The following is a 43,461-nucleotide window of genomic DNA, read 5'->3' on the forward strand; positions in this document are numbered from 1 at the left end:
ACAACTGGCGTTGAGAGCCTTCTTTCCCTTCCCACGCCTTAATCACACGCTCACGCAAATCCTTTGAGTAAGATACTGGCATTTATTCATACAATGTTATCTCTTCATTCTAACTTAGTTTGTGGTTCAATTACCTGAAAATTGCTGTAATTGCCTTACTTGGTCAAGAAACCAAGCATGGAGTAGAGGGAAGTGGAAGTGGTTGGCTCAAGATCAAATACTAATCCCACCAGTTCAGTGTCATCTGCCCATGTGGGAAGTAATATCATGTCCGCTTGATTACTTATTAAACCCGAAGAACCCCACCCCGCCAAAGCTATGCTTTGTCTCCCCTCCCCGCAAGCTCTTAGGGGTTGGGGGTGGGGTGTAATGACTGTGGTTAGCATAACTAATTATGCGGACATGATATAAGGGGGGAAATTCTGGCTGTGGTTCCGTTTTGCGCCTAGTGGTTGTAGCTGCTTTTGGTATCGCTAATTGCTATAACAACGTCAAATATTGTAATCATTTTCCATCCCCTTTAGGGGAAGAATATTGTCTCTTTTTGTCCTCTTCCGAGGATTAGTTAAGCAGTCACCAGATTATTTAGCTGCAATTCACACTGTTGAAATACGTAATTGACAGCAGAAAATAATTTATCTAGCTCTTGAATAGAGTAAAATGTGATATTTCTAGTAAATATTTCATCCTTTAGCTTGCCAAATTGCCAGCGATCGCCATTAGAAACAATACCAAAGATCGTGATTCTCAATTCATCATTTAATCTCTGTGCAGCAATCATTTCTGCCAGACATTGTGCCCAACCAGCTTCAAAATTATCTTGCTTTGCTTCTACTAAAATGAAGTATGGCTTGTCAAATACAACTTTGCCTAAAGGAGAGCGTTTAGCTAAAATATATTCAGGAAATCCTGATAATTTTTCGTCATAATTTAATGACTGATGACTCCATAAAGTAAACTTGCTACTGTATTTCTTCCAAATTTCCTTCAAAACTGGGTAAATCAAGTTTTCGCAAATGGCAAACTCTGAGTTATCCACTACTCCTTCCCGCATTACCGTTTCTAAGTCTTCTCGGAAGTAATCAGGAATATTGAACTCAGCTTCACCGATGAAATTTGATTCAGTATAAGTAGTTTGAAATGCTTTGAGAACTTCACCGATAGTTTTGTAACTACTGAAAGCCATATTGCCATCCTGAAGAAAATTTATACAGTTGCTCAATTTCCAGTTTAGCGATATTTAAACTGTGCGATCGATCGCCTGTTGAACAACCTGTAATGCAACCTCTTGAGAACTTGTCACCATAAAAGCTTTCGGTTATGTAAACTGCAAACTATATAAAACCTGAAGCCAGAAGTAATTTGCGTAATATCCCTAAATAAAATTAACCCATGAGTAGCATAAAATGCAATTAATTTATTTTCGTCATCAATTTTGCCACCTAAATCAATCATATTCAGAGGCAAACACGCATTTTTAAGTTGTATTGCTTTTTGTTGAACAAACTCTAAAGTAAATTTAGTTTTAACACTTCCACCAACGCCTTTAATCATACAGATGATTGGAAAGGGGATCTTGCAAGCTGTACAGTGTCTTTAATTATGAATTATAAATTAGTAATTATTCAATCAGCATCCTCACAATCCATCTGCACCACACAATTTCTTCCTTGTGCTTTTGCCTGGTAGAGTCCCTGGTCAGCAGCAGCAATTAAGGTTGCAGGAGATAATTGGCTATGAGGTGTGATAGTTGCCACACCAAGACTTAGGGTGATAAATTCACTGACATCAGAATGGGGATGAGGCAGATGTAATGCACTAACATTGGTCTGAATATCTCTTGCAATTGCAATAGCTCTTTTGATATCAGTATTCGGCAAAATGACTGCAAACTCTTCTCCACCATAACGAGCAACTAAATCTGCGGGGTGTTTCACTGTCTGAGATATTGCCTTGGCAACCTGTCTAAGTGCATCATCTCCTGCCAGATGTCCATGCGTATCGTTGTAGAGCTTAAAGTAATCGACATCACACAAAATCAAAGATAGGGAGCCTTGCTCTCGTGCCAATCGTTGCCACTGTGTCTTTAACGTGTCATCAAAGCAACGTCGATTTCCTACTTGGGTTAGACCATCCGAACAGGCAAGGCGCTGTAATTCTTGGTTTGCTTGTTGTAATTGATGGTAAAGTTCTGATTGCTGAATAGCGATCGCAGCTTGACCTGCTAACTGGTTAAATAAGTTAATCTCCGATTGCTGCCATTGTCTGCTACTACGGCATTGATGAGCGATCAATAGTCCCCACAAACGCTCTTGCTGCAAAATGGGTACGACAAGATTTGCCCGGATTTGCAGACTCTGGAGGAGGTCAATATGACACGGCGATAATCCCGCAATTTCAATATCTTCGATCGCTCTGGTGTTACCTTGTTGATAGTAAGCTGCACGGCTAGATTGAAAGCACGTGTCCATAACGTGAAAACCAAGAATGGACATGCACCCTTCTGCTAAGGATTCTACAGCAACTAACCCACTCCAGTCTGGCTCAAACTGGTAAATCAGCACTCGGTCTACTTCAAACAGTTGTCGCACTTCGGCTGCTGTGGTTTGTAAAATCTCCTCTAACTCCAACGATTGTCGAATGCGCTGTGTTACCGCCGCGACAATTCGCTCAGGTTCGCTTCGGTTTTGAACCTGCTCAACTACCTGAGAATTTGTCGATGCTACAGTTAATGCGATCGGATCAAAGTGAGGGGTTGTAGTCATAGGCACTGCACTGGGTTTACCAATCAAATAGCCTTGAGCAAGATTTGCACCTCGTTCTCGCAGCCAGTTCAGTTCCTCAATGCACTCAATTCCTTCAGCAACGGTCTGGATGTTTAGCTTTTGAGTAATCTCTAGAAGCTTCTCGGTAATCGAAGCTTTGTAAAGGTCTTGATGCACATCTCGAATTAACTCCATATCCAGCTTGATAAAGTCTGGACGTAACTGATGCAGCAAGTTTAGGCTGGAATAGCCAGAACCAAGGTCATCAAGAGCGACTAAAAACCCACCATCCCGGTAGTATTGCAGCACTGTCTTGAGGTGGGCTAAATCTTGAGGATTGTCTGACTCCACAACTTCAAAAACAACGCGATCGTGGGAAATGCCGGCAGTATCAATTGCCTCTACCGTACTACGTAGGCAAAAAACTGGGTCATAAAGTGACGTTGGTGCAAAATTGATGAAGATATGCCCACTCACTTGATGGCGGCTGAATTGAGTGATTGTGCTGAGGCGAGCAACTTGGTCGAGTTCTGGTAGAAGTCCGGCTTCGGTTGCTAACTCCAGAATTGCTGTCGGTAGTAGTAAATTGCCTTCTTCGTCCAGTCCCCGTAAGAGCGATTCATATCCAAAAATCTGCGATGTATCGTTGATTGAGACAATTGGTTGGAAGTAACTGGTGAATCGTTCCGTTGCTAGCATTTCAACCAGCCAGTCGGATTGGTTGAATTTAATGAAGCGTTGTAATGAGGCTATATCACTAAAATCATGGAGTTGAGGTTGGATATTGCCCCGAATAAAAAGGACTTGGGTCTCTTTTAATTCTCTTGGTGCAAGTAGTTTCGCCAAGTTACGGGCAATTTCTAGAGACTCTCCAGGTTTACAGTTCAAACTTAAACCTGGTCGCTCGTGCATCAGTTCATACTCAAGGGTAAACTGCTGTAGGTAAGAGGTGACTTTTTTCAGGGTATGGGGAACGGGGAACCAGAGAAAGAGCCTGCCTGCCTCCTTAGTCCGGCAACGTGCAATATTGCGACAAGCACAGGTTTTGGAGATAGGACATATTTGGCTCATATAGCTAACTAATTTGCTGAATACAATTTACTTTATTATTCCCACTATTGTTACTGTAAAAGATAAACTACACTTCAAATACATGAAGATTTGATGAGTTAACTAAACTGAGTAATTTAGTTGAGTCGGTGGCTCACCAACACATACTAAAATTTATACTAAAGACTCAAGTAATTGCCGATATGTTTTATGCGGTCAAGCAAAATAATGAAGAGTTATATCAACAATTTAAGTTACAAAATAAAGATAGGACTTAGGCAAAAGTACATATTGTAGAGGCAATTCATGAATGATCAATTTATCATAAATTAAAGGGTTTAATATCTCTAAATCTATAGCAATCCTAAATCGTTCGTGAAATATTAGATCCCCGACTTCTCGAAGAAGTCGGGGATCTGGACATCGCGCATTTTCACAACTCATTTAGGATTGCTATAGGAATCATATTTGATTTCTGAAAATATCTCAGTATATGTAGGGTGTGTTAGCGTTTCGCGTAACGCACCATTCTTAAGGATTTGGTGCGTTACGCTATCGCTAACGCACCCTACATATTTTTTCAAAAATCAAATACTAGTCCTATATATAGGTCAATACACAGCAGCCGAACACTCAGCCATTCCCACTTCTGCCAATTATAGTTGCAATTGCCTTGACTAACTCCTCTGGTTCGACGGGTTTTGATAGGTGCTTTTGAAACCCTGATTCGAGTGCTTGTTGCTGGTTGATTTCTCCTGCATAAGCAGTTAAAGCGATCGCGGGAATCTGTTTGACTTGCTTTGCCTGCAATGCTTTAACTTGGCGCATCAGCATATAGCCATCTATCTCTGGCATCCCAATATCACTGAGCAGCATATCTGGTTCTGACTCTATTAATACTTGCAGTGCTTCTTTTGCTGATGCTACAGCAATTACCCTTGCTCCCGCCTGTTCTAGCACAAATGTGTGGAATTCACGGGTATCATCGTCGTCATCCACAACTAAAATTTGGATACCTGCAAGAATTTCAGTCGCAGAAGAAGGATTTAATGCAGCAATATTTATATCTTGTTTTCGGGTTAAATCTTTTTTAATTAACGGTAGCCTGACTCTGAAAATGGCTCCTTGTCCTTCACCTAAACTTTCTGCCGAAATTGTGCCGCCATGTAATTCGAGCAAATGACGGACAATTGCTAACCCTAACCCCAAACCACCAAATTTTCGGGTTGTCGTGCCGTCAGCCTGACGAAAATATTCAAATACATAAGGGAGAAAGTCAGGGCTGATCCCTTTACCTGTATCGCTGACGGTAATTTGAGCTTGAGTGTCAACGCGCTCTAGTTGAATATCAATTTTTCCGCCTTCAGGAGTGAATTTAACGGCATTCGATAAGAGATTCCAGAAGACTTGTTGTAAACGACCGGAATCACCCAAAACTTGCCCGAAAGAAGCATCTAGCATTGTCTGAATTTGAATATTTTTAGCTTCTGCTGCCAAACGTACTGTTTCCAATCCCCCCTCAATTACAAATACTAGGTTGACAGGAAACATCTTTAGGTTGAGCTTGCCTTGTAAGATTCGAGAAACATCAAGCAAATCTTCAATTAGTTGGGCTTGTAATTTAGCATTCCGTTCGATGGTTGCGATCGCCTTCTTCAGGGCTGCTGCATCAAACTCACGAGTCTGCAAAAGTCTCGCCCAACCCAGAATGGGATTGAGAGGCGATCGCAATTCATGGGAAAGCACCGCCAAAAATTCGTCTTTAATCCGGTTAGCTCTTTCGGCTTCAGTTCTGGCAGCTTGCTCAAGTTCCAGGAGGCGATGGCGTTCGGCTTCTGCAACTTTGCGTTCTGTAATGTCAATCACTGAGCCAATGTAACCTTTAAACTGACCGTCTACCCCAAACCAGGGATTAGCCGCATCGAGGCAAAAGCGATATTCGCCATCTTTGCGCTGCAAGCGGTACTCCAAACGGAAAGCCGAGTAGCTCTTGGTAGCTTCCAGAAAAACATTCCTAACGTCATTCCTGTCCTCTGGATGCACGGTATTTAACCAGCCAAATCCCAAACCCGTTTCCTCGCTCTGACCCGTAAAGTTGTACCAGCTTTGACTGAGGTAGGTGCAGTAGCTATCAGCATTAGTAACCCAAACCATGAAGGGGGCATTGTCAGCCATGTTGCGGAACTTTTCTTCGCTTTCACGAAGTGCTTTCTCCGCCTGTTTGCGATCGCTAATCTCTGTAGTAAAAATGCTTACTCCTTCTGCAAAGGGGTAGACGCGATTCTCAAACCAGCGCTGCCAAGTAGGATAAAAGTATTCAAACTGAACAACAGTTTGTTGGGCGTTCGCTCGATGAATCTGAGTATAAAACTCGCTATTGACCACATCTGGAAACACTTCCCAAATGATCCTACCTAGCAAATCTTCCTTTTGGATACCAACAACTGCTGCTACCTGTTGATTGACAAAGGTATAACGCCACTCTCGATCCAACACATAAAACTGGTCTTGAATGCCAGCTAATACAGTCTCTAGGTGTGCTTTGGCGATCTCAGCTTCAATTCGCAACTCCTGCTCGCGTTCCATTGCCTCCTGGCGAAGACGAGCCATTTTTAGGGCTGCTTCTACCCGTGCCAACAATTCACGGGCAGAGAATGGTTTAATCAGATAATCATCGGCTCCCGCTTCTAACCCTTCCACCCGTGCCTCTTCCCCCGCCCGCGCCGACAACAGGATGATTGGAACTTTTTGCGTCTGCGGATCAGCTCGTAATGCTTGCAGCAATCCAAAGCCATCTAATCCAGGCATCATCACATCTGTCAGTATCAAGTCTGGGACACGCCCACGAGCCGAATCCAAAGCAGCTAAACCATCGGCTACTGATTCCACCTCATACTGCTGATTTAATAACCGCCTGACGTAATCGCGCATATCTGCGTTGTCGTCAGCCAGGAGAATTCGGGCAGAGGGAGTAGGGAGTAGGGAGTAGGGAGTAGGGGATGAAGATGCCATTTCCCTATTCCCCACTTCCCATTCCCCACTCCCCTCTGATGGTAGCCAACGCACAGCTTCTTCTAAATAGGGTGTTGCCCCTAATGCGGTTGAAGCTAAAGTTCTAGCGGCACTAATCCGGTCTGGAGGCAAATGAGCATATCCTGTTGGAATTGACACAGTAAAGCAACTACCTGCTCCTAAAACACTGGTGACATCCACTGTTCCACCATGCATTTGTACTAATTCTTGCACCAGTGACAATCCAATTCCTGACCCTTCAAAAGTTCGTCCTTGCGCCCCTTTGATCCGATGGAATCGTTCAAAAAGGCGGGGGATTTCTTCGGCTGGAATACCAATTCCTGTGTCTTTGACTGTGAATTCAATATGGTCGTTTGAAGACTGCAAACTGACTGTAATTTCTCCAGCGATCGTAAACTTGAAGGCATTGGAGAGCAAGTTAAGAACAATCTTTTCCCACATCTCCCGATCTACATATACTGGTGCTGGAAGGGAAGGACAATTAACTGATAACTGCATCCCTGCCCGTTCTATCGCCGAACGAAATACACTAGCTAGTTCTGCGGTGAAGGTAGCCAGATTGGTGGGTTCATAAGAAGCTTGAACCCGTCCGGCTTCAATGCGTGAGAAGTCTAGGAGACTGTTCACTAGTTTCAGCAGCCGCAGTCCGTTGCGTTGCACCATTTCTAACTGCTCTCGTTCCTTGACTGGAAGCAGAGTTGCACAATTGATTAAGGTTTCCTCTAATGGCCCCAACATCAGGGTAAGCGGGGTACGGAACTCGTGGCTAACGTTGCTGAAGAAGACCGTTTTCGCGCGGTCGATTTCTGCCAAGGCTTCAGCGCGTTTGCGTTCTTCCTCGTAAGCTTGGGCGTTGGCAATACTGGCTGCAATTTGAGCCGCAACTAAATCGATGAATCCTTTATAGTTATCATCGAATAGCCTAAAGGGGTTCAAACCCGCAATTAATATACCAGCTTTTCCCGTTTGACCTGATGGAGCAATGGGTACTGCGATCGCTTGATGAGGCGATCGCTGCCAAGCACCACAAGGTAAACTATTAAAATACACTTCCAAATTAGAAATCAGTTTTGGCTGATGGGTTCTGATCACTTCCGCAAAAGGCCAAACGCAATCAGAATCGAGAGCCACGATTTCAGGAACTGCTACATGATTTTGCCCGATGCGGCACGTTCCAGCCAAAAAAACTTCCTGCTTATCTTGATCAACCAGATAAATCATTGCAAAAGGTAGATCGTAAGGGTTGCTTTCCAGACAACTCGCACTTAGCGTACAGGCTTGATCGAATGTCCGCGCGTCTGCCGTCCTCGCCGCTAGTTCGCGCAACAGTGTCAACTGACGCTCACCGATGATCCTCTGGGTGTCTTCTGTGTTGGCGCAGATGATCCCACCTGTGTCTCCCTGATCATTAGGAACCGGACTATATGAAAAAGTATAATAGGTTTCCTCGGGGTAGCCGTTGCGCTCCATAATCAGCAGCAACGCTTCATCGTAAGTCCCCTCGTTATTCAGCATTACTAATTCGGCTCTAGGCCCAACCTGATCCCATATTTCCCGCCACACATAAGAAGCTGGCTGCCCAAGTGCTTCTGGATGTTTACCGCCAATAATAGCCTTGTAAGCATCATTGTAAAGGTTAATCAGTTCCTCGCCCCACCAAACAAACATGGCTTGACGAGAAGTTAGCATAATCCGTACAGCAGTCTTCAAACTCTGTGGCCAGTGCTGGGTCGAACCAAGGGACGTTTTTGACCAGTCCTGTTCTCGCATCCTAGCACCCATTTCACCCCCGCCAAGAAGGAAATTTACGTCGGCGTTGCTTGCTGACGTTGACTCGTTCTTCATTAATTCCTTTCGATTGGTCATGTGTCGGTTATAGGCTACATCTGGGGTCGTTTTCAAGCCCTCGGCTTTAGCAGTGGGGTTTCTGACAAAGCTTACTGATACTTTTAACCGAGACATTCTCTTACCGCAGGGCACGAACTAGTTTGTCAATATTAGGTTGCTTTGCCGCAAGTGAGCTTCCACTCTGAAGCATATAGTTCAAAGCTGATAAAGCACTATATATTATTATCAATTTTTACGACAGAGTATTCTTTTGCGTCTATTAATCCTGAGATAGAGATTGTGATCTCAAGTCAGACCATGACAACTTTTTTCACCTGCATCATCAATTCAATTTATCGTTTTAAGAAATAAGAATATTTGATTTTATTCCACAAGTTGCTTTATCCTGAAATCAGTAGAGATTTTAACTTTGAACAAATACAAACTTGGTTTGCGATTAATACAGCAAAAGGCTATAGCTAAATGATAGAGCAGCAGATTGATTGCCCCAGCAGACCCAAGACAAGTGCAATGATCATGAAACTTTTCCAAATCAGTCTAGTGGTCTTAGTACTTTTGATCAACTTAGCAGTTGCTTTCCCCTCTTGGGCAGAAAGTACACCTTCTTTAACCAGCAATCCTAATTACTTTGAAATTGGGCAAAAAGTCATTTGGCTTTACAAGCCTCGTGCGGATTCTAGCGATGTCCAAAGAATTCCCGCCGAAGTAGTCAAATTAAGTTCCAAGCAAGTGCAAATCAAGGTCTACAAACATAACAAGGAATTTGTCAATCGTTGGGTGAATCCAAACAAGCTTGAGAATTCGCAAAAAGTTAAAGAGTCTGTACTCTAAAATTTCGCCAGATATAATTAGATATAGTCTTAGAGGTTCTTTGAAACTAGGCTAAAATAGTGCATTAGACGTAGGTTGGGTGGAGCGGAGCGCAACCCAACTGATTATCAGGATGTTGGCTTTGGCAAAGCCTCCACCCAACCTACAATTTTTTTGCAACTTACGCTGTATTCATTTTGAATTTTGAATTTTGAATTTTGAATTCGGAGCAAAGCGACGTAACTCCTGGTTTATTTTTTGTAAATCAAAAAAACTGAACCAATCGGTCCAAGGTTCTCTACATAAGTTTTCTGGTTGTAATACAATCCTGGAGACATCCCTCCATCAAATAAAATCCCTTGTTGAATCTTACCTAAACAGTTATTACTAGCAATGCCTTCTAGGACATTATCAAACATATCTGGTAGTAACTCTTGATTAAGTTGAGATAAGTCTATATCGGAATTAGCTTTCAAGTCATTAACTAATAAAATTACATAGCCTTGATTAGTGATAGCTGCCAGAGAGCGATTTTTAGCATTTTTACAAGCAAATTCTCCCAAATCTTGACAAATATTTTTAAACTTACCCTGACGATAGAATCTGCCATTACCGCCCACTAAATTGTAATTGAGAATATCGCTTTTTCTTCTGCCAGTTTGGATAGTAGCCTGTCGCTGGTTGGGTGTACCTCCTGATATCCCAAAGGAAGAACGCTTATTTTTAAATGCTCCTGAATACTCTACACCACGAGAAACATTTAAGCCTTGTGGTTTATCATCAGTACCTATATAATCGGCATTAATTGCGGCAATGGGTAGCCGTCCGTTTAATTTGGCATTCTCATTACCGATGAGTTCATGAAACTGCTTTGCTACATATTCTCTACGCAGTTTCCCCGTAGCATCTTTGGCATAGAGTTTATGAGATAGACCAACATTAACTTTGAAATCTAATTCTGCTGATTTGGGATTAAAAATTATTACATTGTTAATACCTCTTTGATTTTTTTGACCTTGATTATTGGTTTTAAAAAAATCAATACTGAAATTAGCATCTTTGCCAGGGCAAGTTTTAGATGCTTTTGAGACTGAATTTGCTTCAATCTTTTGACAACCTGATAAAAAGCTTGCGCCAATTATCCAGATAAATAACAAAAATAATTTTTTTGTATGCATATAAATAAGGGGACGTAAATAATTAAAGGTTTGTAGTATAGCGGTTCTCGTTCACGTGAGGTACATCCGTAGGGGCAATTCATGAATTGCCCCTACGGGTGTACCTTACTAGCTTGGGAAATGCTATAGTAATCCGGTTTGATTTCTGAAAAAAATTAAGTATTTGTCGGGTGCGTTCTGACTTTAGTCTAACGCACTAAACCCTTGAAAATGGTGCCGTACTCTCGGCGATAACACACCCTACGTGTTGTTCAAAAATCAAATAGTAATCCTATAGTTTGATTTATTCTTACCTATTGAACTTAATGCAAAAAAACCGCTACAGAATTACTATAGCGGGGAATAATTTAAAATTTCAGTTTGGAGCTAACCTCAAAGCTAAAGCTTAAGGGAACCATTCTAAAACAGCTTCTTCTTTGGTGTTAGTATTCCGAGATGGTGTCTCACGATTAAATTTCATTTGAATTGACCGAGTTTGTTCACCATCAGCAGCTACAGCCAAAATCGGATAGTCAATTAAACCATCCTGGAAGGACATCTGGAAGCGGAATGTCCCATCTGGATTTAGCTGAATTGGACGGCCACCAATGGTTACGGTAGCATCGGGTTCGGTTGCACCGTAAACGATCAACTCAGCATCAGCAATTAACCAGAACTGGCGCGGACGCATTGGTATGGCGGAAGCCGAGAAGCCAACACCTGACATTCCGACACCGGAAGCAGTTAAGCCAGACACGTTGGGAGCTGCCCACAGACCCACACCAGATGGGAAAATATAGGAGCTGAGAGTTTGTTCGGGACGCGCTGCACCTTGTTGGGAGCCGAAGATAGAACCAGCAACCCTTAGCGATTCGGCAGATTCTGCTAAACCAAATATTTCATCATAGATGGGGTTGCTGTTGCCGTTGCTGTTACCATTCACTACAGCATTACCATTGGCGGTAACTGCAATTTTCTTGGCAGGGGGAACTAGTTCGTACTGAGTCTTACCACGCAAATCTTCTTCAAAGTTGACGGTGATGAAGACATCCTCTATCCAGTCAGAAGGATAGACGGGAGGAATGTGTACTCTCGTAGAACGAGCGAGTACCAACCAGCGACCATCAGCAGCACGATAGCCAATATCGATCACATAATCGCGATCGCTAACTGGAACTGGTATATACCATTCTCTTGCTAGTTCGTCAGCAGGATATTCTTGAATGCTGTGGGGGCTTTGGTATTCTATATTGATGTCGGTGACATCATAAATCCTTAGTGCGAGTTGTTGTCCCCCTTGGCGCCGCAGTTCTTCTTTGTGTTCATTGGGAATATCCCAGTAAGTGTAAGCCCACTGAGGATCGCGCGGTAAGAGTACAATTCGGCTGTCACCATAGCCAGAGGGCAAATCTGCCAGTCCTTCATCAACATCAGCTAAAGATCCACCAGTCCGATCTTCCTGACCTAATTCAAACTTTGCAGCTTCCACGGTTTCTTGTGCCTCCAATGAACGAGATGGACTGAGTAAAGTTTTACTGCGCTGGACTTCTTGAATTGATGCCAGTAATTGTGATTTACGCATTCGGCTATAGCGAGAGATGCTATATTCACTAGCAACTTTGCGTAGTTGGCGTAAGGTCATCTCTTCTAGTGGTGGGCGTTCTTTTGCCATTAATTTGGCCTCCAGTAGTTTAAGCGGTAAATGATTTCCCCTGGTTAAAGAATGCTATATAAAATCTCATCCACTCCAGATGAATTTATTATCCTGACTCCTGGTTTTGCCCAGTTTTTAAGTTTTTAATCTGTTTTTAAATTGAGGTAACATCCTTTCAATTCCTGGTTATGCCAAAATTAGCATTTCTTTGGGATCGAAGGATTCCTGTTTGTTAAGTCAATATTAACCACTAAGCATATCTAGGGATCAAGGGGTAAAAGTAGGTTTTTTACCTGTTTCACGGATTTATCAGCCCTTCCGGGATCGTAATGTCATGTTTTCATAACATTAGTCGCTAAGTTGATGTTGCGATCGCGCCCCAATATCAGGCTTCCATGACATGAGGTTGTGGGTTAGCCAAAAACTGTAATCTACTCAATGCCCAATACTTCTCTTCTTAGGCTGCGCCAACGACAACTCTTGGAGACGCTACGCGTAGCAAGATCCCCGGAGGGGTACGCTCAGTACAAGTGCCCAATCCCCAATCCCTAATGACTAATCAACTCCACTGCATCTCGTCCATCGGAATTTTGTAAGTAAACTTTGACAATTTCTTCTTTAGCTGTAGGCAACTTCTTGCCAATAAAATCTGGGTGGATTGGTAATTCTCGATGACCCCTATCTACTAATACAGCTAAACGAATCACCTCTGGTCTACCGTAATCGTTGACTGCGTTCAAAGCAGCGCGAATTGTCCGTCCTTTGAAAATCACATCATCCACTAGTACAACGGTTTTCCCTGTCAGGTCAAAAGGAATTTCGCTTTTGGTTGGAGTCCGCAAGCCAATTTTGTCAAGGTCATCTCGATAAAATGTAATATCCAAAGCGCCGACTGACACAGCTACACCTTCCAGCATCTCAATCTGACGCGCCAACAATTCGGCTAACAACACACCCCTGGTATAAATACCAATAAGTACCAGTTGAGACAAATCACGCGTCCTTTCCACAATTTGAGACGCAAGGCGAGTCAAGGTACGACGGATTTCTTCGGATGAGAGAATTTCAACGACTTTGGCAGACATAGTTATAGACTGATATCCCTGAGTGATGAATCATATTAGAAATTGGGGAGTGGGGAGTGGGGAGTGGGGAGTGGGGAGTGGGGAGTGGGGAGTGGGAAATATGAGAATTCTAATCACCTATTCCCTATTCCGTACTCCCTACTCCCTGTTTGAAAGTATTAAGAATATAGCGATCGCTATTCCTAACCATAGCAAAAAACAATATCGAGTCAGCTGTAAAGCATTCTGAATAGAACTTGCAGTAATGGGATAGATAGCATCTCCCAGCAGTGGTTTGTACTTTGCTACCCCACGATACCAATTTGTACCCCCCAGCTGCACACCCAAAAAAGCAGCATAGGCGCACTCACTCCACCCAGAATTGGGACTAGGATCGTTAATTGCATCCCGACGACAAATTTGCCAAAGGTGCATCGGTTTACCCGATAACAGCGCCAGAGTCACAACTGTTAACCGACAAGGTAGCCAAGTCAAACAATCTTCTAACCGCGCACAGAACCATCCCAAATAAGTATAGGGTGCTTCTCGGTAGCCCACCATTGAATCAAGGGTACTGCTAGCTTTGTATGCTAAAGCCAAGGGAGTTGCCCCGACAACTGGGATAAAGACACCAACAATTGCATAAAAAAGCGGAGCCATTACCCCATCGGTGGCATTTTCTGCAACTGTTTCTAAAACGGCTCGTGATATTTCTGCTTGTGAGAGGTTTTGTGTATCTCTACCAACATAATTACTTAAAATCTTCCGAGCCTCCCCCAAATCTCCTGCTCTTAAAGGTTGTAAAACAGCCTCTGCTGCTGCTCGCAAACTTCTACCAGCAAAACAACTAGCCAAAAGAATGCTATCTATTGCAATTCCCAACAGTGGATGAACCAATCTGGCAATTTTAATCATCAAAAAGCCAACAAGGCCGCTACCAATTATTAAGATAATCCCTAGCACAATTCCAGCTAGGCGTTGTGTTAGAGAATTTTGACACAATTGGAGAAAAAATTTGGTTAGGCGAGAAATTACCCAGCCCATCACTTGCACTGGATGAGGCCAATCCCAAGGATCGCCAATTAAATAATCTAAAAATGCCGCAATTATTAAGATATAGATATTATTAGTCATAACTCACGAGTCAAGGGTTAAAAATCAAGGGTCAACATTTAGACTATTGACTCTTGACTAAACCACAAAACTAGCCTCTTCTCCAAGGGAAGCTTGCCAGCTACGAGCATCGTAATAAAGGTCTGCCAAAGTAATGCTGTATAAAGCTTCTTTGAGCTTTTGGTTGAGTCTCTGCCAGAGGCTAAATGTTACCCAATCTTCAGCTTGTGCGGGTGCTGGGGTGTGATGGGGTAAATGGCTAGTCTCGCCAACTGCTTCTAAAATTTGTCCTATAGATATTTGTGCTGGCTCTCTTGCCAATTGGTATCCGCCGATGCTACCACGAATTGATTTGACTAAAGATGCCCGACGCATTTCTATTAGTAGTTTTTCGAGGTAAGGAGCTGGGATATCTTGGCGTTTGGCGATCGCTCTCACAGATGCAGGGCCATATCTTGGCTGTAAACTTAAATCTAGCAACGCCTTCACGCTATAGTGTCCTCTGGTAGTCAGTTTCATTTTGGTAAGCTTTGTTGTTTAGTCAATAGTCAATTTTCCAGAGTCCAAATATTGACCCTTGAACATCAGTTGCTCTACTTGGGGAGAACCTAGCGCCAAGGGAGAAGACCACATTGCCTTCTCTTGACTTTTGACTAAGGATCAGTTTTGCTTATCATTCTATGACTCAATTATCATCTTCAGTAACTAGACAACCTTTTGAGCGTTAGTTTAGAAAACTTAAAACTTATATAGTTTAGCAGTAATTCACAAACTATATATAGTTATCAGCATTGCCAGGATTTTCTAAAATAGATTGTCTTGACAATATTGGTAATGACATAACAATTGTGCATCTGAGTGTAATATACTTGGCTAGGTTGAGATCAAAACTAAAGGATTATGTTCCTATTAGCTCAACCTCAGCTAAAATAAAATCGATTCCAACACTTCAAACATTCATTTTCGACCTAAGTTGATGCCTAAACTGAAAAAAATTGAACCCCTACTGGGTGAAGAACTGCTCAAAAAAGTCAAAGAGCTAGAGAGCGAGAGCAAAGAAGACAAAGCCAAGAAGTGCGGCTACTACACCATTACCAAAAACGGTATAGAGCGCGTCAATATGATGAAGTTCTTGAATGCCCTAATTGATGCAGAAGGCATTCAGTTGGACAGTACACCCAGTGCTAATGGGCGTGGTGGACGTAGTGCTAGCTATAGAATTAGTGTGCAATCAAATGGGAACTTACTTATAGGTTCAGCTTATACAAAGCAGATGAATCTTCAACCAGGAGATGAGTTTCTGATCACTTTAGGCAAAAAACACATTCGTCTGAGACAGGTAGATCCAGAAGATCGGGAAGGCGATGAAGCCATAGACGCTACAGCTTAATAAATGGTCATTAGTCAATTGTCATTTGTCCTTTGTGAAAACCAATGACCAATGACCAATAACCAATACTTCTCTACGAGAGGCTGCGCCAACGACTACGCTCAGTACAAGTGACTAATGACTAATGACTATATCTGTGGTGGGTAAGACTGGTAAATAATGGCGAAGTGCTTTGCGCGTAACTGCTAAATTACACGTTAATGCAATTTGCTCTTTTTCTAGTAAACCCAAAATGCGATCGGGTTTATCTCGTGCTACCACTGGTAATTGATGCAAACCTCGAAGACTCATGCGGTCTAAAGCTTCAGATAATAGTTCATCTTGCCATGCATAGAGGATTTCAGTAGTGCAAATATCTATAAGGGTTTGACTGGATAAATTATCTGGAATTTCAGTTAAGGAATTTGGGTAAGTTTGCCAAAGAGCAAGGGCACGGTTGATATCTTCCAGAGAAAGTATACCAACTAATTGCTCTGCTTCATCAATTACTAAAGCACTGCGGACGCGATCGCGGGTCATTTCTACAGCTGCATCTAACACCCCAAGGCTTGCAAGTAGCTTTTTTGGACAGGGGTACATAGCATCTTCTACCAAAATTTGCTGCACGATTTCCGCTTGTTCATCTTTCAATTCTGAAAGACCAATTTGTTGTAGATTAGAGTTAGAGTTAAAAGTTGGTTTAATCCTTTCTACTAGCCAAACACTCAAACCTACTGCTGCCATCAATGGTAAAACAATGCGATAGTCGCGGGTTAATTCAAACAGCATTAAAATAGCCGTTAATGGCGCTCTGACACTAGCAGCCAGTACAGCTGCCATTCCTACCATTGCGTAAGCTGGGGGAGCCGCCATTTGATCGCAAATAGCCGGGAATGCCACAGCCAAAATTTTGGCGTAAGCTAAACCAAAAGAAGCACCTAAAAACATTGCTGGTGCAAACAAACCGCCGACGAAACCACTACCTGCACTAATTGCAGTCATCAGTAGTTTCACCACCAACAGCACAACTAACAGGTAGAGTGGAAATTCCACATCCTGAAGCATTGCTTCTACAGTTTCATAACCAACGCCCAGAATTTGCGGGAAGTGTAAAGCAACTGCGCCAATAATCACACCGCCAATAATTGGATGAATCGGTTCAGGAATTCGCCCCAAAAAGGCAAAACCTGGAACCTTCCCAGCAAAGCAGGCTTTGGCTAAACGAATTGCTTCTGTATAAGCCAGAGAAACTAGACTAGCCCCTAAACCTAAGCCCAGATAAAGGGGTAATTCCAAAGGACTGCGGACTTGGTAAACAGGTAAATCAAAAGCAGGTTGTGTCCCCAAACCAATTTGGGCAATTAGTGCTGCTACCACCGACGCTAACAGCACCACACTCACAGCAGAAGTGGCGAAAGATGTAGCTCCCATCACCACCTCTAGGGCAAAAAATACTCCAGCGATGGGAGCATTAAATCCAGCCGCAAGTCCAGCCGCCGCGCCAGCACCTAAGAGCAAACGTTGTCGTTCTTGAGATACATTGAGGATCACAGAGAACAACATCCCAAAATTGGCACCAATTTCTACACTTGGCCCCTCTGGTCCCAAAGAAGCACCACTCCCTAAAGAAACAGATGCGGCTAGCATTTTTGTCACCGGTCGTAGTGGTTGCTTAATTTCTGTTCCTTGAGAGGCGGCGATGAGAGATGAAAGTCCCGGGCCAAAGTCTTGAGTGCGCCAGCGCATCAAGCCGACGATTAATCCGCCAAGGGTGGGAACGCAGGCTAAAGTCCAAGCACCCCAAACACCGATTTGGCCCATTAAATTTTCCAGCATCAACTGGTGAATCAGCTGGATTAAATAGTGAAAGGTGACTACACCCATACCAGCGCCACCCCCAATAAGTATGGCTAAAAATAGCACAACCGTTTCTGGAGATGGTTGAAAACGATTAATTAAGTGAGCTAAACGAGCGGAAGGTGTAGGAAAGGCAGGTTGTGACCTTACCTTCCTCAGTTGAGTGGGAGGCAAGAGAGTCATTGAGAGGCGGGGTAAATGTAAGAAAAAATTTAAATTTTTATCTGTTATTTATCATTGTGAGCCATTATTTAGCAACCAGACAAGTAGACTTTATTTGCTTGATTTACAAAGCTTTAGTAAAAAATGTCATTGTGCAAAATTTTTGTGGGCAGAATGGTTAAATAGGAGACAATTATTAATTAAGGGTCAGCGATGCCGACGCTAGTGAGGTGCGAGTGATTTTTAGAGACAACAGAGTTTTTGTGGGCTGGGTGGATGCACCTGCAAACATTAACTAGGAGTCATCCTTGCCTAAATCTAGCTATACTCGTGATGCGACCATACATTGATCCGAATTCAATATAGCTATTGTTATAGAGCGAGTAAATGGACTAGGCGGACGAGGTAAATGAATATACACACCTTTGATAATCATTATGTTACTTGCCCAATTTGCCAAAGGAATGGTAGACCCAAACCAATTAAAACGCGCATGGGCTTGTTTTGCTGTCCCTATTGCCAGGAACGGCTAGTAGTTTGCCAAAGCGGTCATTATGTCCGCGATCCGTTTACTTGGAGACAATTGATGATGTCTTCGGCGCTACGTCGGCAAAGCCGACCTTTAGCGAGGATGATCAGAGATTTTGTCTTACTCAAGCGTCCTATGGTAGCCTTGGCTGTAGGTAGTGCCATTTTCTTTAGTGCGATCGCCTTAACCCAACAAAGGACTAACTGCGATCGCCAAATTTTTCCCACAACAGAGACAGTTAATGAACCAGGAAACAAATCTCAGTAAATGGATTACTTGGACATAAATCAAATTTTACTTTGATTTTTTGTAATATTATAACTAAATACTCCGGTGAAACTGTGTCTTATTTACCCAAATAGGCCACAGTTTTACATTGTGTCCGCTAGACTGATCGCTGATTAGTTCAATCCCTTCTCTCTTCCCATAAGTAGGTAAATCAAATTAAATTGGCTCGTAGTGAACGGTGAACGGCTCAATACAAACCTTTTATTATTCACTTAGAATTTTCGCCAATTTCATCCGCACTTTCATTATTTTTCACCAAAATAATTAAACAGACACAACTAGCAGCTAGCTTGATTAAGTTTAAAGCTTCGCTTTTTAATACAATATAAGCGCCTAATCCTATCAGAACAAAAGGCACAAGATTATTAACGTAGCGAGTTAATACATCAGCTATAACTCTGTTCTTAGTTAATTTGTATGCAGCGTAGCACCAAACTCCTAACAATAAAAAAAATAATCCGATAATTACCACAAAACTCTCTAAATTGCTGCTAGCAAATAAAGGCACGTAGACACTAATATTATCGCTACCATTGGCAATGGTAACGGCTGCCACACTATAAGCTTGGGGAGAAAAAAAATTAGTAATTGTTGATGCTTCAGCTTCTTCTGTTGTAGCTACAACTTCTTTTGACGAATCTTCTTCCCGATTCACTAAACTACTGATACCTATGGATACTGGGAGTAAACCAAGTAATCCCATCCAGCTTTTTGATAAAACTAACCCACCAAATAAACCAGGAAGACTAAGAATTAACAAAACCGTAAAACCGGAAAACTGACCAGCAACTATATGCCGTGGGTGAAATTTAGCATTTATTTGAGAAAAAAACAACAATAAAATGACAATATCATCAATGTTAGTGGCAATGAACGCGATCGCCCCTGTAGTAATTGCAGTAAGTAACTCGTTCATATTTGTAATTGATAGTTATGTTAGCGACTGTGGGTATAGCGTTTCTCGACCTAGTTAGGTACACTCCTTTAGGGCACGGCACTGCCGTGCCCCTACACCTAGCGATATAATGTTGTACCGCATCTGAATGGGAACCGCTATAGCGTCATTACGAATTACGAATTGGTTAATTTGGTATGGTGGTAAATCGTAGGTTCTAAAAATCCAGCATGAGTAAGTTAGGGACAACCTTCAGTGAAGCGATCGTTGCCTTCATAGCCACTAACATAGATGACATGATTATCTTGTTAATATTTTTTTCACAGGTAAATGTTAATTTTCGCCCCCGGCATATCTTACTCGGTCAATATCTGGGTTTTGCAGCCATTATCATCGCCAGCTTACCAGGATTTTTTGGTGGTTTGGTTGTACAGCGAGAATGGATAGGATTGCTAGGATTGCTACCAATAGTAATTGGTATTCAGCAATTACTATCTAGAAAAGAAGAAACTACAACAGTTCAGACAGTCAGCAGTGATTTTAGTCAGTCCACACCTACTAACCCAGTATTGGCCTTTGTTTTGAGTGTTTTGCATCCCCAAACCTATAAAGTGGCAGCAGTAACGATCGCTAATGGTGGTGACAATATTAGTATATATATTCCCTTATTCGCTGGTCACGATCTTGCCAGCTTGGGAGTAATTCTAGGTATATTTTTTATCATGGTAGGGATTTGGTGTGCGATCGCTTATTTTTTAAGCCGTCAACCTACCATTGGCAATATTTTAAGTCGCTACGGTGAAGCTATCGTACCTTTTGTGTTAATTGGCTTGGGTCTGTTCATTATGTATGAGCGAGGTACATTCACTCTACTACCTTCCATTTTGAATGGTAGATTTGGGAGCTAAAATCTCAATTTGGTTACACCTGATGAACTAATTTCCAACTCACCATCATCAAAATGGCGTAAATAATAAACCGTAACGGGCGCTGGGGAGCTATTTGGCAGACTTTAGCACCTAGTAACACCCCTGGAACAGAACCTATCCATATAGGTAGTACCAGATTCCAATCAACTGTTCCCAGGCTGAGATGACCGAGGGCTGTAAACAGTAGTAAAATTGCTGCGTGTGAAATATCTGTACCCACTAACTTCCGGGCATCAAGGCGGAAAAACCCAATCAGCACTAGGGCAAACATTGAACCTGATGAGACGCTAGTTAGACCAACCAAACAGCCTAAAATTGCTCCCAAAGTAATTGTTAAGAAGCGACCAAAGTTAGTTTCTAAGTCTAACTTTGGCAGTTCGGGTAAATTAAATTTGGGGAAAAAAGTCAATAACAGCAATTGCACTAGTGCTAACACTGTGACTAGCAAAATCATCCCGCCAAGTAAACGCAGCAAGATGTTATCCAGGTTATACTCACCTGTACTTTTAATGAAGTGCAAAATTCCCACGCCCAACAGTGAGCCGGGAACACTGCCGAATGCCAGCCATTTAACAACTTCTGTGTCAAGGGTTTTCTGTTCCCAATGCTTGACGCTGCCAACAATCTTCATCAATGTGGCAGCCACAACATCAGAACTCACAGCGACCGAAGGCGGAACCTGAAAGACAAAAATCAACATTGGGGTGATGAGAGAAGCTCCGCCAATTCCCGTCAAACCAACGATAATGCCAACAAAAAAGCTTAAGAGCGGTAGTAATAAATAGTGCATACTCTTTGGGGGTTTTAAGTACGATCAGTTCAACGAAGAGGCAAGGAGCAGGGGAAAGGCTTGAGATAGAAAAGCCCGTAAGACGATGCACTTACCGTATTTTACTCGTAAACATGATTAAACGTCCAGCGTATTTGCTTTGTATATCGCTCGATTATCTGGATAATCCTCCGTAGGACTGGAGATTTATGGGAAATGGTTGCTAAAAAAAATACCTAAATGAGTACGAGATTTACTCATACGGTTCGGTTAAGGCAAGAGACGTGATAAATCGCCGTCAAGACAAAAGACTGATTATTGTAAAGACGGCGATTTATCGCGTCTTTGCGATTAGCGGCGTGTCATCAAAAAACCTTATCCGATTTGCAAAAGTCCCCTAACACCCCACCCCCCTAAGAGCAAGCGGGGAGGGGAGACTTTGACGTAAGTTAAAGGCGGGGTGGGGTTCTTTTTTTGATTTATGCAAGAAGTCTCGGATTGCGAGATTTACCCATACTTGCGATCGCTCTTGAGGAAAACTTGGCAATTTACTGAAATTGGTAAGCCGTTCCATATCTAGTGACTAACAAGCTTAGGTGAGGAAATACCAAAACTAATTAGAATAATCAAGGTCAAATCCGATTCTCTTCTCTATTCACTCATGAAAAATTTTGTTTTTTACAACCCAGTCAAAATCCTGTTTGGCAAAGGTCAAATCGCCAATATTGCTGCTGAAATTCCTGCTGATGCCAAAATTCTTATTACTTACGGTGGGGGTAGCATCAAAACTAACGGGGTGTATGAACAGGTGAAGTCTGCATTGGCTGGACGGAATGTAGTGGAATTTGGTGGAATCGAACCCAATCCTCATCTAGAAACCCTATTAAAAGCGGTTGAATTAGTGCGGAATGAGGGCATAGACTTTCTACTTGCGGTAGGTGGCGGTTCAGTTCTTGATGGCACTAAGTTTATTGCTGTTGCGGCTCCCTTTATTGGTGATCCTTGGGACATCCTCGCCAAGAATGCACCTGTAAACGCTGCTTTGCCCTTTGGTACAGTTTTGACTTTACCAGCAACCGGCTCAGAAATGAATACGAACTCGGTTGTCACTAAATGGGAAACCCAAGAAAAACTACCTTTCAGCAGTCCTTTGGTGTTTCCGCGTTTTTCTGTTCTCGACCCGGAAACAACTTTTTCCCTACCTGTGCGGCAAATTAGCAATGGAATTGTCGATGCTTATACCCATGTGATGGAACAGTATTTGACTTATCCAGTCAATGCGCCACTACAAGACCGGATGGCTGAATCAATTTTGAAAACGCTGATTGAGGAGGGGCCAAAAACCCTGGCGAATCCCGAAGATTACGATGCACGGGCGAATGTGATGTGGTCTGCGACGTTAGCACTTAATGGGTTAATTGGTGCAGGAGTACCCCAGGATTGGGCAACTCACATGATTGGGCATGAATTGACAGCACTGCATGGTTTGGATCATGCTCAAACTTTGGCGATTGTGCTACCTAACACCCTAACAATTAGGCGCGATCGCAAATGGCAAAAACTCTTACAGTATGGCGAGAGAGTTTGGGGGATTGTCGATGGTAGTGAAGAAGCACGGGTTACTGAAGCGATCGCTAAAACTCGTAATTTCTTCGAGTCTGTTGGTGTACCCACACACTTGTCTGATTACGGCGTTGGACTTGATACCATTCCTGTAATTATTGAGCGTTTTGAAAATCGCGGTACTGTAGCTTTGGGCGAATATAAAGATGTTAATTCTCAGATAATCGAGCAGATTTTAACTCTCTCGGCGTAAGAAGTGGGAAGTAGATGGTGAGACAATACAGTTCAGAATGAGCAACAAAACACTTGTAGAGACGGCGATTTATCGCGTCTCGAAAACCAAAAATTGTTGCCAGTAGCCCTTAACCCAAGCGTATTGGGTGGTAGGAAGAGTTTAGTTTAATAGGACTGACGCAAAAGTAAACGCTGTAGGGGCAATTCATGAATTGCCCCTACATGAAAATAAGGGTTTCGGCTATTGTTTGCGTAAGTCCTGTTTAATATAACCTGACAAAGAATTTTTTCACCTGGGAACTGGTACTTGATTAATTACCGACGCAATTACTGCATCCATTTGTAAACCATCCAGCATGGCTTCTGGTTTCAAAATCAGGCGATGACGTAGCAACGGTGATGCAACTGCTTTCACATCATCTGGCGTGACAAAATCCCTTCCAGCTAACCACGCTAGGGCTTGAGATGTCTGCAACCAAGCACCGGCGGCGCGAGGCGATGCGCCCAAAGTTAAATCAGGATATTGACGCGATGTTCTCACCAACGCCAACAAATAATCAACGATCGCTTCTGATACTTTAACTTCTTTGGCTGCTTGTCGTGCTTGCAAAATATCGTCTACTGTGGCGATTGGTTTCAAACGGCTAATATCCAAACGCCGTGCTGCAAAACCCGCCTGACGATTGAGTAACATTTGCTTTTCGGCAGCTTGATCGGGGTAATCTACCACCAGCTTAAATAAAAATCTGTCCAACTGCGCCTCTGGTAAGGGATAAGTACCCTCAAATTCCAGAGGATTTTGGGTTGCAATCACCCAAAATAAATCGGGTAAGGGTAAACTTTCACCATCCAGCGTTACCTGCATCTCTTCCATCGCTTCCAGTAGCGCCGCTTGTGTCTTGGGAGGAGTCCGATTGATTTCGTCTGCTAGCAGCACTTCGGTAAATATTGGCCCTTTTTTCAAAGTGAAGTTGCGGCTATTCAAGTCAAAAATATTTGTACCAGTAATATCTGAAGGTAAAACATCTGGTGTTAATTGAATCCGCCGAAACTCCCCTTGAATTAACTGCGCCAACACTTTTACGAGGAGGGTTTTACCAGTTCCCGGTACTCCTTCCAAAATTACGTGTCCACCCGCTAGCAGTGCTACTAAGAGTTGCTGTATTAGGCTAGATTGTCCGACAATTACTTGATTAAGACTTTGACCAAGACGAATTAAGATAGGATGGGTTTCGCTCATATTTTTTATTGATAAATAACTAACGCAGAAATACTATACATAATTCCAAAAAATTAATAGGACTTACACAAGAATTACGGAATAACGAACCACAGAGGCGCAGAGAAGCCAGCGCGTTGCGGGGGTTCCCACGGCAGTCACTCATGGGGGAAACCCCCAAGACCGCGCTGCCTCCCCGTTGTAGCGACTGGCGCGACACGGAGAAATAAGAGTTTGAGAGATATTTTGCGTAAGTCCTAATTAATTACGAATTACGAATTAGTCTAATGGTTCGCCATTTCCCCAACCAGCTTAACAGGTCTCGTTCACTGATAGGTTGTTTGCGAGATTGTAGCTTTAAAACTGCATCTAGTTCTGCTGCACTTGCACCTGTTTTTTCTATCCAAAAATTTATTAAGGCTTGACGTTCTAAAAGTACTTGCCCTAATCCCAGGGCTTTTTGGAGTTGTAGTTGTTCTTGTTTACCCACCATCTCTACAACAAAGTCGGTGGTATCAGCTTTCTGCAACACTCCCGCTAAAGCTTGGATATATGCCTCACTATTATCTACAACTGGTATATCTAAAGCCACTGGCTTACCAAAGCGGCGATTCTGCGCCCAAGTTAGCACTAATAGCAGGATAGCTACCTGGATTAATATTGGAAATAAAGGAGTTTTCGCAAAAAAGCTAAATAAATTTCCTTCGCTTTCTTTCTTTCTGACATCAGCATCTTTATAGCCGTGGATGTATTCATCGACAAATACTGTGTGATTTTTTTCGGTTACTAAACTGGCTAGATACTTGAAATTACTTAAATAATCTTGGTAGGCATTGGCGGCTAAATAAGGAGTGGTAGAAAAAATTACCTTTCCTTGTTTGTAATTTTCTTCCCAGACAATAGCACCAAAGCGATCGCCTAAATTAACTTGCTTGGTGTTAGCTTTTTTATATCGTCTACGTGTATCAATTTTGATATCACCTTGGGGAGATTTTTGCATAGTGCTAAACTTCGCTTCTGTAACTCGCGCCCCCGTACCCAAAATTACCAAAGTATTCCCTTTTTCTACCCATTCACGCTCTTGACTATCCAGGCTCGTTTCCCTTGGATAGCCGCCTACCTGTAGGAAGGTAACTGGGCTATTCTCTGGCTGAATATCACTAAAAGGCTTTTGCCAGCGCTTGATCGAAATTCCCTGCTGTTGCATAAAAGCATACCAAGCACCATAGCCATCAGGAGCGCGGTTATAAGTAGAGCCAATGTTAAGTTTAGTATTATTGGGAGCCGCGAACAAACTAAGTAAAACCATCGCAACGAGTGCGATCGCTCCCATCCAGGCAAGGCGATTTGAACGTTTCATTTTCGACTTTTATTGCCTTTGAGTATCACTATAGCGGTTCTCAGTTGAGTGCAATACAGACCTAACCCCCAGCCCCAACCCTTGTAGCGTTGGGGAGTAATATTCAAAGCCTCTCTCCTTTTAGGAGAGAGGTCAAACTGTATTGCATCCAAGCGAGAACCGCTATAGTGTTAATACTTACTTATTTTTCAGGTAAAGTCAAAAATATAATTAACTTTCTGAAACCCTGGATTAAAACACCTGTGGTAACAAACCGTACAAGTTATTTCAATGAATCCTAACGATTGCTTCACGTGTTAACGTTCAGCCTTACATAGTCTTGGCGGTATTTAAGAAGAATGGTTTCATTCTAGTATCTACAATCACGATATAATCCAAACTGACTTGATAAATTGCTAATTACACGAACAAAATAAGGCATAGCAAATTTATACAAGCAGGTAGACTATCTGATGACTATTCCAGAGTCAATTAAACAATTTATCATATCGATACAAGGTTTTGACAATCATATTTTACAAAATGAAGATGATGATTTTAATCTAGTTAAAAAAAACAATAACAATACTAGAAGTATTTCAATATCAACTAAATACAACTTAATAGAAAATTTTATCAGACGCTATCCATATTTAGAAGATTTTTTAGATAAATGTGATTTTCAACCTTCCACTACGCGAGAAGGCTACCGCTTAGTTGTTGTGAAACCAAAAGTAGCGATCGCCTGTAATTTACCCAAAGCTTTTGGAGAAGGTAATTGTCAAATAGAATTCAGCAGCATTCTTTTTAGAGGTCTAAAAATTAATTTAAATCATCAAGATATTTTAGGTCAATTAATGATCGGATTGCACACCGAGGCAGATTGGGGATGTCGTCGGTTTTTGAAACAGTCAGATAGAAACACTTTTACAGTCAATTTAGGTCAAACAACAGTTATTTTATCGAAATTAGAAGTAACAGACTTGTGTTTGTGTGTTGATGAAGTTTTTCAAGAATATCAAAACTTAATAATTGAATTTGAGAATGTTCTAGAAACATGGGATTTTGAATTCGTAAAACTTTCACCGATTCGCGGTTTTATCCTTTTTTCTGTAAAACAAGAATTATGGAACTTAATGCAACAATTTGCTAATGAATTTGATTATACTAAAGGTAAATCACAATGGCATATATTCCATAGAGAAGATATATCAATTCGAGTTAGTCGAGGAATTCACGATCATACATTTATCTTTCCCCAATTCGATAGTGACTTATCTTTATTCCCTAATAATCAAATTAAGATAATCTATGAGATAAATAATGTTAATTTTCAATCTTTTGATCCAGATAAATTAACCTTCTGGCAGCAAAAGATTGGGGAACGGGGAACCTGGACAGCTAGATATACCAAGCACTGGCTATTAGAAAAATATATTCCCCAAGTTATTAGTTATTACTCAAAAAAGTCTCAACTATCTGAAGCTGAACTACTAGCGAAAATAACAAATCACAAAAGTTACCGTGTGCTAATTAAAGAAATTGATCATCTCCGATATTTAGCACCTTATCTTCACGACATCCAATCTTGGCTACATATATATGTGGAAAACATTGCTGCTTCGCTATTGCAACCATATTACCAAGCTTATACAAATTTAGTGCGTAATACAGATTCTTCCATAACAGGTATAGACTATATTATCGGAAATTTGCGTAAGGTTGAATGGACAAATACGCAAGAAGAAAATTATAGCAACTCCACAGACTGGAAAAACTTGACTTTTAAATATGCAATGGATTGCTTAGATGAACAAGTCGTAAGAATAAATAATTGTGAATCCGAGAAGAGTTTAAATGCAGATTTAATAACTCGGATATTTATTTGGATTATAGAAAATGGGAAAATCTCTTTCTCGCAAGCTCAATTAAATGCTGCTAAACAGGCTTTGCTACCACTTTGGGAACAGAGTCGCTTTGAAATGCGCTATGTGTATCCTAATCGATAAAGCTACATAATCTGCTGTAAATCCAACACAAATCCAGGTAGTACATTTTCTCCTGATAACGTAGCAGGGTTGTCTAATATCTCTACATCTTTACCTGGATGATAAATTTCCACGCGCTTGTTTTTTCGGTCAATTAACCAGCCTAATTGAGCGCCATTTTCGATATACTCTTGCATTTTCTCTTGCAATTCTTTCAAAGAATCAGGACAAATGGGGGCAAATTTTTCTTGTTGTTCTGGGGTTAAAGCATTCCATCGCTCAATTTTCACCCAAGAAGCATCAGGAGAACGTTCTGCACCATTAGGTAGAGTGAAACCGGTTGAAGAGTCAAAACCTTTGCCTAATTTAGTCTGTTTATTCCAGATTCCTAATTCAACAACCATATCAAAGTTATGGTTGCCAGTATCACTACCTGTAGGTGGCATAATTAATAATTCCCCTGATGCTGTACGCTCAAATCGATAATCGCGGTTTTTCTGACACATCTGGAAAAATTGCTCATCAGTCAAGTCAATTTTCAATTTGAGTGTAGAAGGTAAAGTGTTTGTAGTGGCGTTCATAGGCTATTTTGAGCATCTTACTTTCTAGTTTAGTAGTGTGCTGAATTTTATTTCGTTCTAAGTGCTTCTTAATCAAGAAAGCTACATAATCTGCTGTAAATTTAATACAAATCCAGGTAAGACATTTTCCCCTGATAAACTAGTAGGATTGTTTAATATTTCTACATCTTCGCCTGGACGATAAATTTCTACTCGCTTGTTTTTGCGGTCGATTAACCAGCCTAATTGAGCGCCATTTTCAATATACTCTTGCATTTTCTCTTGCAATTCTTTTAGAGAATCACTAGGAGAACGTAACTCTACTACAAAATCAGGACAAATCGGAGCAAATTTTTCTTGTTGTTCTGGGGTTAAAGCATTCCAACGCTCAATTTTCACCCAAGAAGCATCAGGAGAACGTTCTGCACCATTGGGTAGGGTGAAACCGGTTGAAGAGTCAAAAACTTCGCCTAAATTCCTCTCAGAGTTCCAAATATCCAATTGAGTGGTAATTTTAACATTACGTCTGCCAGTATCACTACCTGTCGGTGGCATAATTAATATTTCCCCTGATGCTGTGCGCTCAAATCTATAATTACTATTTTTCTGACACATCTGGAAAAATTGCTCATCAGTCAAGTCAATTTTCAATTTGAGTGTACAAGGGAAAGTGGTTGTCGTGGCGTTCATAGGATATTTTGACCATCTTACTTTCTATTTTAGATGATGCAGATCGCACCGTTAAGTTGATCAACTCCCATTTATCGAGGATAGCGTTTGTTATGAAAGTAAATGTAATCTAATATGTACCTAATCCCTCTGTCGATCAGCAAAGCACCCGAATTATCAGGATGTTCGTGGCAATGCTTATTCACTACTTAGGCAGATCAAAAAGTTCTTTCACTTTCCAATCCTCAGAATCTTTTTCTTATGCTGCAAAGACTATATATACATAACTTCAGATGCCTAGAAAACTTTGAACTGCCCATAAAAGGGATATCATCTGCTCTCTTGATTGGAAAAAACGGTGTAGGTAAATCAACTATTGCTTCTGCATTAGAGGTACTTCAGTCCATTGGCAGAGGCATTAATAGAATGCGCGAACTTGAACACCTTAAACTTATTAGCCCGAAAGATTTTGCTCGTGGAAGGTCTGATGTTCCGATCCGCGTTGAAATAGAAGTATTACTTGACGATAAATTATACAAATATGTCCTGGCCTTGGAGTTGCCAGAAAAATTTAAAGAACTTCGAGTTTCTGAAGAGCAACTGCTAGTTTCAGGAGATCCAATCTATTCTCGAAAAGAAGCTAAAGTTACTCTTCACAACAGTTCACAAAATCGTGAAGCTCAGTTTTTAGTTGATTGGCATCTTGTCGCCCTTCCAGTAATTCAGGAGCAATCAGAGACTGATCCACTTCGCATTTTCAAGACTTGGCTTGCTCACATGATTATTTTAGCCCCGATCCCAAGCTTGATGACAGGAGACTCCAACGGCGACACTTTGGAGCCAAAACGGGATGGTTCAAACTTCGGGGAGTGGTTTTCTGGGTTACTCAGTCGCTATCCTGCTGCTTACACAGGGGTTGTCCAATATCTCCGTGAAGTTATGCCTGATATTAAGGATTTTCTGAATGAACTAATCGGCAAAGACTCCAAAAGTATGATTGTTCGGTTTCAAGAAAAGAATGCGAATCTGAGTGTTGACTTTGAAGCCTTATCTGACGGCGAAAAATGCTTTTTTCTTTGCTCTGTTGTCTTAGCTGCTAACGAATCATACGGCCCTCTTTTTTGCTTCTGGGATGAGCCTGACAACTATCTCGCCATATCAGAGGTTGGACATTTTCTAACATCACTGCGACGCTCATTTAGGAATGTTGGCCAAATTTTGGTCACATCTCATAATCCTGAAGCAATCCGAAAGTTTTCAAATGAAAATACCTTTGTACTTGATCGAAAAAGCCACTTGGAGCCAACTTTGATCAGATTGCTCAGTGAGATGTCTGTTCAAGGTGATCTTGCAGATGCCTTGATTCGTGGCGATATCGAACTATGAGCATAAATAAGCATAAACCGCATATTATTGTGTTGCCTGAAGACGATGCTAATCGTCAGATTGCAAACGGATTTATTCTTGATCTAAATCTCAATAGCCGGGCTATTCAAGTCCTACCAGAGGCTCGTGGTTGGCAAAATGTTGTGGAGACATTCACGAATGATTATGCTTCTACAATGCGACAATATCCACACAGAATGATTGCTTTACTGATTGATTTTGATGAGGATAAAGATAGATTAATTTATGTAAAGCATCAGATTCCAGATAATTTAAAAAATAGAGTATTTGTTCTTGGAGTTTTATCTGAACCAGAGAGTTTAAGGAGAGATATTAACAAGAAATTTGAGGAAATCGGAGAAGCTCTTGCAAAAGATTGCTCTGATAATACGAATGAATTGTGGGGGCACGCTCTTCTCAAACACAATAAAACTGAATTAGATCGGATGATTTCATCTGTAAAACCATTTCTGTTTAATTTCAAGTAGATATCTTAAATATTTACAAGACACAAGGCAAAAACAGGGTTTTTAACAAGAGCGATCGCCATGAATCCAAAATATCATCTGTGCGATCGCTATTCTCCCGCCAACAATAAGACTTCTGCATACAATTGTTCACGAATCCAGAAGCCGTTAGCAATCAAATCATCTAATATCTGCTGCACCTGCGGCACAAACCCTTGTTGTTTAGCTGCTATAGCGGTTTCCATTCAGATGCGGTACAACATTACACCACAAGGTGTAGGGGCACGGCAGTGCCGTGCCCCTACGCGTGTACTTCACGTAAACGAGAACCGCTATAGCAAAATGCCCAGTAGTCCAGTGATTCGCAAACCAGCTTGAATTGCCTCATTTCTGCCTCTTCGTTCATCGATAATCAGTCGATCAGCATTTAACTCGACAGCAAGGGCGATCGCTTCAGCTTCACCCGGATCTAAGTTAATTTGTAAAGTCTGAAGTAGAACAAGATTTGTAACTGGTATAGTTTGAATCCAATTTAGATTTTTAATTGCCAGTGTACCTGGATCTGTTGCACCAGAGTCAAGAATTTCCTGATAAACTGCCGATGGAATAATCACCTTACCATAGAGTTGCTGCAACAGAGCTAACTGTCCAATAGCAGCTAGGTTGCTGATAGGTGATGTATTGCTGACAACAATCATCGCCAATCGTTAGCTGACAAACTTTTTACATCCTCCCTCAGTTCAGCTATATCGTAGTGCAAAGGAATTTTGCGACTAGCGAGTAACCTCTGAAACTCAAGTTGATTCATCAGAGCAAAATTACTCGCCTGTCCCAGTGTAAAACGCTCTTGTTCAAAGAGCATAATTGCGATTTCCTGAAGTAATTCTGTGTCAGACATCTGAATTGTCTGTAAGACTTTATCTGAGATGACAATACTCATAGTCTTATTAGCTGATTAACGCCTCTAAATTTAGGATAAGCTAAACCGAAGCTTTCAACAGAATATTATTCAACTGCGATCGCCAAAGAAGCCGTTATCAGTTTCTTTTGCTTAAGCGTGGCAAGATGCCTCACTCATCCACGCTTAAGCAGTTTTCATGTATTTGAACCACAGATGTCGTAGGGGCACAGCATGCTGTGCCCCTACAGCGTGGTCTATTTACCTGAAAATAGCTATAAGCACCAACTAATCTAGCCCTCTATTTACGTACTAAGTTGAGCAGTTCTTTCGGAGAAGCCAGCAAGTCAATCGCTACAAAGAAGATTTTGCCTTGGGGATCTAGCAAAAACCGCCATGCAATATTCATCCCCACACTGGCACCGAACCAAGGGCTTTGAACTTTACCTGTGACTTTAACTTGGGTATAGCCATCTTCCACTGGCTCAGATATACCGCGCTCTGGGATCATCTTCAATCCCTGGCATTCTTCACGCATATAAGCGCGGATTGCTTCTTGACCAATAATCGGTCTTTCAAAGGGAGGCTGCAAAGCACCTTCGGAGGTAAACAGAGTAACCGCAGCATCAAAGTCATTGGCATTCATGTTGTTGATATAACCCAGCACCGTAGGATTGTTGATGCCCTCGATGGTGACTTTAGTCCGAAATGCTAGTGCAGTGGGAGGAGCCACAGGTTGTAAGACCTTTTTGTAACTACCGGGAGCATTGGGGTCAAATCCCATGCTAATTACGGTATTGCGTAGGATTGTGATTTGTTGACCGGAATCAGCATTGCGGATGGCTTGTAACACTTCGGCAGCTTTAGGAGAAAGTTTGTAACCTTCGGGGATAGGAGCAACGATTCCCTGGGCCATCCATTCTCCTAACTGATACCAAAAGCCCAACTTGATGTTCACGGTGAAGGATGCATAGGAACGGCAGAGGGGAGTGTCAGCACGGTTAGCCAAATCGTACATGACTTGTGTTTGAGCCTCAAAAGGCATTTGCTTAATTTGTTCGAGTAAGCCTTGTGCGAGGATCATGTTAGCTGCCCCAGGAGCAGCAACGGTAATACTTCTACCCATCTCGGTATAGGCAAACCAGAGTAATGCTAGTTGATCTTCAGCATTGAGTTGAGAGAATGATTCGACAATGGTTGGAACAACGTCAGCAACTAGGGTGCCGGGAAAAATACCTTGAGCGGACTGGATGGTAAAAGACATAGCAGAAATTCCCCAAAGAAAATTACAGTTCTATCGAATGTCAAAAATCAAATGTGCGAAGACGGAAGAAAAGCGTTTAGCTGTTAAGAAAGGCACTCAGCAGTATTTGCGTAGGGGTAGCCCCTTGTATAAATCGCTTTACCAAAGGCATAGCGATTTTATTGCCGTTGAGTTTGAATACTCGGCAACGCACATTGCAGGCTCAACTGCATAGTTATTTAGAAAGCCTTGTTCAACAGTGGTTTAACGTATTGACATTGCTTCTGTATCCATACGTAAAGAAACATAACAATTCCGTTACAAATAAGCAATACTTTCTCAGTTATAGATTAATAATTTTTATTTATGCAAATGATAAGTTTTACTGAAGTTAGATAAATGCAATTGGTGCTTTTGTGTGCATTCACTTCCAAGAGAGTAGGTGTAGCTCGTTGTAAACATCAGACCTCTTGCATAAATCAAAGAACCCCACCCCGCCAAAGCTACGCTTTGTCTCCCCTCCCGAAGAGCGGGGAGGGGGTGGGGTTTACGGACTTTTTTTTGCAAGAGGTCTATCGCACGTCTCTACATATATCAAATTTCTATCAACAATCCTTAGCTGAACCTATTTCGTCATCAAAGAGTCGGTTGTAGACATCACCTACTTCTCGCATCCGAAATACCCCACTTGCTTAGTACGGGTTCCACTACTTTTTTGTTGTGTCAAGCAGTTGCAAAAAATATTTACAATAGGTAATATTAATTTACAGATGAGATCGCCTGAGATCGCCGGACACGGTTTGATTAGATGGCTAACCAGCCTTTAGGAATTTTCTTCACTTGACAAATAAAATAATTTAGAGGCAAACTTATGAGAACCGATTTTGATTATCCAAAAAAAGATTTAATTGGATCTGTTGTTTTTAGACCTGATTTCAACAACTTTGAGACTATCAATGCAAATCAAGCTTGGTCATTGTTTTTCACTGCTGGCCAAGATGACAAGTTACTGGGACAAGAAATTGAATTCGGCAGATTTTTCACTAACCTTTTAATTGCCATTGGAGTAACTGGAACTATTTGGGCGATTTACTTCAGCCAATTGGGATAAGTAAGTTTGTTCATATCTAGTGTGTGGTAAATTTAACGGAGGTCTTGGATTTTGATACCAGGACTTCTTTTCATTTTTCAATAGATATAAAAAACTCTGTTTAGCTTTGGAAAAAATTCGATGTTAATTGGATTTATAAAACTTCCCAATTTATCACGATACTGTGGATATGTGGGCTTAGAAGTTGCACAAATTGTTTCCAAATATCTTGCAGTTCAAAGCAAAATCTATGTAATTCAAAATAGAAAGATATTGGTATCTCAACTTTTAAAGTCTGGTCTGGATTCTCATACAGCAAATCGAACTGTTACTGTACTTATATCAAGCCCGGTTTTACAATTAAGCAACAAAAACCAGTGTGCAATTAATTATATGCGAGAGTAATGATACAGGTGGGAAAAGGGATGAGGCAATACGGTTCGGTTAAGGCAAGAGACGCGATAAGAAGGGCGTGTCATCAAAAAACCTTATCCCAACCCTATTACCCCGACTTCTTAAAGAAGTCGGGGTTCTGCTTGTGGCAATTCTTACAAATCGAATTAGCTTAGTATGAATGTACTAATCACCAATCTCCAGTTCAACGCAAACAACGAATCGCCTCTAATAGACCTCTAGCTTTATTCAGCGTCTCTTCGTATTCTTTCTCTGGCTCAGAATCAGCCACCAAACCTGCACCGGCTTGTACGCTAACTGTATGATCGCGTACTACCATTGTGCGAATTGCGATCGCAGTATTTAATTGTCCTTCAAAATCGTAATATCCATACACACCGGAATAAACGCCCCGGCGACTAGACTCTAACTCGTGAATAATTTCCATCGCCCTAATTTTGGGTGCGCCGCTTACGGTACCTGCTGGGAAGGAAGCTTTCAGTAAATCCCATGCTGTTTTACCAACTGCTAATTTACCCACAACATTGCTCACAATGTGCATCACATGGGAGTAGCGCTCAACCACCATTAATTCATCAACTTTGACGCTACCATTTTGACAAACACGCCCTAAATCATTCCGCCCCAAATCCACAAGCATGACGTGTTCGGCAACTTCCTTGGGATCTTCGAGTAAATCCTTAGCGAAGGCTGCATCTTCCTGGGCGGTTTTACCCCGTGGACGTGTGCCGGCAATTGGTCGTACCGTTGCGATTACTTCACCCCGTGAATCGATTTCGGCTTTCACCATCACTTCAGGACTGGAACCGATAATTTGCCAATCTTGGAAGTTAAAGTAAGCCATGTAAGGCGAAGGATTTATCTGACGTAGGGAGCGGTAAAGGGCAAAGGGGTCGCCTGTGTATGTTGTTGATAGTCGCTGGGAAATTACTACTTGGAAAATGTCGCCTGCTTTAATATGCTCTTTGGCCTTTTCAACACTGGCACAAAAATCAGGGCGGGTAAAATTACTGGTGTATTCCTCTGCTTCTCCAGATACCTTGCTCCCTGGTGGCTTCCATTCCAGTTTGGTTTTTTGTGGCGATAGGGGTAGAGATAGCTTTTCGAGCATTTGGGTGACGCGATCGCCAGCTTGTTGATATGCTCCCTGTAAATCTACATTGGGATCGCGTAAATCAGCATAAGCGATCGCCCAAATTTTCCGCTTCACCTGGTCAAAAATCAATAGGTGGTCTACCTGCATCCACAATCCATCAGGGATATTTCGCTCATCTGGTGGATAAATTGGCACACGTGGCTCAATCCAGTTAATCAATTCATAGCCCCAAAACCCAAACAAACCGCCAATTCCTGGCGGTAGCTGTGGTAACTTCACTGGGTGATAAGGTGCTAAACATTCGGCTAAAGCTGTAAACGGGTCGCCTGCAAAAACCACCTGCGAACCATCGCGGTTTTTTTGAGTGGTGCGATCGCCCCTTGCTTCCAAAACCCACACCGGATCGCAACCTACTAAACTATAGCGTCCTAACTTTTCCCCGCCTTCTATGGATTCCAACAAAAAGCTATAGGGCTGACCTGCACAAACTTTATACCAAGCGGATACGGGCGTATCTAAGTCCGCTACCCATTCTTGATACACCGGGACAAAGTTGCCTTGTAGAGCTAGCTGAGAAAATTCGGAGAAATCGGGGAATACCATAAATAGCTAGGGGATTGGGGATTGGGGATTGGGCAATACGGTTCGGATAAGGTTTTTTCATGACAAACCCTTCGTATCACAAAGACGCGATAAATCGCCGTCTTGACAATAATCAGTCCTTTGTAGAGACGGCGATTTTTTATCGCGTCTCTCGCCTTAACCGAACTGTATTGGGGGATTGGGGATTGGATATGAGGTACAGAGTATGGGGCATTGGGAAGAATTTAGTTTATATTCTCTAGTCCCCAGTCCCTAGTCCCCAGTCCCCAGCCCCCAACCCCCAGTCCCTAGTCCCTATGCGTCGTGGGTTGCTTTACCACTGAACTTGAGTTGTGATGGATTGGGGTTTTGCCCAATGCTGCGTGGGACATAACGCACTTTTTCACGACCTTCATTCACTTTTTCGGGGAAGACACCATCAGCTGGGTGAATTAAAGTGGTTTCTCCGTTGGGCAAAATCCGGTAAATTTTGTAGTCTGTGATTTTGAGTTTCCGCAGTTGACCACCTAAAGCGATGCCTTGTTCTTTGCGGGCTAAATACAGCAGGTTTTCGCCTTTGAGCGCAGTAGCAGCACCACCTGTAGGCAATTCAAATACTTGCTCTTTTGGGCTAGTCCAAGTGATAGCGTACTTTTCTTCCACTTCTGCTTTATTTAGCAAGCCACCAGTGCTGCCAGCAAATAGCGGGGTTTGTCCAGAGAGTGTTTTTGCCATAAAGTCTATTCTCTCAACGTTTTTAGGGAATCCTAACACTGCAACCAGGATCATATTGCGATCGCGTTATAGACTGTAACAGTTTTTAGTCATTAGTCATTAGTCCTTTGTCATTTGTTAAAAATTAATCCCCCATGCCCACTTGCCCAATACCTATCTACTCTTAACTTTTGTCCGCTTTTCCTCTTGGCTATTCTGAACAATCGGGATGGTGAAGTGAAACTGACTACCCTGGTCTTTGCCTGTTGACTCTGCCCAAATTTCCCCACCCCAGCCATTAACAATTTGACGGCAAATTGCTAAACCAAGTCCAGTTCCGCCAGTGGTGCGGCGTAATGCTCCCTCTTCTTGATAAAAGCGGTCAAAAACTACTTCTAAACGATTCGGTTCAATGCCGCGTCCAGTGTCAGCTACAGTTACCTCGACCATTTGACGGCTGTTGTAAATCGCTTTAATGGTGATTTCTCCTTGGGGTGGTGTAAATTTACAAGCATTGTCCATGAGTTTTGCCAGTACCTCTACTAGCCAATCACCATCAGCTCTTACCAAAGGTAGATTTTCGGCAATTTGAGTCTTGACTTGGGGCGGCTTTTCCGTTGAGGAACGCGGGCGATTTCGGCTGAGTGATAAATCTATACACTCTTGTAAGCTGAGTGATTCTGGATGCCATTGCACCCGACCGCTTTCTAAGTTGGAAAGTGTGAGGAAATCTTGTACCAGTTTTCGCATTCGCTCTGAGTCGGAAAGAGCAGTGTTGAGCATGATTTGCTGCAACTCCAACGGCATATCCGGCTCACTAGCGAGACTTTCTAGGCAGACTTGAATGGTGGATAGGGGGGTACGCAGTTCGTGTCCGGTGATGGCTATAAGGTTACTGCGGGTGCGGTCTAGGGCTTCTAGCTGCTGATTAAGTTCTTCTAGGTTAGCGTAAGCTTCCGCTTGGATGAGAGCTGCTCCCACTTGGGTAGCGATCGCTTCTACCAAATCCAATTCCCCCGGTTGGCACTCGTGCGGTGGCATTCGGCAATAGTGTAACTCCACAATGCCCAATAATCGCCCCTGATAGAATACTGGTTCCATCAGCCAAGAACGAATGGCAAACTTTTTAGCGATGGTGGAAAGTCCTGGCGAATTGGTCACGCGAGGGTCACTCAGGGTATCACTCACACAAACACCTTCACCAAGTTCCACTATGTCCCGAAATAGGGAATTTTTCTCTAACTCCCAGGTTTGCCCACGAACAGATAAAATACCAGGAATCAAAAACTCGTGTTCAATTATGGCTTGGCTATCTGTGGCTTGAGCGCGATAAATTAAACAGCGACAAGCTTCTAGGTGTTGTCCTAATTCTTGTGCCGCCACCTGGAGAACTTCGTGAGGATCGAGCGATCGCCGAATGGCAGTACTAATGGAGTTGACTAATCGTTCTTTTCGTGCTTGGGCGGCAATGGAACGGTAGGCTTTATGCAATTTGTACTGACTAGCTTGCAAATAAGTGACTAAGCGCTGCACAAAGGGATCTGTATCGATGTCACAAGCGTATTCGTTTACTTGTTCGGCTCCAGAATGGTTTCGCCGCTCCCCGATGCCAAACCTCTGACGTGCCTGTTGAATTTTACTAGCCAGTTCTGGTCTGTAAACCAAAATCCTGTCTAACAGCAATTCGGCTGCTTTGAGGCTAACTCCCCTTTCCGATGTCCAAATTCCCTCAAATCTTCGCGCTGTGTCGATATCCAGATTCGGGCTTAGTTCCGGTATCTGCTGGTTTTTAGCAATAGAGCCAAGGTTTTCCCGGCAAACCAGACAAGTAGCGTAATTGTCAGCAATCACTATCAAATGCCACTCATGACTTAAGCCATCCGTTGGCTCAAAAGCCACTTTTTCGTAATATTCCGAACTGTTGGTAAAATCCGTTTCGGGAGCAGATAATACGTATATTTGATTACTTCGCAAGGCAAGTCGCTGGTAGCGATGAGCTTCTTGGCGGTAGAATCGCTCTCGCTGAAAACTAGCAATTACAAGGGGTTGGGCTAAAGTCCCAGCCAAAACTTGATCTTCCATCGCGTGGGAGAGCGCCGTTAGTGAAGCCTTAAAATATAGCTGGGGCCGCAAGTAGGGTAGGGACTTTAGCAGATCACTCAGCACAGAAGTCGAAATGCTCATGAATTATTGTTAAACGCTCAACCTCGACAAGATCCACGTCACAGCTGCATTGTACAAATTCCAACGGACTCTCAAGTTAAATAGACAGTTGCGATATGTAAAGAACGCTAAAAAGCGCTTTTCGCAAACCTAGGCGCAACACTTCGTTACCAACCTGACAATTCAGCAGCATCTGGAAAACCTCACTTCTATGTTCTCTCTTCCTTTAAGGAGAGAGACTTTGAATTTTCCCCCTTCCCTCCTAGGGAAGCAGGGCTGATTCATTCCCTAAAAGACCTTAATTTACAAGCGTATCAGTCAAAAAAATCAGGTTTTTAAACACTCTAATTGGGTCAAAAACCAGGCGATCGCACTTAAATTTACCGATTGAAACAGTAATTTTTCGATTACCAACTCACTAAATTTTCTGGTTGATACTCTTGACAAAATTCTGATCTGAACGAATGAAACAGCCCTGCCTAGGGAAGGGGGTTAGGGGGTTAGGTTTTTGGTGGACTTTTCCACATAACGTGAAAAGTCAGGTTACCAACTAGCAGGAATGTGTACAACTTGATTGACAACCTACTACGCCCAATATACATTCTTGACCAACTTTGCTATATACTTGCATAGATGAAATCTTTACTTACTCCGTATAAAAAATAATTCTTGTATAATTTAGATTTGCTTATTCATCAATAAGCACTGATGATTGATTGTGTAGTTCACAGGTTGGCGTAGCCCGTTGTAGACATCGCCTTTTTTGGCGAAGTTGGTTTATGCTAATTAAAGAAATTTTTTACCCAAAAATCATTAATACTACATTCACATAATTTAAATTTAATAAATAAATTAATTATCATAAATTAGTCTAATCCAATACCAAAGATATTTAAGACAAAATTGTATACTAGTATAGTAAGGAGCAAATGGTTTCTATAGCCAACAAAAATTCGTAATTTGGCATTTTTGTTGAGTATACAATATATATTGTGTTTCTGAAAGTTAAGTGACTAATGAATTATCTCAAAATCCTGAGTTTTCAGTCTTGACTTTACACTTATCAAATATAAATTTATCAAGATTTGCTTATATGGATTTGATCGCTGCTATTTTGTCAGCAGTGTGTAAGGATTATTTTGGCTCCAATGGCTCAAACGAGTTTTAGAGAGCGTCTTTTTTTCGGAAGTTGTGAGGATCAACAAGAAGCAGAGAGGATGGGGGCAGAGGAGAAACCCCATACTTAAAAGCAGGGGAAAGATAATTGACCAGATTTAGCACCTTGTGTCTCTCTAGGATACGCTGTTCTTTCTTTGCACCGCGTGTCTCGACACAAATCTTTCTTTTTTTGACCTAAATCAAAGACCGTGTGCGACTTGATCTCAAACCTAACCCCCAACCCCTTCCCTACCAGGGAAGCTACGGTGTACACACAAGTCCTTCTGACCCACTCTAACTCCCCCTTGGTAAGGGGGAGAACAGGATATTTCCCCCCAAGACATCGGGGGGATTAAGCGGGGTAAATCCAGGGTTTGGGCTTCATTACCAAGATGTGTGTACACCGTAGACAAGGGTTGGGGAGCAAAAATCAAAGCCTCTCCCCGTTTCGGGGAGAGGTTGCAAGAATAAGTAGCACATTGCGTTAAATAAATTTAGTTGCTCTGTCCCAAAGCAAGAGGATATTTATTCTTCCCCCTCTGCCTCTTGGATAAGAAAAAGACCACAAAAATATAGACCCATACACGGAACTTTGGCTAATGACACCGGATACACTAATGACCCCGGAAAAAATTTTCCTGGATGGAAAAACTTTTATTCCTGCTGAAGAATTACCTATCCCTGAGTGGCCTTGTGTTGTGAGTGAAAGATCACAACCGACACTGACGGTTAAGGATGATGACTTATTTTTTGTGACAGATACTATCGGGAATATTTCTGGCTGTTCCCTCAACGATGGCAATCCCAGCATGGGACTGTTTTGTTGTGATACAAGATTTCTCAATCGCTTGGAGTTGCAAATTGAAGGGCGATCGCCTGTACTCCTCAGTAGTACTGCTGAGAAAGGGTTTTCACTCTCAGTTTTATGTACCACCCCTAAAATCGACGATCGCCTGAAAGCCGAGACTATCGGAATTCGCCGAGAAATCGTGCTGAATGGGGCACTATTTGAAGAAATAGAAGTATCTAACTACAGCACAACCACTGTCAATTTTGAACTAACCATCAGCTTTGATGCGGATTTTGTTGATTTATTTGAAGTCCGGGGCTATGACAGAGAAAAACGAGGTCGGCTTTTACGCCTAGTAGAACCGACGGCTGAGGAAGGAACATTTTCTCTCACGGATGGCGTTTCACCAGTACCCAAAGAGTCATCCGCTTCTAGAGAGGAATCCTTAACACTCGCCTATCAAGGTTTGGATGGCTCGGTGATGGAATCCCGGATTTTATTCCAGCATCGGCAACCAGACTACTTTAAGGGTTACACTGCGGTTTGGCAGCTAGAGTTAGCTTCTCACGAAACTCAAAAGCTGGGCTACCGCGTGAATATGTTGAAAAACAACCAATCCAGTTCAACCGTCAGCGCCGCCACTACCTTAGGACAGGCGAAAGCTGCGGAGTTGATGGAGGAGCAAAACTGGGTACAACAAATTACCCGCATTAGCTCAGATAAGAATACCTTCAATCGAGTGATTGAGCGGGCTGAACAAGATATGTATTTGTTGCGCCAGTCTTTTGGGAAATATAAGACTGTTTCCGCCGGAGTGCCGTGGTTTTCCACATTATTTGGGCGAGATTCGCTGGTTACAGCTTCTCAAACCCTGATGTTAAACTCGCAAATCGCCAAAGAAACTCTGATATTACTGGCGACATACCAAGGTAAAATCGACGACGAATGGCGGGAGGAGCAACCGGGTAAGATTTTGCACGAGTTACGTTTGGGAGAAATGGCTCGTTGTCAAGAAATTCCCCATACACCCTATTACGGTACAGTTGATGCCACTCCCCTGTGGCTGATGCTCTATGCCGAACATTACGCTTGGACTCACGATCAAGAACTCCTAGAGCAACTTTGGCCGAATGCTCTAGCAGCAATGGAGTGGATCGATCGCAATAGCAAACAAACTAGCTACCTCAGTTACTTCCGTACATCCAAACGCGGTCTTGTTAACCAAGGTTGGAAAGATTCTGGCGACTGTATTGTAGACCACAAGGGAGAATTAGCCAATGGGCCAATTTCCCTCTCTGAGGTGCAAGCTTACGTCTATGCGGCAAAAACGCGCCTAGCAGAAATAGCTAGGATGAAAAAGCGGCTTGATTTGGCAGATCGTTGGCAAGAAGAAGCCAGAAGTCTTAAGGTTCGTTTTAATCGAGATTTTTGGGTGGAAAGCCAGGATTTCTGCGCTTTGGCTTTGGATGGAGATGGTAAGCCAGTAGATAGTATTACCTCAAATCCCGGTCATTGTCTACATTTAGGTCTTTTCACCCACGAAAGAGCATATAGTGTCGCCGAACGGTTGCGGGCACCAGATATGTTTAATGGTTGGGGCATTCGGACTCTGAGTAGTTTGTCACCCGCTTACAATCCAATGGGCTATCACACTGGTTCGGTTTGGCCTCATGATAACGCTCTGATTGCAATGGGATTGCGATCGCTCGGCCTTATCGATCAAGCCCTAGAAATATTCCAAGGTTTGTTCGATATGACTGAACAACAACCCTATCAACGTCCTCCAGAACTCTTCTGCGGCTACGAACGGAACGGTGATAATACTCCTGTGCAGTATCCAGTTGCCTGCACTCCCCAAGCTTGGGCTACGGGTAGTATTTTCCAACTACTGCAAATGATGGTCAACTTGGTGCCTGATGCTCAAAATAACTGCTTGCGAATAATCGACCCCGCTTTGCCAGAATCGATTAATCGCCTGTCATTTCATAATTTGCAAGTCGGCCCCACCATCCTCGATTTAGAATTCGAGCGTTCTGGTACTACTACTGCTTGTCGCGTTGCGAAAAAACGGGGCAATTTACGGGTAGTTATCGAAGCTTAGAAAGGGAGTAGGGAGTGGGTAATTTACTACTCCCTATTTTAGGGTTGGTAATATGATCTGAAATTCAGTACCCACGCTTAGTCCTACTATCTACTCCAACCAACGCACTATTAGTCTGCTTCATCGGCAGTGTGTAGAGTTCTTAAAAGCTGCTCTGTAAGCTCGATCAATTGATATACAGAATTTTGCGTAATTTGTGTAGTTTTGAAGCCATGAGCAATAGAATTACGTAATAGGAGTGAATTCATTAGTAATTGATACTGAGATTTTGAAATTACACCTTCAATTGCTAATTGCTTCACCAAATAGAGTGGATCAAATCTTTGTAAACTTAGCTCCTCCTTTTGGGCTATAAGTCTCAAAGTTGCTTCTACCAAAGACCATGAATTTGACACTCCCCGGCGTGAACGCACGGGGATTCTGTAATCTACGTCAGAATTTGCTCTAACAGGCTTGCGCCAGCTAGCGTAGAGATTCCAACTCCTACAGCGTTAC

The 43,461-nt window shown here is 42.3% G+C and carries 36 protein-coding genes; 12 read left to right on the plus strand and 24 right to left on the minus strand.

Annotation, left to right across the window (positions count from 1 at the left end):
- Positions 1-565: 565 nt before the first annotated feature.
- The 4 genes from V7K97_RS26475 to V7K97_RS26490 form a co-directional block, all read right to left on the minus strand.
- Entirely contained in the window at positions 566-1,186 is a 621-nt protein-coding gene (locus V7K97_RS26475; RefSeq protein WP_334803956.1) for a hypothetical protein, read from the minus strand.
- Between the two features lie 113 nt (positions 1,187-1,299).
- Entirely contained in the window at positions 1,300-1,554 is a 255-nt protein-coding gene (locus V7K97_RS26480) for a hypothetical protein (RefSeq protein ID WP_334803957.1), read from the minus strand.
- 71 nt (positions 1,555-1,625) lie between these two features.
- Entirely contained in the window at positions 1,626-3,836 is a 2,211-nt protein-coding gene (locus V7K97_RS26485) for an EAL domain-containing protein (RefSeq protein WP_334803958.1), read from the minus strand.
- A 612-nt stretch (positions 3,837-4,448) separates the two neighbouring features.
- Positions 4,449-8,693 carry an ATP-binding protein gene (locus V7K97_RS26490; RefSeq protein WP_334803991.1) on the minus strand — a complete coding sequence of 1,415 codons (4,245 nt, stop codon included), beginning with the start codon at positions 8,691-8,693 and terminating at the stop codon, positions 4,449-4,451.
- A 519-nt stretch (positions 8,694-9,212) separates the two neighbouring features.
- Between V7K97_RS26490 and V7K97_RS26495 the strand changes: the two genes are divergently transcribed.
- Positions 9,213-9,527, plus strand: coding sequence for a hypothetical protein (locus V7K97_RS26495; protein ID WP_334803959.1), 315 nt, complete (start codon positions 9,213-9,215; stop codon positions 9,525-9,527).
- 230 nt (positions 9,528-9,757) lie between these two features.
- Here the strand turns inward: V7K97_RS26495 and V7K97_RS26500 are convergent, their stop codons facing one another.
- The 5 genes from V7K97_RS26500 to V7K97_RS26520 all read right to left on the minus strand — a co-directional run bounded on the left by V7K97_RS26500 (position 9,758) and on the right by V7K97_RS26520 (position 15,013).
- Positions 9,758-10,684 carry a phosphodiester glycosidase family protein gene (locus V7K97_RS26500; protein ID WP_334803960.1) on the minus strand — a complete coding sequence of 309 codons (927 nt, stop codon included), beginning with the start codon at positions 10,682-10,684 and terminating at the stop codon, positions 9,758-9,760.
- A gap of 385 nt (positions 10,685-11,069) precedes the next feature.
- Positions 11,070-12,335, minus strand: coding sequence for a DUF4912 domain-containing protein (locus tag V7K97_RS26505; protein WP_334803961.1), 1,266 nt, complete (start codon positions 12,333-12,335; stop codon positions 11,070-11,072).
- A gap of 530 nt (positions 12,336-12,865) precedes the next feature.
- On the minus strand, positions 12,866-13,402 hold the full coding sequence (gene pyrR / locus V7K97_RS26510) for a bifunctional pyr operon transcriptional regulator/uracil phosphoribosyltransferase PyrR (protein WP_334803962.1): 537 nt from the start codon (positions 13,400-13,402) through the stop codon (positions 12,866-12,868).
- A gap of 138 nt (positions 13,403-13,540) precedes the next feature.
- Complete coding sequence (gene cbiB / locus V7K97_RS26515) at positions 13,541-14,515, minus strand: adenosylcobinamide-phosphate synthase CbiB (RefSeq protein WP_334803963.1); 975 nt, start codon at positions 14,513-14,515, stop codon at positions 13,541-13,543.
- A 57-nt stretch (positions 14,516-14,572) separates the two neighbouring features.
- Positions 14,573-15,013, minus strand: a complete 441-nt coding sequence (locus V7K97_RS26520; protein WP_334803964.1) for an Rrf2 family transcriptional regulator — start codon at positions 15,011-15,013, stop codon at positions 14,573-14,575.
- A 457-nt stretch (positions 15,014-15,470) separates the two neighbouring features.
- Between V7K97_RS26520 and V7K97_RS26525 the strand changes: the two genes are divergently transcribed.
- A complete protein-coding gene (locus V7K97_RS26525; protein WP_334803965.1) occupies positions 15,471-15,884 on the plus strand; it encodes an AbrB family transcriptional regulator in 414 nt (137 codons plus the stop codon).
- 114 nt (positions 15,885-15,998) lie between these two features.
- Here V7K97_RS26525 and V7K97_RS26530 read toward each other — a convergent pair whose 3' ends face one another.
- Positions 15,999-17,903 (minus strand): chloride channel protein, encoded by a 1,905-nt coding sequence (locus V7K97_RS26530; RefSeq protein WP_334803966.1) that lies wholly within the window; start codon positions 17,901-17,903, stop codon positions 15,999-16,001.
- Between the two features lie 388 nt (positions 17,904-18,291).
- On the opposite strand from V7K97_RS26530, the gene V7K97_RS26535 reads away from it, so the two are divergent.
- On the plus strand, positions 18,292-18,678 hold the full coding sequence (locus V7K97_RS26535; protein WP_334803967.1) for a hypothetical protein: 387 nt from the start codon (positions 18,292-18,294) through the stop codon (positions 18,676-18,678).
- Positions 18,679-18,907: 229 nt separating this feature from the next.
- Here the strand turns inward: V7K97_RS26535 and V7K97_RS26540 are convergent, their stop codons facing one another.
- A complete protein-coding gene (locus tag V7K97_RS26540; protein WP_334803968.1) occupies positions 18,908-19,615 on the minus strand; it encodes a cadmium resistance transporter in 708 nt (235 codons plus the stop codon).
- 209 nt (positions 19,616-19,824) lie between these two features.
- On the opposite strand from V7K97_RS26540, the gene V7K97_RS26545 reads away from it, so the two are divergent.
- Complete coding sequence (locus V7K97_RS26545; RefSeq protein WP_334803969.1) at positions 19,825-20,502, plus strand: cadmium resistance transporter; 678 nt, start codon at positions 19,825-19,827, stop codon at positions 20,500-20,502.
- A gap of 13 nt (positions 20,503-20,515) precedes the next feature.
- Here the strand turns inward: V7K97_RS26545 and V7K97_RS26550 are convergent, their stop codons facing one another.
- A complete protein-coding gene (locus V7K97_RS26550) occupies positions 20,516-21,313 on the minus strand; it encodes a sulfite exporter TauE/SafE family protein (RefSeq protein ID WP_334803970.1) in 798 nt (265 codons plus the stop codon).
- A gap of 640 nt (positions 21,314-21,953) precedes the next feature.
- Here V7K97_RS26550 and V7K97_RS26555 point away from each other — a divergent pair.
- Positions 21,954-23,108, plus strand: a complete 1,155-nt coding sequence (locus tag V7K97_RS26555) for an iron-containing alcohol dehydrogenase (RefSeq protein WP_334803971.1) — start codon at positions 21,954-21,956, stop codon at positions 23,106-23,108.
- A 270-nt stretch (positions 23,109-23,378) separates the two neighbouring features.
- Here the strand turns inward: V7K97_RS26555 and V7K97_RS26560 are convergent, their stop codons facing one another.
- Together V7K97_RS26560 and V7K97_RS26565 are read right to left on the minus strand one after the other, a co-directional pair.
- Positions 23,379-24,329, minus strand: a complete 951-nt coding sequence (locus V7K97_RS26560; protein WP_334803972.1) for an AAA family ATPase — start codon at positions 24,327-24,329, stop codon at positions 23,379-23,381.
- A gap of 244 nt (positions 24,330-24,573) precedes the next feature.
- Entirely contained in the window at positions 24,574-25,668 is a 1,095-nt protein-coding gene (locus tag V7K97_RS26565; RefSeq protein WP_334803973.1) for a DUF4350 domain-containing protein, read from the minus strand.
- A 452-nt stretch (positions 25,669-26,120) separates the two neighbouring features.
- Between V7K97_RS26565 and V7K97_RS26570 the strand changes: the two genes are divergently transcribed.
- On the plus strand, positions 26,121-27,656 hold the full coding sequence (locus tag V7K97_RS26570; protein WP_334803974.1) for a hypothetical protein: 1,536 nt from the start codon (positions 26,121-26,123) through the stop codon (positions 27,654-27,656).
- A 2-nt stretch (positions 27,657-27,658) separates the two neighbouring features.
- On the opposite strand, the gene V7K97_RS26575 is transcribed toward V7K97_RS26570, so the two are convergent.
- Both V7K97_RS26575 and V7K97_RS26580 read right to left on the minus strand, forming a co-directional pair.
- On the minus strand, positions 27,659-28,216 hold the full coding sequence (locus tag V7K97_RS26575) for a Uma2 family endonuclease (protein WP_334803975.1): 558 nt from the start codon (positions 28,214-28,216) through the stop codon (positions 27,659-27,661).
- Positions 28,217-28,297: 81 nt separating this feature from the next.
- Positions 28,298-28,885, minus strand: a complete 588-nt coding sequence (locus tag V7K97_RS26580) for a Uma2 family endonuclease (protein WP_334803976.1) — start codon at positions 28,883-28,885, stop codon at positions 28,298-28,300.
- Positions 28,886-29,125: 240 nt separating this feature from the next.
- On the opposite strand from V7K97_RS26580, the gene V7K97_RS26585 reads away from it, so the two are divergent.
- Both V7K97_RS26585 and V7K97_RS26590 read left to right on the plus strand, forming a co-directional pair.
- Positions 29,126-30,250 carry an AAA family ATPase gene (locus V7K97_RS26585; protein WP_334803977.1) on the plus strand — a complete coding sequence of 375 codons (1,125 nt, stop codon included), beginning with the start codon at positions 29,126-29,128 and terminating at the stop codon, positions 30,248-30,250.
- Positions 30,247-30,738, plus strand: coding sequence for a hypothetical protein (locus V7K97_RS26590; protein ID WP_334803978.1), 492 nt, complete (start codon positions 30,247-30,249; stop codon positions 30,736-30,738). The genes V7K97_RS26585 and V7K97_RS26590 overlap by 4 nt, the downstream gene beginning before the upstream one ends.
- Before the next feature lie 89 nt (positions 30,739-30,827).
- On the opposite strand, the gene V7K97_RS26595 is transcribed toward V7K97_RS26590, so the two are convergent.
- The 4 genes from V7K97_RS26595 to V7K97_RS26610 all read right to left on the minus strand — a co-directional run bounded on the left by V7K97_RS26595 (position 30,828) and on the right by V7K97_RS26610 (position 32,879).
- On the minus strand, positions 30,828-30,962 hold the full coding sequence (locus V7K97_RS26595) for a DUF3368 domain-containing protein (RefSeq protein ID WP_334803979.1): 135 nt from the start codon (positions 30,960-30,962) through the stop codon (positions 30,828-30,830).
- 87 nt (positions 30,963-31,049) lie between these two features.
- On the minus strand, positions 31,050-31,415 hold the full coding sequence (locus tag V7K97_RS26600) for a DUF3368 domain-containing protein (RefSeq protein ID WP_334803980.1): 366 nt from the start codon (positions 31,413-31,415) through the stop codon (positions 31,050-31,052).
- On the minus strand, positions 31,412-31,657 hold the full coding sequence (locus V7K97_RS26605) for a UPF0175 family protein (protein WP_334803981.1): 246 nt from the start codon (positions 31,655-31,657) through the stop codon (positions 31,412-31,414). Before V7K97_RS26605 ends, V7K97_RS26600 begins: the two co-directional genes overlap by 4 nt.
- Before the next feature lie 259 nt (positions 31,658-31,916).
- Positions 31,917-32,879, minus strand: coding sequence for an orange carotenoid protein N-terminal domain-containing protein (locus tag V7K97_RS26610; protein WP_334803982.1), 963 nt, complete (start codon positions 32,877-32,879; stop codon positions 31,917-31,919).
- Here V7K97_RS26610 and V7K97_RS26615 point away from each other — a divergent pair.
- Positions 32,866-33,093 carry a hypothetical protein gene (locus tag V7K97_RS26615; protein ID WP_334803983.1) on the plus strand — a complete coding sequence of 76 codons (228 nt, stop codon included), beginning with the start codon at positions 32,866-32,868 and terminating at the stop codon, positions 33,091-33,093. The two genes, V7K97_RS26610 and V7K97_RS26615, sit on opposite strands and share 14 nt — an antisense overlap.
- Before the next feature lie 636 nt (positions 33,094-33,729).
- Positions 33,730-33,969 (plus strand): hypothetical protein, encoded by a 240-nt coding sequence (locus tag V7K97_RS26620; RefSeq protein ID WP_334803984.1) that lies wholly within the window; start codon positions 33,730-33,732, stop codon positions 33,967-33,969.
- A 577-nt stretch (positions 33,970-34,546) separates the two neighbouring features.
- On the opposite strand, the gene trpE is transcribed toward V7K97_RS26620, so the two are convergent.
- Positions 34,547-36,061, minus strand: a complete 1,515-nt coding sequence (gene trpE / locus V7K97_RS26625) for an anthranilate synthase component I (protein WP_334803985.1) — start codon at positions 36,059-36,061, stop codon at positions 34,547-34,549.
- Between the two features lie 59 nt (positions 36,062-36,120).
- On the opposite strand from trpE, the gene V7K97_RS26630 reads away from it, so the two are divergent.
- Complete coding sequence (locus V7K97_RS26630) at positions 36,121-36,303, plus strand: hypothetical protein (RefSeq protein ID WP_334803986.1); 183 nt, start codon at positions 36,121-36,123, stop codon at positions 36,301-36,303.
- A gap of 52 nt (positions 36,304-36,355) precedes the next feature.
- Here the strand turns inward: V7K97_RS26630 and V7K97_RS26635 are convergent, their stop codons facing one another.
- Together V7K97_RS26635 and V7K97_RS26640 are read right to left on the minus strand one after the other, a co-directional pair.
- Positions 36,356-36,775 carry a photosystem I reaction center subunit II PsaD gene (locus tag V7K97_RS26635; RefSeq protein ID WP_334803987.1) on the minus strand — a complete coding sequence of 140 codons (420 nt, stop codon included), beginning with the start codon at positions 36,773-36,775 and terminating at the stop codon, positions 36,356-36,358.
- Positions 36,776-36,928: 153 nt separating this feature from the next.
- Entirely contained in the window at positions 36,929-38,938 is a 2,010-nt protein-coding gene (locus V7K97_RS26640; protein WP_334803988.1) for a DICT sensory domain-containing protein, read from the minus strand.
- A 1,736-nt stretch (positions 38,939-40,674) separates the two neighbouring features.
- Here V7K97_RS26640 and V7K97_RS26645 point away from each other — a divergent pair.
- The gene (locus V7K97_RS26645) at positions 40,675-42,966 is read left to right on the plus strand and encodes an amylo-alpha-1,6-glucosidase (RefSeq protein WP_334803989.1); all 2,292 of its coding nucleotides are present in this window, start codon (positions 40,675-40,677) and stop codon (positions 42,964-42,966) included.
- Between the two features lie 110 nt (positions 42,967-43,076).
- Here the strand turns inward: V7K97_RS26645 and V7K97_RS26650 are convergent, their stop codons facing one another.
- Positions 43,077-43,361: a hypothetical protein gene (locus V7K97_RS26650; protein ID WP_334803990.1), complete on the minus strand. Its 285-nt coding sequence runs from the start codon at positions 43,359-43,361 to the stop codon at positions 43,077-43,079.
- Between the last annotated feature and the right edge of the window lie 100 nt (positions 43,362-43,461).

This window comes from Nostoc sp. (assembly GCF_036917815.1).
In the GTDB taxonomy this organism is placed as follows: Bacteria; Cyanobacteriota; Cyanobacteriia; order Cyanobacteriales; family Nostocaceae; genus Nostoc.

Bases quoted from the DNA above. Each gene is read 5' to 3' on its own strand.
- V7K97_RS26570 (WP_334803974.1), top strand. From the start codon at position 26,121: ATGACTATTCCAGAGTCAATTAAACAATTTATCATATCGATACAAGGT.
- V7K97_RS26595 (WP_334803979.1), bottom strand. From the start codon at position 30,962: ATGGAAACCGCTATAGCAGCTAAACAACAAGGGTTTGTGCCGCAGGTG.
- V7K97_RS26575 (WP_334803975.1), bottom strand. From the start codon at position 28,216: ATGAACGCCACTACAAACACTTTACCTTCTACACTCAAATTGAAAATT.
- V7K97_RS26525 (WP_334803965.1), top strand. From the start codon at position 15,471: ATGCCTAAACTGAAAAAAATTGAACCCCTACTGGGTGAAGAACTGCTC.
- pyrR (WP_334803962.1), bottom strand. From the start codon at position 13,402: ATGTCTGCCAAAGTCGTTGAAATTCTCTCATCCGAAGAAATCCGTCGT.
- V7K97_RS26640 (WP_334803988.1), bottom strand. From the start codon at position 38,938: ATGAGCATTTCGACTTCTGTGCTGAGTGATCTGCTAAAGTCCCTACCC.
- V7K97_RS26585 (WP_334803977.1), top strand. From the start codon at position 29,126: ATGCTGCAAAGACTATATATACATAACTTCAGATGCCTAGAAAACTTT.
- V7K97_RS26500 (WP_334803960.1), bottom strand. From the start codon at position 10,684: ATGCATACAAAAAAATTATTTTTGTTATTTATCTGGATAATTGGCGCA.
- V7K97_RS26560 (WP_334803972.1), bottom strand. From the start codon at position 24,329: ATGAGCGAAACCCATCCTATCTTAATTCGTCTTGGTCAAAGTCTTAAT.
- V7K97_RS26615 (WP_334803983.1), top strand. From the start codon at position 32,866: ATGGTAAAAGACATAGCAGAAATTCCCCAAAGAAAATTACAGTTCTAT.
- V7K97_RS26600 (WP_334803980.1), bottom strand. From the start codon at position 31,415: ATGATTGTTGTCAGCAATACATCACCTATCAGCAACCTAGCTGCTATT.
- V7K97_RS26555 (WP_334803971.1), top strand. From the start codon at position 21,954: ATGAAAAATTTTGTTTTTTACAACCCAGTCAAAATCCTGTTTGGCAAA.
- V7K97_RS26565 (WP_334803973.1), bottom strand. From the start codon at position 25,668: ATGAAACGTTCAAATCGCCTTGCCTGGATGGGAGCGATCGCACTCGTT.
- V7K97_RS26580 (WP_334803976.1), bottom strand. From the start codon at position 28,885: ATGAACGCCACGACAACCACTTTCCCTTGTACACTCAAATTGAAAATT.
- V7K97_RS26630 (WP_334803986.1), top strand. From the start codon at position 36,121: ATGACAAACCCTTCGTATCACAAAGACGCGATAAATCGCCGTCTTGAC.
- V7K97_RS26535 (WP_334803967.1), top strand. From the start codon at position 18,292: ATGAATATACACACCTTTGATAATCATTATGTTACTTGCCCAATTTGC.
- V7K97_RS26590 (WP_334803978.1), top strand. From the start codon at position 30,247: ATGAGCATAAATAAGCATAAACCGCATATTATTGTGTTGCCTGAAGAC.
- V7K97_RS26635 (WP_334803987.1), bottom strand. From the start codon at position 36,775: ATGGCAAAAACACTCTCTGGACAAACCCCGCTATTTGCTGGCAGCACT.
- V7K97_RS26490 (WP_334803991.1), bottom strand. From the start codon at position 8,693: ATGAAGAACGAGTCAACGTCAGCAAGCAACGCCGACGTAAATTTCCTT.
- V7K97_RS26540 (WP_334803968.1), bottom strand. From the start codon at position 19,615: ATGAACGAGTTACTTACTGCAATTACTACAGGGGCGATCGCGTTCATT.
- V7K97_RS26485 (WP_334803958.1), bottom strand. From the start codon at position 3,836: ATGAGCCAAATATGTCCTATCTCCAAAACCTGTGCTTGTCGCAATATT.
- V7K97_RS26545 (WP_334803969.1), top strand. From the start codon at position 19,825: ATGAGTAAGTTAGGGACAACCTTCAGTGAAGCGATCGTTGCCTTCATA.
- V7K97_RS26495 (WP_334803959.1), top strand. From the start codon at position 9,213: ATGAAACTTTTCCAAATCAGTCTAGTGGTCTTAGTACTTTTGATCAAC.
- V7K97_RS26610 (WP_334803982.1), bottom strand. From the start codon at position 32,879: ATGTCTTTTACCATCCAGTCCGCTCAAGGTATTTTTCCCGGCACCCTA.
- cbiB (WP_334803963.1), bottom strand. From the start codon at position 14,515: ATGACTAATAATATCTATATCTTAATAATTGCGGCATTTTTAGATTAT.
- V7K97_RS26520 (WP_334803964.1), bottom strand. From the start codon at position 15,013: ATGAAACTGACTACCAGAGGACACTATAGCGTGAAGGCGTTGCTAGAT.
- V7K97_RS26475 (WP_334803956.1), bottom strand. From the start codon at position 1,186: ATGGCTTTCAGTAGTTACAAAACTATCGGTGAAGTTCTCAAAGCATTT.
- V7K97_RS26605 (WP_334803981.1), bottom strand. From the start codon at position 31,657: ATGAGTATTGTCATCTCAGATAAAGTCTTACAGACAATTCAGATGTCT.
- V7K97_RS26530 (WP_334803966.1), bottom strand. From the start codon at position 17,903: ATGACTCTCTTGCCTCCCACTCAACTGAGGAAGGTAAGGTCACAACCT.
- V7K97_RS26505 (WP_334803961.1), bottom strand. From the start codon at position 12,335: ATGGCAAAAGAACGCCCACCACTAGAAGAGATGACCTTACGCCAACTA.
- V7K97_RS26550 (WP_334803970.1), bottom strand. From the start codon at position 21,313: ATGCACTATTTATTACTACCGCTCTTAAGCTTTTTTGTTGGCATTATC.
- V7K97_RS26620 (WP_334803984.1), top strand. From the start codon at position 33,730: ATGAGAACCGATTTTGATTATCCAAAAAAAGATTTAATTGGATCTGTT.
- V7K97_RS26480 (WP_334803957.1), bottom strand. From the start codon at position 1,554: ATGATTAAAGGCGTTGGTGGAAGTGTTAAAACTAAATTTACTTTAGAG.
- V7K97_RS26645 (WP_334803989.1), top strand. From the start codon at position 40,675: ATGACACCGGATACACTAATGACCCCGGAAAAAATTTTCCTGGATGGA.
- trpE (WP_334803985.1), bottom strand. From the start codon at position 36,061: ATGGTATTCCCCGATTTCTCCGAATTTTCTCAGCTAGCTCTACAAGGC.